Origin of the sequence: Dysgonomonas sp. Shenzhen-Wh21 (genome assembly GCF_043392705.1) — a bacterium.
Classification (GTDB): Bacteria; Bacteroidota; Bacteroidia; order Bacteroidales; family Dysgonomonadaceae; genus Dysgonomonas.
On sequence record NZ_JAIXHZ010000143.1, the window covers coordinates 1 to 43,021 of the forward strand.

Annotated in this window: 39 protein-coding genes; 19 read left to right on the top strand and 20 right to left on the bottom strand. The window is 38.4% G+C overall.

Annotated elements, in window-relative coordinates:
• Window positions 1–180 precede the first annotated feature (180 nt).
• The 5 genes from LDB17_RS09665 to fbp form a co-directional block, all read right to left on the bottom strand.
• Window positions 181–1,380, bottom strand: a complete 1,200-nt coding sequence (locus tag LDB17_RS09665; protein WP_252638525.1) for an acetate kinase — start codon at window positions 1,378–1,380, stop codon at window positions 181–183.
• A gap of 4 nt (window positions 1,381–1,384) precedes the next feature.
• On the bottom strand, window positions 1,385–2,350 hold the full coding sequence (locus LDB17_RS09670) for a 3-hydroxyacyl-CoA dehydrogenase family protein (protein ID WP_135106931.1): 966 nt from the start codon (window positions 2,348–2,350) through the stop codon (window positions 1,385–1,387).
• Window positions 2,351–2,459: 109 nt separating this feature from the next.
• Window positions 2,460–3,470, bottom strand: a complete 1,011-nt coding sequence (gene pta, locus LDB17_RS09675; protein ID WP_006842077.1) for a phosphate acetyltransferase — start codon at window positions 3,468–3,470, stop codon at window positions 2,460–2,462.
• Window positions 3,471–3,614: 144 nt separating this feature from the next.
• Window positions 3,615–4,163 carry a YcxB family protein gene (locus LDB17_RS09680; RefSeq protein ID WP_252638524.1) on the bottom strand — a complete coding sequence of 183 codons (549 nt, stop codon included), beginning with the start codon at window positions 4,161–4,163 and terminating at the stop codon, window positions 3,615–3,617.
• Between the two features lie 64 nt (window positions 4,164–4,227).
• Entirely contained in the window at window positions 4,228–5,259 is a 1,032-nt protein-coding gene (fbp, locus tag LDB17_RS09685; RefSeq protein WP_252638523.1) for a class 1 fructose-bisphosphatase, read from the bottom strand.
• A 114-nt stretch (window positions 5,260–5,373) separates the two neighbouring features.
• Between fbp and LDB17_RS09690 the strand changes: the two genes are divergently transcribed.
• The 3 genes from LDB17_RS09690 to LDB17_RS09700 all read left to right on the top strand — a co-directional run bounded on the left by LDB17_RS09690 (window position 5,374) and on the right by LDB17_RS09700 (window position 7,492).
• Window positions 5,374–5,748: a DMT family protein gene (locus tag LDB17_RS09690; protein WP_135106938.1), complete on the top strand. Its 375-nt coding sequence runs from the start codon at window positions 5,374–5,376 to the stop codon at window positions 5,746–5,748.
• A gap of 244 nt (window positions 5,749–5,992) precedes the next feature.
• Entirely contained in the window at window positions 5,993–6,454 is a 462-nt protein-coding gene (ndk, locus tag LDB17_RS09695) for a nucleoside-diphosphate kinase (RefSeq protein WP_252638522.1), read from the top strand.
• 9 nt (window positions 6,455–6,463) lie between these two features.
• Window positions 6,464–7,492: a peptidoglycan DD-metalloendopeptidase family protein gene (locus LDB17_RS09700; RefSeq protein WP_006842072.1), complete on the top strand. Its 1,029-nt coding sequence runs from the start codon at window positions 6,464–6,466 to the stop codon at window positions 7,490–7,492.
• Between the two features lie 91 nt (window positions 7,493–7,583).
• Here the strand turns inward: LDB17_RS09700 and ung are convergent, their stop codons facing one another.
• Window positions 7,584–8,246, bottom strand: a complete 663-nt coding sequence (gene ung, locus LDB17_RS09705; protein ID WP_252638521.1) for a uracil-DNA glycosylase — start codon at window positions 8,244–8,246, stop codon at window positions 7,584–7,586.
• 371 nt (window positions 8,247–8,617) lie between these two features.
• Between ung and LDB17_RS09710 the strand changes: the two genes are divergently transcribed.
• Complete coding sequence (locus LDB17_RS09710) at window positions 8,618–9,913, top strand: MATE family efflux transporter (RefSeq protein WP_252638520.1); 1,296 nt, start codon at window positions 8,618–8,620, stop codon at window positions 9,911–9,913.
• Between the two features lie 33 nt (window positions 9,914–9,946).
• A complete protein-coding gene (locus tag LDB17_RS09715) occupies window positions 9,947–10,441 on the top strand; it encodes a flavodoxin (protein ID WP_252638519.1) in 495 nt (164 codons plus the stop codon).
• 69 nt (window positions 10,442–10,510) lie between these two features.
• Here LDB17_RS09715 and LDB17_RS09720 read toward each other — a convergent pair whose 3' ends face one another.
• On the bottom strand, window positions 10,511–11,209 hold the full coding sequence (locus tag LDB17_RS09720; RefSeq protein WP_252638518.1) for a YjjG family noncanonical pyrimidine nucleotidase: 699 nt from the start codon (window positions 11,207–11,209) through the stop codon (window positions 10,511–10,513).
• A 99-nt stretch (window positions 11,210–11,308) separates the two neighbouring features.
• On the opposite strand from LDB17_RS09720, the gene LDB17_RS09725 reads away from it, so the two are divergent.
• From LDB17_RS09725 to proS, 3 genes are all read left to right on the top strand, one after another.
• Window positions 11,309–11,881, top strand: coding sequence for a Crp/Fnr family transcriptional regulator (locus LDB17_RS09725; protein WP_252638517.1), 573 nt, complete (start codon window positions 11,309–11,311; stop codon window positions 11,879–11,881).
• A gap of 76 nt (window positions 11,882–11,957) precedes the next feature.
• Window positions 11,958–12,347 (top strand): pyridoxamine 5'-phosphate oxidase family protein, encoded by a 390-nt coding sequence (locus tag LDB17_RS09730; protein WP_252638516.1) that lies wholly within the window; start codon window positions 11,958–11,960, stop codon window positions 12,345–12,347.
• A gap of 78 nt (window positions 12,348–12,425) precedes the next feature.
• The gene (proS, locus tag LDB17_RS09735) at window positions 12,426–13,907 is read left to right on the top strand and encodes a proline--tRNA ligase (protein WP_252638515.1); all 1,482 of its coding nucleotides are present in this window, start codon (window positions 12,426–12,428) and stop codon (window positions 13,905–13,907) included.
• Window positions 13,908–13,982: 75 nt separating this feature from the next.
• On the opposite strand, the gene LDB17_RS09740 is transcribed toward proS, so the two are convergent.
• Window positions 13,983–14,471 carry a DinB family protein gene (locus LDB17_RS09740; protein ID WP_252638514.1) on the bottom strand — a complete coding sequence of 163 codons (489 nt, stop codon included), beginning with the start codon at window positions 14,469–14,471 and terminating at the stop codon, window positions 13,983–13,985.
• 349 nt (window positions 14,472–14,820) lie between these two features.
• Between LDB17_RS09740 and LDB17_RS09745 the strand changes: the two genes are divergently transcribed.
• Window positions 14,821–15,270 carry a DUF3836 domain-containing protein gene (locus LDB17_RS09745; protein ID WP_135106958.1) on the top strand — a complete coding sequence of 150 codons (450 nt, stop codon included), beginning with the start codon at window positions 14,821–14,823 and terminating at the stop codon, window positions 15,268–15,270.
• 112 nt (window positions 15,271–15,382) lie between these two features.
• Window positions 15,383–16,225: a patatin family protein gene (locus tag LDB17_RS09750; protein WP_252638513.1), complete on the top strand. Its 843-nt coding sequence runs from the start codon at window positions 15,383–15,385 to the stop codon at window positions 16,223–16,225.
• Here the strand turns inward: LDB17_RS09750 and pepE are convergent, their stop codons facing one another.
• Window positions 16,226–16,936, bottom strand: a complete 711-nt coding sequence (pepE, locus tag LDB17_RS09755; protein WP_252638512.1) for a dipeptidase PepE — start codon at window positions 16,934–16,936, stop codon at window positions 16,226–16,228.
• A gap of 136 nt (window positions 16,937–17,072) precedes the next feature.
• On the bottom strand, window positions 17,073–18,104 hold the full coding sequence (locus LDB17_RS09760) for an N-acetylmuramoyl-L-alanine amidase (protein ID WP_252638511.1): 1,032 nt from the start codon (window positions 18,102–18,104) through the stop codon (window positions 17,073–17,075).
• On the opposite strand from LDB17_RS09760, the gene LDB17_RS09765 reads away from it, so the two are divergent.
• Complete coding sequence (locus tag LDB17_RS09765) at window positions 18,105–18,260, top strand: hypothetical protein (protein ID WP_252638510.1); 156 nt, start codon at window positions 18,105–18,107, stop codon at window positions 18,258–18,260. It abuts the gene before it with no gap.
• Window positions 18,261–18,316: 56 nt separating this feature from the next.
• Here LDB17_RS09765 and eno read toward each other — a convergent pair whose 3' ends face one another.
• Complete coding sequence (eno, locus tag LDB17_RS09770; RefSeq protein ID WP_006842055.1) at window positions 18,317–19,606, bottom strand: phosphopyruvate hydratase; 1,290 nt, start codon at window positions 19,604–19,606, stop codon at window positions 18,317–18,319.
• 341 nt (window positions 19,607–19,947) lie between these two features.
• Between eno and LDB17_RS09775 the strand changes: the two genes are divergently transcribed.
• The 3 genes from LDB17_RS09775 to LDB17_RS09785 all read left to right on the top strand — a co-directional run bounded on the left by LDB17_RS09775 (window position 19,948) and on the right by LDB17_RS09785 (window position 25,643).
• On the top strand, window positions 19,948–22,773 hold the full coding sequence (locus LDB17_RS09775; RefSeq protein ID WP_252638509.1) for an FAD-binding and (Fe-S)-binding domain-containing protein: 2,826 nt from the start codon (window positions 19,948–19,950) through the stop codon (window positions 22,771–22,773).
• A 95-nt stretch (window positions 22,774–22,868) separates the two neighbouring features.
• Window positions 22,869–23,342, top strand: coding sequence for a hypothetical protein (locus tag LDB17_RS09780; RefSeq protein WP_252638508.1), 474 nt, complete (start codon window positions 22,869–22,871; stop codon window positions 23,340–23,342).
• Window positions 23,343–23,432: 90 nt separating this feature from the next.
• A complete protein-coding gene (locus LDB17_RS09785; protein ID WP_252638507.1) occupies window positions 23,433–25,643 on the top strand; it encodes a TonB-dependent receptor in 2,211 nt (736 codons plus the stop codon).
• A 48-nt stretch (window positions 25,644–25,691) separates the two neighbouring features.
• Here the strand turns inward: LDB17_RS09785 and LDB17_RS09790 are convergent, their stop codons facing one another.
• From LDB17_RS09790 to LDB17_RS09815, 6 genes are all read right to left on the bottom strand, one after another.
• Window positions 25,692–26,000 carry a hypothetical protein gene (locus LDB17_RS09790; protein WP_252638506.1) on the bottom strand — a complete coding sequence of 103 codons (309 nt, stop codon included), beginning with the start codon at window positions 25,998–26,000 and terminating at the stop codon, window positions 25,692–25,694.
• Window positions 26,001–26,019: 19 nt separating this feature from the next.
• Window positions 26,020–27,135 carry an HNH endonuclease gene (locus tag LDB17_RS09795; RefSeq protein ID WP_252638505.1) on the bottom strand — a complete coding sequence of 372 codons (1,116 nt, stop codon included), beginning with the start codon at window positions 27,133–27,135 and terminating at the stop codon, window positions 26,020–26,022.
• A 19-nt stretch (window positions 27,136–27,154) separates the two neighbouring features.
• A complete protein-coding gene (locus LDB17_RS09800) occupies window positions 27,155–27,820 on the bottom strand; it encodes a DNA alkylation repair protein (protein WP_252638504.1) in 666 nt (221 codons plus the stop codon).
• Complete coding sequence (locus LDB17_RS09805) at window positions 27,821–28,120, bottom strand: Dabb family protein (protein WP_006842049.1); 300 nt, start codon at window positions 28,118–28,120, stop codon at window positions 27,821–27,823. It lies immediately after the preceding gene.
• A 116-nt stretch (window positions 28,121–28,236) separates the two neighbouring features.
• On the bottom strand, window positions 28,237–28,695 hold the full coding sequence (locus LDB17_RS09810; RefSeq protein WP_252638503.1) for a hypothetical protein: 459 nt from the start codon (window positions 28,693–28,695) through the stop codon (window positions 28,237–28,239).
• A 148-nt stretch (window positions 28,696–28,843) separates the two neighbouring features.
• Window positions 28,844–30,127: an Nramp family divalent metal transporter gene (locus LDB17_RS09815; RefSeq protein ID WP_252638502.1), complete on the bottom strand. Its 1,284-nt coding sequence runs from the start codon at window positions 30,125–30,127 to the stop codon at window positions 28,844–28,846.
• 137 nt (window positions 30,128–30,264) lie between these two features.
• On the opposite strand from LDB17_RS09815, the gene LDB17_RS09820 reads away from it, so the two are divergent.
• From LDB17_RS09820 to LDB17_RS09830, 3 genes are read left to right on the top strand one after another with little or no spacing between them, the layout of a single operon-like run.
• Window positions 30,265–31,926 carry a DUF4836 family protein gene (locus LDB17_RS09820; protein WP_252638501.1) on the top strand — a complete coding sequence of 554 codons (1,662 nt, stop codon included), beginning with the start codon at window positions 30,265–30,267 and terminating at the stop codon, window positions 31,924–31,926.
• 39 nt (window positions 31,927–31,965) lie between these two features.
• On the top strand, window positions 31,966–32,610 hold the full coding sequence (locus tag LDB17_RS09825) for an ATP-binding cassette domain-containing protein (protein ID WP_252638500.1): 645 nt from the start codon (window positions 31,966–31,968) through the stop codon (window positions 32,608–32,610).
• Complete coding sequence (locus LDB17_RS09830) at window positions 32,607–33,782, top strand: ABC transporter permease (protein ID WP_252638499.1); 1,176 nt, start codon at window positions 32,607–32,609, stop codon at window positions 33,780–33,782. The genes LDB17_RS09825 and LDB17_RS09830 overlap by 4 nt, the downstream gene beginning before the upstream one ends.
• A gap of 4 nt (window positions 33,783–33,786) precedes the next feature.
• Here the strand turns inward: LDB17_RS09830 and LDB17_RS09835 are convergent, their stop codons facing one another.
• Together LDB17_RS09835 and LDB17_RS09840 are read right to left on the bottom strand one after the other, a co-directional pair.
• Complete coding sequence (locus LDB17_RS09835) at window positions 33,787–35,175, bottom strand: MFS transporter (RefSeq protein WP_252638498.1); 1,389 nt, start codon at window positions 35,173–35,175, stop codon at window positions 33,787–33,789.
• Window positions 35,172–35,870, bottom strand: coding sequence for a type 1 glutamine amidotransferase (locus LDB17_RS09840; RefSeq protein ID WP_252638497.1), 699 nt, complete (start codon window positions 35,868–35,870; stop codon window positions 35,172–35,174). Before LDB17_RS09840 ends, LDB17_RS09835 begins: the two co-directional genes overlap by 4 nt.
• 129 nt (window positions 35,871–35,999) lie before the next feature.
• Between LDB17_RS09840 and zupT the strand changes: the two genes are divergently transcribed.
• Complete coding sequence (gene zupT, locus LDB17_RS09845; RefSeq protein WP_252638496.1) at window positions 36,000–36,797, top strand: zinc transporter ZupT; 798 nt, start codon at window positions 36,000–36,002, stop codon at window positions 36,795–36,797.
• Between the two features lie 58 nt (window positions 36,798–36,855).
• On the opposite strand, the gene LDB17_RS09850 is transcribed toward zupT, so the two are convergent.
• Entirely contained in the window at window positions 36,856–37,302 is a 447-nt protein-coding gene (locus LDB17_RS09850; protein ID WP_262485341.1) for a DUF3836 domain-containing protein, read from the bottom strand.
• A 240-nt stretch (window positions 37,303–37,542) separates the two neighbouring features.
• On the opposite strand from LDB17_RS09850, the gene LDB17_RS09855 reads away from it, so the two are divergent.
• Window positions 37,543–43,021, top strand: a 5,479-nt coding sequence (locus LDB17_RS09855; protein WP_393925014.1) for an alpha-2-macroglobulin, incomplete at its 3' end; no start/stop codon positions are given.

Below are 43,021 nucleotides of genomic sequence, written 5' to 3' on the forward strand. Positions count from 1 at the left end.
GGTAAATCCCCCTGAGGAATCTTCCAAATAATAGACTATGATTTTTCCCGTGTTTAATTTTGTTTAACTGTGAACTACAAATTGTTAATGAATTTGTTAAAGAATCTTGTGTATTATAAAGAAACGAAAAACGGCACAATATTGTGCCGTTTTTCACATATCTAAATATACTATAGAAGCTTATTTATTAACGATCTCCATTGTATCGGAGGCGATCATATATTCTTCATCAGTAGGAACAACCATAACGGTCACTTTAGAGTCGGGAGCACTAACAACAGCCTCTTCTCCTTGTATCTTGGCATTCTTCTCTACGTCAAGTTTTATTCCCATATATTCCATATCCTTACATACTTGCTCACGAACAGCAATAGCATTCTCGCCTATACCGCCCGTAAACATAAGAATATCTACACCTCCCAGAACGGCTGCATAAGCACCCACATATTTCTTTATACGGTGTACAAACATATCGAAAGCCAATATAGCTCTTTCGTTACCCTCATCCATTGCGGCACGCAACTCACGCATATCAGACGATACACCCGATACACCTAACAGCCCACTGTGCTTATTTACGAGAGTAGAAATAGCTTGTGTACCGATGTTCTCTTTCTCCATAATGAAAGATATAATACCGGCATCTACATCGCCCGAACGAGTACCCATCAACAGACCTTCAACAGGAGTCATACCCATTGATGTATCTACCGACTTGCCGCCATAGATAGCAGCCAAAGAGCCGCCATTACCTATATGAGCTGTGATAATACGTTGTTTTTCGTAGGGAACACCGAGCAAATCACATCCTTTGCGTGAAACATATCTGTGACTTGTTCCGTGAAAGCCATAACGTCTGATTCCGTATTTTTCATACAATGAATATGGCAACCCATACATATATGATTTTGCCGGCATTGTCTGATGGTAAGCAGTATCGAAAACTCCCACCTGCGGGATATTTCCCATCAATTCTTTCACGGCATAAATACCTGCAAGATTAGGTGGATTGTGCAATGGAGCAAGCTCTATGCATTCTTCCATTTTCTTTATCACCTCATCGGTAATAAATACACTACTATTAAACTCTTCACCACCGTGAACCACACGATGACCAACAGCGTCTATCTCGTCCAAAGAGCCTAACACGCCATACTTAGAACTTGTCAAAACACCCAATATATATTCTATCCCGGCCTGATGCTCTAGGATTTCACCTTCAAGAACGACCTTATCACCATTAGGTAGCGGAAACTTAAGGAAAGAACCTTTCAAACCGATTTTTTCGACTCCTCCCTGTGCAATCACAGCCTTGCTTTCCATATCGAAAAGCTTATATTTTATAGAAGAACTTCCACAGTTCAATACTAATATCTTCATGTCTTTAAATTAAATCGTTTGGTCCTATTATTTTCCCTGCATCGTCGTAAATATAAAAACCGCGTTTGGTAGATACGCCAAGTTGTTTTGATCTGAACAACTTCCATAATACCGGGCTAGCCTTATACTTTTTATCGCCATACTCGTCAAACATATCTTCCATAAGCATTACCAGCTTTTCGATACCTAGGATGTCTGCCAATTGGAAAATACCAAACCGTTGTCCGAATATGATTGTAAACTCTTTATCTATATCTTCTATAGAAGCTACATTCTCCATCCATATCTGACATGCTTCATTCAGCATTGTTATCATCATACGAAAACTTACAAGCCCGCTACTTTCGTGCACTTGTATAGCCGTATGCTTGATCATGTGAGCAAAATGATACACCTTGTGTACTGCTTCTTCGGACGTAAATGTTCCTCTTACGATCTCTAACAAACGAGCATCTGTATGTGAGACAGGAAAATGCAGACTGATACAACGTGCTTTGTATTTCAGATCAGCAGCTAGTTCACTGATGATAACTGTAGTTGCATTTGTAGCGATAATAGCATCCGGCGACAAGACTTGTTCCAAATTGCGGAAAACTTCTTTCCTCAGATCAGTACTACGTCCGCCATCCACATCGTAACGGATACATTCGATCACAAAATCGCAATCTTGAAGATCCTGATAATCAAGGGTTCCTTTGATACGTCCCATGGTAGAACGCTTTTCGCCCTGAGTCAACCCCCAGTTTTCTATCTTTGTATCCAATCCATGCTCTATATCTTTCAAGGCTAGTTGTATCCTGTCTTCCGACACTTCAACAAAAGTAACCTCGATACCCGATAGCGCTGTAAGGCTTACAATATGTCGTCCATCACGACCGCAGCCTACAACCCCGATCTTAGAGAAAAGAGACCTCTTCTTATTTTTTGAGCTTAACCCATACTCCTCAATAGGTTCTATGATTTCTGCCATAAATATTTTAATTATAAATTTAGAGTTATAAACTATGAGTAGGTCGGAAAAGCGAATCGAATGATTGTTCGTACCAACCGTCTATTTCTCAAAGCTATTTATAACTATTTTACTTTTTCTTTGCGGCAATAGCCTGATTAGCGGCAATAGCCACCATATTATATATGTCACTTACCGAGCAACCTCGCGACAAGTCATTTACCGGTGCAGCCATTCCTTGCAGGATAGGACCTACAGCCTCGGCATTACCCAAACGTTGCACAAGTTTGTAAGCTATATTTCCTACCTCTAACGAAGGGAACACCAGTACATTTGCATGTCCGGCAACAGCACTCTCGGGAGCTTTTTGCTTACCTACTGCAGGCACAAGAGCCGCATCGGCTTGTAATTCGCCATCGATCTTCATTGTAGGATCAATCTTCTGTGCCAACTGTGTAGCTTCAATCACCTTATCTACTAACGGACTTTTAGCACTTCCTTTTGTCGAAAAACTTAGAATTGCCACCTGAGGTTCTTCACCAACCAAAGCACGTGCAGTTTGACCTGTAGCAACAGCTATTTCGGCCAACTGAGACGCTGTAGGATCGGGAGTAACGGCGCAATCTGCAAAAAGCAACAGCCCGTCTTTACCATATTGTTTCTGAGTAGTAAACATTAAAAAAGCACCTGATACCACACTGATTCCGGGTGCTGTTTTTATAATTTGCAATGCAGGGCGAAGCACGTCTCCTGTTGTATTCTCGGCTCCGGCAATTTCGCCGTCGGCATCTCCGTTTTTGATCATAAGGCAACCAATATATAGCGGATTTTCAGCAAGTTTTGCTGCCTGTTCGATAGTCAAGCCTTTCGATTTTCTCAACTCAAAAAGAAGATTCGTATAAACCTCTTTCTTCTCATAATCCTTCGGATCAAGAATGGTTGCTTTATCTATATTTTTCAGATTAAGACCGGCTGCCAATTCTTTTACTTCTTTCACATTTCCTATAAGAATAATGTCGGCAACACCATCACCAAGCAACTGATCTGCTGCTTTTATAGTCCTTTCTTCTGTTCCTTCCGGCAATACGATACGCTGTTTGTTCGCTTTTGCTCTTTCTACTATCTCTTTAATTAAATCCATAATATATAATGATTGTTTTTATCCAATACGAAGTCAGGACGAACCCTTTTTATAAAATCGAGCAAATATAATAAAATTTGCAATCTCTACTTTACATTTAAGGCAAGAAACATCTCGTCTAATGTGAAATAAGCTAAAAAATATTTACTTCCATTCCCACTCCAATTCGGCTATAAGTGGAATACCTTTAGTATTCCTATATCCTTCGAAAACTTCTGCCAGTTGTTCCTTGTTAACAATCTGATCTTTGGGAATAATGATATAAACATATTGATTCATCATCAGAAAAAAATATCGCTCTATTTCAATGATGGATTTTATATCATGCACATTAAAAAAATTATGACCTCGCTTACTGTCGACTTCTATAACATCATTCCCCAGTAAAAGTTTTATTTCGTAAAGAGATTCTCCTTTCATACTCTCTATTACCTTTCGCTTACTCATACGCTTATACATCCACGCCGACCAGCGTTGATAAAACATAAAAAACAAAAGTGATGATGCGATAAAGACATAAGCCAGAATATCGTTCATCCCGTCAAACAACAGGATCGCACCAAACAAAAGAGATAACCCCGGCAACCGATAACAATCCCATTTCCGCTGCTTTTTATAACCGTTGTTGTGAGACAAATTATAAAGTTGCAACTCTAAATAGTCATTTGTAGACAATGTATAACTAAGCTCCATATTCGAGAGACAAAGTTAGTTAAAAACAAAGGCTCTCATAGCGTTAACCATGAGAGCTTTTATTTTATTTATCTTTTTTTTCTTTTTCTTCAGCTCTTTCTATAAAGTCTTTTAGTTTTTTCACCATATTCAAGCTACCACAATAAAACGGAACTCGCTGGTGTAACTCCTGCGGCTGAATCTCCAATATCCGATTATGCCCGTCTATAGCAGCTCCTCCGGCTTGCTCTGTAATAAATGCCATCGGATTACACTCGTACAACAACCGCAGTTTGCCCTTAGGCGCTTTGTGTGTAGACGGATAGAAATAGATACCGCCTGTAATAAGGTTGCGATGGCAATCCGAGACCAAGCTCCCTATATATCGGGCAGTATAAGGACGGTCTTCTTTTTCTTCCTGACAGTATTTTATATAATCTTTCACGCCTTGCGGAAAATGGACGTAGTTACCTTCGTTTACAGAATATATATTCGCATTTTTAGGACATCTCATATTTGGGTGTGACAGATAAAAGCTTCCAATCGCAGGATTCAGCGTAAAACCATTCACCCCTCTACCTGTCGTATAAACGATCATAGTCGATGTACCATATAGGATATACCCTGCTGCCACCTGATTAACTCCGGGCTGCAAAAAGTCTTCCATCGTAACGGGTGAGCCTATCGGAGAAATGCGACGGTATATAGAGAAGATAGTTCCTACCGATACATTTACTTCAATATTGGACGATCCGTCAAGCGGGTCCATCAACACTACATATTTATTGTTATGCCCCTCGTCAAGCCCTTCAATTGTAATAAAGTTATCATTTTCTTCCGAAGCAATACCACATACAATTTCCCTGTTGATAAGTGTTTGTATAAAGACATCATTGGCATACACATCCAGTTTCTTCTGATCCTCACCTTGTACATTCGTAGTGCCTACTGCTCCCAAGATATCTACCAGACCGGCTTTGTTTACTTTGTAACTAACGACCCTGGCGGCGAGAAGGATTGAGTTTAAGAGGCGAGAAAGCTCTCCTCTCGAATATTTGAAATCTTCCTGTCTCTCGATGATAAATTCATCAAGTGTTTTTCTTGCAATATTTTTCATAGTGCTAATTATTATTGTGTTGTTTTTTATGGATATTTCAAAGGTAAGAATTAAATCAAAACAAAAGTTCCAAAAAATAATTACTTTTGCTGCGAAATTTTTAATCTACAGAGAATGAACTTATCCGGTGTATATACAATAATATTATTGGTCTTTTCTAATATATTCATGACTTTTGCTTGGTATGGGCATCTAAAAATGAAAGAATATTCGTGGTTCGAATCACTTCCATTATTTGGTGTTATCCTTTTCAGCTGGGGTATTGCCTTTTTTGAATATTGCTTTCAAGTACCTGCAAACAGAATCGGATTTCAGGGCAATGGAGGACCTTTTACTCTGATGCAGCTAAAAATCATCCAAGAGGTTATCACCCTCACTGTCTTTGTATTGTTCAGCACACTGGCATTCAAGACCGAAACTTTCAAATGGAACCATTTATTGGCTTTTGTCTTTCTTATTGCTGCTGTATATCTGATATTTAAGAAATAGAGACAATACACCTCCTTTAAGGAACGGTTTACAAATTAGTTATATTTAGTTAAACGCACTACACCTCTCATAGAGCGTAAGACCTCTTTTCTTTAGAGAGATTCCAAACAAAACATGTTCTTAAACATAGCGTAAATACTGTTAAAATCTACCTTTTCGGAGGTTACGGAGTTGTTACAAATTGAAATATGTTTTATATTTGACCTCTATATCAGATAAATTCTATTTATTTTTAGGTACACACATGGAAAAAACCCTCGTTATTCTTAAGCCTTCTTGTGTTCAAAGAGCACTGATAGGAGAGGTTATCTCTCGGTTCGAAAAGAAGGGTTTACGTCTAGCAGGAATGAAAATGGTACAGTTGACTGATGCTATCCTCAGTGAGCATTATTCACACTTGAAAGACAGACCATTTTTCCAACGTGTAAAAGACTCCATGCAGGTATGTCCGGTTATACTTCAATGTTGGGAAGGGAAGAATGCAACTAAAGTTGTACGCTCCCTGATTGGTGTAACCAATGGCAGGGAAGCTGCTCCGGGAACTATTAGAGGAGATTTTTCGGTTAGTTCTCAGGAGAATATTGTGCATGCATCAGATTCGTCCGAATCTGCAAAGATTGAACTAAAACGCTTTTTTAACGACAACGAGATTTTTGATTATAAACAATCCACGTTAGCTAATTTATATGCGGGTGACGAGATTTAATTTATATTTATGACAGGAATAAGCAGTAACATTTTAACAAAAGGCTTCAAGCGAATCAGATTATTGCCTCTAGTGGCAGTATTTTTCATCCCAATGACCGGTTTCGCCCAGAAGAAAATAACAGAAGAAGCATCACCCGACAGAGTAGAGCTAAAGTACAAGCAACGACACAGCAGACAGACCCCAAATTCCAATCTATATGCAGATGGAATTAAAATAAAAAGAGACCTTTCTATACTTAAAGAAATTCAAGAAGAGCGCATCCTTGGAGAGAATGAAATCCCAGCAGAAGATCTTTACGGAGGTATATGGAATAATCGTTATGTGAACGCATACCGTTCTATAGAGAATATTCCAGATACATTCAAAGTGAGCCTGGCCAATTTCACAATGCCGACAATGGGATATGTTACCTCTAATTTCGGACCTCGCCGCCGCCGTATGCATTACGGAATAGACCTTAAAGTACAGGTAGGTGATACGATTTACGCAGCTTTCGACGGAAAAGTACGTGTAAAACAATACGAAAGACGTGGATATGGTTACTACTTAGCCTTGCGCCATCCAAATGGATTGGAAACTGTTTACGGACACTTGTCCAGATTCTTAGTAGAAGAAGACCAAGTTGTAAAATCGGGAGACCCGATCGCTTTAGGAGGAAACACAGGACGTTCGACAGGTTCTCACTTACATTTCGAAATCCGCTTTTTAGGCAATCCGATAAATCCTATATACATTGTTGATTTTGATAACAAGGTTTGCCACAAAGACACCTATACAGTAACACCAAACAGCTACAGAAAAAGCAGCAAAGGTGTAGACGTTAGAAATCTTGCTTCATCCTCTACTACAAGATCAAGCAACGATGTGAAAAATAAATACGCAACGGGTTCTGTGAAGTACCACCGAATAGCAAAAGGTGACACACTGGGTAAAATTGCAAGGATGCATGGTACAACAATCAGCAAACTTTGCAAGTTGAACAATATCACATCAAGGGCTACGCTTAGAGCCGGAAAATCATTAAGAGTTTCATAAGCAAATAAATCAAGCATATATAAAAAATGGCGGCAATGTAATTATTGCCGCCATTTTTATTTGATCTTTTTATATCAATATCTGTTATACTCTACCATTCGATTGGCGCGATACCTTTCGACTGCAAATACTTATTCGCCGTACTGAAATGACTATTGCCAAAAAATCCATTATAAGCCGAAAGGGGAGAAGGATGTACAGACCTTAACACCAAGTGCTTATTAGGGTCTATAAATGAGGCCTTCTTCTGAGCGTATGCCCCCCACAGTATAAACACCAAATTCTCTCTTTTTTCGGCTAACTGATGTATTGCCGCATCGGTAAATGCTTCCCATCCTTTTTTCTGATGCGAGCCTGCCATATGCGCCTGAACAGTTAGTGTAGCGTTGAGCAGTAATACACCCTGATTTGCCCAACGGGTGAGATTTCCCGATCGAGGTACGGGAATACCCAAGTCTCGGTTTATCTCCTTAAATATATTCACAAGCGAAGGAGGAGCCGGTACTCCATCGGGCACGGAAAAAGACAGCCCATGAGCCTGACCATCGTTATGATATGGATCTTGACCCAAAATAACAACTTTTACTTTATCAAACGGAGTATGCTCAAAAGCATTAAAGATAAGCCTCGCCGGAGGAAAGATTTGTTTGGTTTTATATTCTACTCTTACAAAGTCGGTAAGCTTTTCGAAATAATCTTTTTCAAACTCATCTTTCAACTGGTCTTTCCAACTTTGTTCTATTTTTACATCCATAGGTACTTAAAACGGTATTTATAATTATAAATATTCAAGATTGGAGATGCATAAAGATACAACATTTTGAAGATACGAGATGTATTTATTTAACATTTGTACGTTCTTTATAAGAGCACTACCTTTGTACACCTTTAAAGTTCAATATGTTTTGCTCAAAGATTTATCTTATTATAGATGGTTTTGCCGGATTACCTGAAGACCATTGAATGCTGAAAAGCTAGAAAAAGTGACATGATAAAAACACATAAAAAAGTGTCACTTTTGTCACCTTTTGCATTTCCAAAAAGAGCATAAAATACTATAAAGTAGGTAAATACAGAGCAAAATAAGCGAATAAAAAAAGTGACAAATATATCAGAAAAGTGACAATGAATAGAAGCATATTACAATTAGCGATACCCAACATTATTTCCAATATCACTGTTCCCTTACTCGGATTGGTAGATATGTATATTGTGGGACATCTCGACTCGGAAGATTATATCGGAGCCATTGCTTTGGGCACAATGCTATTCAATTTTATTTATTGGAGCTTTTCATTTCTTCGCATGGGGACAAGCGGCTTCACAGCACAAGCCTATGGCGCAAAAGACTATAGGGAACAAGCCAATACTCTGTTGAGGTCTCTCTCGGTTGCGATGAGTGCTGGCATTGTAATCGTTCTGCTACAATACTTTATTGCTCTTGCCGGATTTTTTCTACTCAATGCCGACCCTACCGTTAAGGTTTTTGCTCATCAGTATTTCTATATATACATCTGGGCTGCACCTGCCGTGTTGGGCATGTACACATTCAACGGTTGGTTTATAGGCATGCAAGATGCCAAAACACCAATGTTTATAGCCATCACGGTAAACATTGTAAACATAGCTTTAAGCTTTGTCTTTGTATACGGATTGGGAATGAAGATAGAAGGCGTAGCCCTAGCCTCCGCATGTGCACAGTATACAGGATTCTTATCATTTATACTTGTCTGGAATATGAAATACGGTTGGCTGAAAAAACACATCGACTTCTCTGTTCTCAAAAACTTACACGCATACGTTCCCTTCTTTAAAGTGAATAGCGACATCTTCATTCGCACAATGGCACTGATTGCAGTAACAACATTCTTTATGTCTGCATCGTCCAAATCGGGAAAAGATATCCTTGCTGTTAATGCCTTGTTGATGCAAATGTTTATCCTCTTTTCGTATATGATGGATGGTTTTGCCTATGCAGCCGAGGCCTTGACGGGAAAGTATATCGGAGAAAACAATCGGTTTTTACTAAAACGGCTGGTGAAGCGTCTCTTCGTATGGGGTACTATTATAGCTATCCTGTTTACGCTCATTTATGCCACCGGCATGGATTATATACTGGCATTGATCACTGATAAAAAAAATATATTAGAGTTAAGCAAAAGCTATCAGTTTTGGGTTTTGCTGATCCCTATTGCAGGATTCTCTGCTTTTCTTTGGGATGGGGTCTTTGTTGGAGCTACAGCATCGCACCAAATGAGGAATTCTATGCTGATAGCGGTAAGTGCTTTTTTCCTTATATATTTTATGTTTTCCGACGCTTCTGCGAACAATATCCTATGGTTGGCGTTTATAGTGTATCTGGGACTTAGGGGTATCATCCAAAGCTTTATGGCACCCTCTATTTTGAATGATTCCAGATAATTGATAATCAATTAATAAACATCTTAACTAGTTATGAGTAAAATTGCAATAGTTTATGGCTCGTCTACCGGAGCCACAGAAGCGGTAGCGGAAAAAATACAGGCAGCACTCGGCGATGCTAAACTTTTTAATGCCGATGGTGTTAGTGTCGACGACTTGCAATCATATGATTTTTTTATTTTAGGTGCATCTACAACAGGTATTGGTGACTTACAGGATGACTGGGAAGCTTTCTTGCCGAAATTTGAGAAAATGGACTTTACAAATAAGAAAGTAGCCATCTTTGGATTAGGCGACAGCGCATCTTTCTCTACCAGCTTTGCCGGAGGTATGTATACGATGTACAAGGCTCTGAAAGGAAAAGTAGAAATCGTAGGCTTCGTTCCAACAGACGGATATACATTCGACGAATCTGATGCTGTTGTAAACGGGCAATTCGTTGGTCTGGCTTTGGATGAAGATAATGAATACAATGAGACAGAGAAGCGTGTAGCAGACTGGCTTGAAGATTTAAAAAAGTATTTTTAATAAATATATCTTTATTTAGTGATGTATATAAAGAGTCGGTTAGTATCCCCAACCGACTCTTTACTTTTCCTAAAGGATATTCTTTATTGCTGACAACTTATCGACAATATAAGTGGGCTGAAAATCTCCGACAGGCTTACCTCCGGGGTTATACCAAATCTGATCGATACCACTATTGTATGCACCGCCGATATCTGTGAATAGATTATCCCCTATCATGATTGTAGAGTCTCTCTCCGCCCCTGCTTCTTTCAGAGCATAATCGAACAAATGCGGATGAGGCTTATTCACCCCTACAGCATCGGAAAGTATTACCTTGTCGAAATAGCCTGTTAGTCCGGCATTATCCATTTTGATATATTGCATCTCGGTAAAGCCATTGGATAGGATATGTATCTTGTATTTCGATTTCAGATAGTCGAGTAAATCGACAGCACCATCGATAAGGATCTTTTTTTGCATGATCCGCTCTATATAATCATCATTAATAGCAAGAGCCTTTTCTTCCGAGATATCCTCTACCAAAGAAAGAGGGGCAATAAAACGTTCTCTTTGCAAAGTGGCTTTCGATATTTTACCTTGCCCATACATCTCCCAGAGCTGGCTGACATTGGCATAATATATTGTATAAAAATCATCAAAAGACGGAAAGTAGTTTCCAAAGTTATAATCATCATATAGCTCTACTAAAGTCTGCCGGGTATTCTCTATAGTATCTATAAGCGTATCATCCAAGTCGAGAAGAATATCTGTATATTTTGATTTCATAATTATCTTATATTAGTAGATAGCAAAGATACAAAATATAGATAAGGACAAACTCTGTCTTTTTTATATTACTTTAGAGTCTTTATTAAATAACAAGCGATGTATAGTAAACTAATCAGCCATATCCGCAATTATATTCATTTCTACGACTCCGATATTGAAATATTATCTCAATATATAACCCTCCTTGATCTAAAGAGCAAACAATTTGTATTGGAAGAAGGACAAGTCTGCAAAGCTTACTACTTTGTTGAGACAGGCTGCATGCGCATGTTCTTCCACAACGACAAAGGAACGGAGCAAACGATTCAATTTGCGTTGGAGGGTTGGTGGATGACGGATTATATGAGCCTTTCTAACCAAAAACCGTCCGACTATTATATACAAGCGATAGAAAATTCGAGTGTGCTGGCTATTGGTTTTCACGATTTTCAAAAAATGATTTTAGAGTTGCCCTCTTTAGAACGATATTTCAGGTTAGTCACCGAAAGAGCACTTGCTGCATCACAGTTTAGAATGAAGCTGCTCTATGAACTTTCGAAAGAAGAGATATATAAACACTTTAAGACATCTTTCCCCGAGTTTGTTCAACGTGTTCCTCAATATATGCTGGCCTCGTTCCTAGGACTTACCCCGGAATACCTGAGTGAGATTAGGAAAAAGAACCCTTAAGTTATTTCTTAAACCAGCTTAAGATTTACCCATCCGATGAATTGTAATTTTATGCCTGAATAAAAAACAGAAAACAATGAATGAATCAAAGAAACTTACAGAGAAATTTCATAAAGTAATCGAAAATGAAGGCGTAGTATCAATCGTATCATGGGGAAAAGAAGAACCACATATAGCTAACACATGGAACTCATATCTGGAAGTAACAGAAGACGAACGCATTCTCATCCCAGCCTATGGCTTGCGTAAAACACAAAAAAATGTAGAAGCAAACCACAAAGTAAAACTTACATTGGGCAGTAGAAATGTTTTAGGTTATAAAGACTATCAGGGAACAGGTTTTTATATAGAAGGAACGGCGAGATATATTACTTCGGGAGAGGAATATGACTATATGAAAGGAAAATACTCATTTCTGAGCAGGGTATTGGAAGTTACGGTGACTTCTATAAAACAAACCCTGTAAGAAATACAAATCAAATATCATTTAATTAAGGGCTTTTACTAACTTTGTAGCAATTTTGGAAAAACAGAATTCAATAATATGGCAAAAGAACTTAAAGAACTGACACCTCGAAGTCAAGATTACAGTCAGTGGTATCTCGATTTGGTATTAAAAGCAGATTTAGCAGAAAATTCTGCTGTACGCGGATGTATGGTGATAAAGCCATACGGCTATGCGATTTGGGAAAAAATGCAACGTCAATTAGACGATATGTTCAAAGAAACAGGACACATGAATGCTTACTTCCCGCTTTTCATCCCCAAATCATTTTTGAGTAAAGAGGCTGACCATGTTGAAGGTTTTGCCAAAGAATGTGCTGTTGTAACTCACTACCGTCTAAAAAATGATCCTGACGGAAAAGGAGTAATAGTTGACCCTGATGCAAAATTGGAAGAAGAACTTATTGTTCGTCCAACTTCCGAAACGATTATCTGGAATACGTACCGTAATTGGATACAATCATATAGAGATCTACCTATTTTGGTAAATCAATGGGCAAATGTTGTACGTTGGGAGATGCGTACCCGTTTATTCCTGCGTACCGCAGAATTCTTGTGGCAAGAAGGGCATACTGCTCATGCCACAAAAGAAGAAGCGGTAGAGGAAGCAGAAAAAATGTTGAACGTGTATGCTCAGTTTGCTGAAGAGTATATGGCTGTGCCTGTAATTAAAGGTGTGAAATCAGCATCTGAACGATTTGCCGGTGCTGTAGATACATATACAATCGAAGCCATGATGCAGGATGGAAAAGCCCTTCAATCGGGAACATCTCACTTCCTTGGACAGAATTTCGCAAAAGCATTTGATGTAAAATTTGCGGATAAAGAGGGTAAGATGGATTACGTATGGGCTACTTCATGGGGAGTATCTACCCGCCTTATCGGAGCTCTGATAATGGCACACTCGGATGATAATGGGCTTGTACTTCCTCCAAAATTAGCTCCTTTCCAAGTTGTTATTGTTCCTATATATAAAGGTGAAGAACAACTAGCCTTGATCAACCAAAAGGTAGATGGCATTGTAAAATCATTGAAAGCTCTTGGCATCAGTGTTAAATATGACAATGCAGACAACAAAAAACCGGGATGGAAATTCTCTGAATATGAATTGAAAGGAGTTCCTGTACGTTTGGCTATGGGCGCGCGCGATATGGAAAATAACACAGTAGAAGTTGCTCGCCGCGACACGCTGACTAAAGAGACTGTATCATGCGATGGGCTGGATATGTATATCAAGAATCTATTGGATGATATTCAAGCTAACATCTACAAAAAAGCGTTCGATTTCAGAGCTAAGCAGACGATCACTGTAGAGACATACGAAGAGTTTAAAGAGAAGATAGAGGAAGGTGTATTTATTCTTGCTCACTGGGATGGCACCACCGAAACTGAAGAAAAAGTGAAAGCTGAAACCAAAGCAACAATACGCTGCATCCCTCTCGAAGGAGATAAAACTCCCGGCAAATGTATGGTTACAGGAAAACCATCTACTCAACGAGTGGTATTCGCCAGAGCATATTAATTGAGGGAAATAATAACTTATAATAGAAGAGGATTTGGGGTTTCCAAATCCTCTCTTTATTTTGAGGAGTATGCCTTAAGCATTACTGGCATGCAGCTCATGAATCTCATTTATATGCAAGTGCAAATGAGGGAGGTAATTTGTAATCATCTCTTTTAGAGAGACTTTATCCCCAAGGGCTGTAATCCATTCATTACCGAGCTTATCAGTGTCTACATGTTTGATAACATGCATTATGTGGAGGTTGGAATATTTCCATAATTGAACCAGGTCCTCCCAATTCTCTGTCTGATAATCCTGAATAGCGATCCATCTGTCATTATTTCCCAAGTTAGCATAATCGGGGAAAATCAATGGACTAGGCTGGTTTTGCAAATGGATAATACGATGTATATTATTAGACGCTGAATCTACTAAATGTCCAAGTATCTGTTTTATATTTCTGTTCTGCTTATTTACTTTCGTGCTTATCAGTTCTTCTGACAATGATAGCAGGAATTGCTCTTCGGCATTAATGACTTGCTTAATACCATCTATAACCTGATAAAAATCAATCTTTTCCATTTCTTTAATTCATTAAGGACAATAAATAATATTCTATATTATCTGTAAGCAGAAAACGATGTAAAGATAAGTTGTTTCACCTTACTGAAAAGTATTTTATTAATTATATCATAAAAAATATGGCTATAAAAGAACAAACAGCCAACCATTAACCTTAATTAACACCAACAATAAACGACTAATTTACAAACATATATACACAAAACACACTTCTATGCATAACATAGTACTAAAAACAATCCAATATTTTTGTAACTATTCGATAGTTGACAACGTCATATATATAGAAAGCGCTTAAAAAAACAAAATTTCGATCTATTAACAAGGTAACAATTTAAAAGATACCGACATGAAAGCAATATTTTTAACAACAGTTTTGGCAACGCTATTTTCATTCTCTAATATATATGCAGGAAATTCAAAAGACAAAGTATATAGTAATATTGAAACCACTAAATACGGTTGCACAAAAGAATATACAACAGTAGACGGCACTTCATTAGAAGCTTTGAAAAAAGCTGTGTTTGTCTACGATACAAAAAACAATCTGAAGGAAAAAACATATTACAAATGGAGTTCACAAGGATGGGTTGGAACTTATAAATATGTATATGAATATAATTCGGATGGAAGCAAAGTGGCCAATCTTATCTTCACCAAATGGGATAAAAATATGGCAACATGGTCTACCAAATCGCAGCATTTAATACACGTATATGATGATGCGAGCGGAAAACTATTAACAGTTAAGCAAGTTCAAGTAAACAATAATTCCAGTGGTCTTATTGCTAATAAATAAGCCACATACTTAGAATTACTACTTTTCGAGTTCTGTTCTTTGTGATAAAGAGCAGAACTTTTTTTATTGCAAAAATTGCTACCTTTAACCCCCAATAAGTATAAAAACGAAGATGATTAATACATCAGAGATAGGATTAGTACTTGAAGGAGGAGGTATGCGTGGAGTTTTCACCTGTGGAGTTCTGGATTATTTTATGAGTCGAAATATAGAATTCCCTTATGCAATTGGTGTATCTGCGGGGGCATGTAATGGGCTCTCTTTTATATCCAAACAACAAGGGAGAGCTAAGTATAGCAACATAGACCTTCTAGCTAAGTATAAATATATAGGGCTTAAACATTATATAAAGAAACGAAATATCATGGACTTCGATTTACTGTTCCATGAGTTTCCTGAAAATATCATACCCTACGATTATCAGACTTATTTTTCCTCTCCATCACGGTTCGAGATGGTAACGTCTAATTGCCTGACAGGAAAAGCAGAATATTTGGAAGAAAAATCGAATAAAGAAAGGGTTATAGATATTGTGAAAGCATCCAGCAGCTTACCTATTATGTGCCCTATAGCGTATGTAGACGACACTCCTATGCTTGATGGAGGCATCTGCGACTCAATACCTGTAAACAGGGCAATAGATCAGGGTTATAAAAAAAACATAGTAATTCTTACACGCAACAAGGGATACAGAAAAGAAAGCAAAGACATAAAAATACCATCTTTCATTTACCGGAAATATCCGGCTATGCGTGAGGCTTTAAGTAACAGAAATAGTCTTTATAATTCTCAATTGGATTTGATAGAAAAGCTTGAGGAGGAAGGATCAGTATTTGTTATCAGACCTCAAAAACCGATCATTGTAGACCGTATAGAAAAAGATATAAACAAACTCACAGCACTCTACGAAGAGGGCTATGAGTGTGGTATGTCTATTGATAAGATGAGTCTTTAATCACTTCTTCAGTAGAAAACTGAAATCATCATCTGTTTTCAGTTCTCTTGGCTCTTCGCCATATTTGAATATACGTGCAGTCTTTTTACCGATAAGCCTCAAGTCATCGCCTTCGAGATTCAGCATAGAGCCTTCTCGCAGCCCTACAACATATATATCCTGATTTTCTGTTATAAATTCTCTGATACGATCTTCACGTGTTTCGCCTCCATGATTCTCGGGATGTGTATCCAGATAATGCGGGTTTATTTGAAAAGGAACCAGATTTGCCACATCAAATCCTTTTGGGTCGATGATCGGCATATCGTTTGTTGTTCGCAATGTAGGACAAGCCACATTTGAACCGGCACTCCATCCTATATATGGAACTCCTTGTTTTACTCTTTTACTAATAAGCTCTATAATCTTATTATCACGCATCATGCGAACAAGCTTCCATGTATTACCGCCTCCTACTACAATAGCCTCTGCTTCTTCAACTGCTTTTACAGGATCGTCGTAGTGATGAATACTAACAACACTATGTCCTATTTCTTTGAAACGATCATTGACTTTCTTCTCATACTCATCGTAAGAAAAAGTAACCGCAGCATAAGGAATAAATAGTGCTTCTATAGGTTTTTCTCCTAAAAACTCTTTAATGTTATACTTCGGATAGTCTAAATACGCCTCTCCCGGATTCGTTGAATTGCTGATAAGTAATAATCTCATAATGGACTTTTTTGTATTTATACAAATATATTAGTTTTTATGATAACTGACAATGGCGGCTTTCTTCATCTGTTGTATTGTTGTGTTATCAATATTCAAAAGGATAAGGGCTAAATAGCATTAGAATATCTATTCTTTACTTTCCCTTTTTCCAGTTCTCATAGTCTTTGATGAAACCCCTACACATCCAATTGGCTAAAGCCTGCCTGTTATCTGATTGTAAAAAGCGACGCTGGTCGAAACTATTCTGAATATTGCCAAGCTCGGCATAAATACCTACAGGCAGAGTTTTATCAAGAACGTATAAGGTTCGTGTACTTACTGTTCCAGTGAAGCCTCTATCCGGCTGATGCTTGTCATAATGATCACTGAAAGTCTCACGCATTGTGTTCGCTAGTTTTTTACCCACAGTACTATTCTTTGAGTAATAGAAAAATACATCTAGTTGTTGTTTCTGACTTCTGCTATCCAAATGGATAAAAACAGATCTTTTATATTTTGCTTTCGAACGCTTACTCAAGCTGTTAATTTTATCTGTCCGTTGCTTCAATCGGGCAATCTGGTTCAAAGGAATAGTAGCACCCATACAAGTTTCACGCTTACTGTTCGACAAATAACGATCATCTCTTATGCCATCCTCTGCATCTTGAATAATCATATATACTGTAGCACCTTCTTCCATCAAGTTGCGTGCAAGCCTGAGTGTTATATCATAAGCATACTCATCTTCGCAAAGCTCGTACCCGTCTACCTCTGCCATTGCTCCCGGATCAGGACCTCCATGCCCGCTAGATAAGAAGAAACAAGCACCTTTTAGCTTATCTGATTTAATCGTATATTCCGCATATTTTTCTCCAAAAAGCTTATTCTCCGTTTTTTTACCCGTTTGACCAGAATCAAAAACTTCGTTCTCTGTTTTTCTCGTATTATCCTTATCCGTGTCAGGTAATAGATACGAAACATCCTTCAACAAGGAATCTCCTTTGCCAAACTTTCCTTTATTCAACTCTAGAAACGTATTAAGATTTTCTGCTCCTGTACGTTTATTTCTTCTCAGAAAAGCGAGTATACCTTCACCATTACGAGGTGTATCTTTTTCACTTTGAGAATAAACGGAGACACTTGATATTATAAGTATTGAAAAGATTATAAGTCGAATATATTTCATATGTCACTAAACTTAGCCGGAACGGCAGTAAGAAATTTTGGAGTTGGTAAAGATACTAAGATTTCGCCAAAGATTGGGTCGAATAAGGATTTTGTTGTAGGCGATAATCTCTATCAAGGGGAGAAAACTAAAATATATAGATACAAAAGAAACTAAACAAACAAAGGCTGTTCCGATAGGGACAGCCTTTGTTATATAAAGAAGTTTGCTCCTTATTTTTTACGTTGTACACGTTGCCATCCATAAACAGCTTTGTCTCCAAGTTCTTCTTCGATACGAAGTAATTGGTTGTATTTAGCCATACGGTCTGAACGGCTCAATGAACCTGTTTTGATTTGGCCTGAGTTAGTTGCAACTGCGATATCAGCAATTGTAGCATCTTCAGTTTCTCCCGAACGGTGAGAAGTTACGCTAGTGTAACCTGCACGGTGAGCCATTTCGATAGCATCCAAAGTTTCAGTAAGTGAACCGATTTGGTTTACTTTGATAAGGATTGAGTTAGCACAACCTGTTTCTATACCTTTTTTCAAGAACTCAACGTTAGTTACAAACAAGTCGTCACCTACCAACTGAACTTTATCTCCAAGTTTGTCTGTAAGCAATTTCCATCCGTCCCAGTCATTTTCGCCCATACCATCTTCGATAGAATCGATAGGGTATTTAGCTACTAGGCTTGCAAGGAATTCAACTTGTTCTGCTGATGTACGCTTAGCTCCGTTAGGACCTTCAAATTTAGAATAGTCATAAACACCACCTTTGAAGAATTCAGAAGCAGCACAGTCTAAAGCGATTGTAACATCTTTTCCCGGCTCATATCCTGCTGCTTTAATAGCTTTAAGGATTGATTCAAGAGCATCTTCTGTTCCATTCAATGTTGGAGCAAAACCACCTTCGTCACCTACAGCTGTACTAAGACCTCTGTCGTGGAATTCTTTCTTCAAAGCGTGGAATACTTCAGCACCACAGCGCAAACCTTCTTTGAAAGAAGGAGCACCTACCGGACGGATCATAAACTCTTGGAATGCGATAGGAGCATCAGAGTGAGATCCACCGTTGATGATATTCATCATTGGTACAGGAAGAGTATAAGTGTTAGTACCACCAATATAGCGATACAAAGGAAGTTCAAGGTAGTTAGCAGCAGCTTTAGCTACAGCAAGAGAAACACCAAGAATAGCATTAGCTCCTAAATTAGACTTAGTCTTTGTTCCGTCAAGGGCAATCATTTTCAAATCGATACCTCTTTGATCAAGAGCAGATTCACCTAAAAGAGCTGGAGCGATAACTTTGTTTACATTGTCAACAGCTTTCACTACACCTTTACCAAGGTAGCGTTTTTTGTCACCGTCGCGAAGTTCCAAAGCTTCGTTTTCACCAGTTGAAGCACCAGATGGTACTGCAGCACGACCAACCACGCCACATTCCAAAGTTACATCAACTTCAATTGTAGGATTACCTCTTGAATCCAAGATTTCACGTGCGAAAATTTTCTCGATTCTCATTGTTTTTATTTGTTTAAAAATGAATAATGTATTTCGTTTTTTGTTTGTTAAAATTTGAGTAGCAAAATTAGTCTTTTTTCTTGTATTTAATAAATTATAGCAGAGGAAAAATATATCAATTTATGCTTTTTAGCAACTCATATCTCCAAAACTAAAAAGAATAATAAATATACAAAATAAACCTCAGACCTCTAAATAATTCGTTGACCTTTTAGGTTTTTATCACATTTACTCACCATTGAAATAAGTCTAAAACGTACCTCTATTTCAAATATGTTTTATAAATTGCATAGGTTTTCCGAAACCGTTTATCTATACTGATCACTAAAAAGCTAAATACTATGTTACCTGATAATTATCAGCAACTGAAAAAAGAATTATCTAAAACAATTCCGTCGAAACGAATTATTACCAATCCTCTACAACTATTAGCATACGGTACTGATGCAAGTTTTTATCGCCTGATACCTAAAATAGTAGTACAAGTGCATACAGAAGAAGAAGCTGTAGAAGTAATACGTCAGACAGGAAAACTTAATATTCCGGTAACATATCGGGCAGCAGGCACAAGCCTTTCGGGGCAAGCGATAACCGACTCGGTACTGATGGTAGCAACACACGAATGGCGGAAATATACGATTCTTGATGATGACGCTTTAAAGATAAAGCTGCAACCCGGAATAACAGGTGCCAGAGCAAATATTCACCTACAGCCATTTGGTCGTAAGATAGGTCCCGATCCGGCATCTATCAATGCCGCAATGATCGGGGGTATAGCCGCGAATAATGCGAGCGGAATGTGCTGTGGTACAGATCAGAACTCATATAAAACAATTGCAGATATCCGCATCGTCCTCTATGACGGTACTATTCTGGATACTTCGGATGAAAAAAGTAAATTGGATTTCACAGAAAAACACCCTGAAATTATCCGTGAAATAGAAAAACTTAGAGATAAAATAAAAGCAGACAATACGCTTACAGAGCGTATTAAACAAAAGTATAAAATAAAGAACACGACAGGATATAGCATAAATGCATTAGTAGATTATGAAGATCCTTTCGATATCATTAAGCACCTGATGATTGGTTCGGAGGGGACACTCGCTTTCACCTCCGACATAACCTACCATACGGTTGTTGATGAAAAACATAAAGCTTGTACTCTAATGATCTTCGAAACCATAGAGAAAGCCTGTGAAGTAGTTCCTATGCTCAAAAAGACACCTGTGTCTGCAGTAGAATTACTCGATAGAGATTCTATACGATCTATCGAAGACGATCCGGAAGCTCCTTCATATTTTCGGACATTACCCGAAACAGCCTGTTTGTTGCTGGTAGAAATACAAGCCAACGAACAACCCGAAATGAATGAAAAAGAGGCTATCATCCGCAAGGCAATTGAAACATATCCCACAGTACAACCATATAAGTTTACTTCTGATCCTAAAGAATATAATTTTAACTGGAAAGCTCGCAAAGGACTTCTGTCCTCCATTGGAGGCCTACGAAAAACAGGAACAACATGTCTTATAGAAGATGTTGCGTTTCCAATAGATAGACTGGGAGATGCATGTGTGGCTTTAAAAGATTTATTCAAGCGTTTAGGATATGCTGATGCCGTGTTATACGGACATGCCCTCGACGGCAACTTCCATATCGTGTTCTCTCAGGACTTCAACAGTACAAGCGAGGTACAGAAGTATGCAGACATGATGGACGAACTGGCCGACATTGTTGTCAACAAGTTTGACGGTTCATTAAAAGCTGAGCATGGAACAGGGCGCAACATGGCTCCTTTTGTAGAAAAAGAATGGGGAGAAGCAGCTTATAAAATCATGCTCAAGATTAAAGATATTTTTGATCCTCATAAACTTATAAATCCGGGCGTGATCATCAACGAGAACCCCAAGATACATCTTGAGAATCTGAAACCTCTTCCTGCAGCAAATGAGATAATAGATAAATGTATGGAATGTGGCTTTTGCGAACCAAACTGTGTTGCAGAGGGGTTAACCCTATCGCCACGCCAGCGGATCGTCATTGCCCGTGAGATATCAAGACTAAAAGCATTCGGAGAAGATCCTTCACGGTTGAAACAAATACTGAATGACGCCAAGTATTATTCAGACGAAACGTGTGCTACAGATGGACTGTGTGGCTTGGTTTGCCCTGTAAAAATAGATACTGGCAAATTTATCAAGCATGTCCGACATGAAGAAGCATCGGACACAGCAAAAAAAGTAGCATCTTACATTGGCAACCGCATGGCCGGAACTACCTCGGTAGCTAGAGTCGGACTTAATTTTGTTCACTTCGTCCATTCTATATTAGGCGATACACTGATGAGTGGAATCGCCTCTACGATGCGAACCTTATCTCTAAAAACGATTCCAAAATGGAATAAGGATATGCCTAAGGGAGCGAGCAAGATAAAGGATATGGTAATAAATGAAGGACAGGTGGATAAAGTTGTTTACTTTCCTTCGTGTATAAACCGTTCAATGGGCAAATCAAATGGCTATGAAAAGGGTGATGTAGAGTTGACAAAAAAGACACAGGAACTTTTACAACGTGCAGGATTTTCGATTATTTACCCCGAGGGTATCAATAGCCTTTGCTGTGGGATGGCGTTTAGCAGTAAGGGTCTAAAAGAAGAGGGTGCCCGCAAATCGAAAGAGCTGGAAAATGCATTATTGAAAGCTTCAGAAAATGGGAAATATCCTATTCTGTTTGATATGAGTCCATGCTTCTATACATTTCATGAGGCATACGAGAATAAAGATTTAAAGATATATGACCCGATAGAGTTTATGCTCGACTTTGTGATGCCTAAACTCGAAATCAAACACCCTCGGAATATAGTGACTGTTTTCCCTGTATGCTCTGTAAAAAAAATTGGTATGGAACAAAAGCTTTTGCAATTGGCCAAGTTATGCGCCAAAGAGGTTGCCTTTGTGGATACAAATTGTTGCGGTTTTGCCGGCGATAGAGGATTCACATATCCAGAGTTGAATGCTCACGGGCAAAGACACCTCAACGAACAAATCCCTGCCGGATGTAAAGACGGCTACTCTACGAGCCGCACTTGCGAAATCGGGATGAGCGAATACAGCGATATAAACTTCAAGTCTATATTTTATCTGATTGATGAAGTAACGAAATAGAGAGAATAGAGAAAAGACTAAATAGAATCACTCTAAATTAAAAAAAACTTAAAACCTATATCTGTCTATAATTTTCTCATATCTTTGCATTTGATATGAAAAGATTTGCGCAAAATATAATCCTTATAATTGCTGCCGCAACGGTGTTTCTTACCGGTGCGGGGGTTACAATTATAAACTATTGCTGCAATTCATGTAGCGAGCAAACCCTTTTCATGACCGAGCAACATACATGTTGTTCTCTAGAACATCAGAAAGCGGAGCAGAAAGGTGATTGCTGTTCGATGCACAAAGATGTATCACACGATGAATCGTGCGGAGACACTTCTTTCACTCAAGATATATCTTGCACCGCCTCTCGTTTATCTATAGATATTGATGCCTCTTCATTCAGACCGATACCGATAGTATCCGTACCATTCGTTTGGATATCGGATGCTTCTCCAACTATTCCTTTGAGTATCCTTACAGATAATTCTTTATATACTCAGGATAATTCTATATTCGAATCTCCACCGGATATTCCACCTCGTGAATACCTGTCCCTCATTCGCGTACTTATTATTTGATTTTTGTAATACATATCTGCTTATTGTGTACCAATCGGGTATACAACAAAGTTTCTATTGTATTTTACAAATCAAATAATAAGAATCCAAATGAAAACATTTAAAATATTTATTTTACTTCTCCTTATTCCCATTTTCGCCTTTAGCAAAGACATATTGAAAGGGTATGTATTTGACAACCAAAAACAGCCCTTAATAGGTGCATCGGTACGATGGGAGAATGCAAAAGCGGGAGTAATGACTGACGAACATGGCTATTTTGAAATATCGGGTACACCACACAAAGATCACATGCTCGCCATATCGTATGTCGGATTTGAAGATAAAGTTATCCACATACATGATTTTGCAGAGACACAAAACGTTGTATTGCAAGAAAATGCCGAATTAGGTGAGGTGGTCGTAGAAAGAACAGTACCGGGAACAATCAAATCTCGGACAAGCCTCTTGAATACCGAAAAAATAACAACCAAAGAACTGCACCGTGCGGCATGTTGCAACCTTTCCGAAAGCTTCGAAACAAACCCTTCGGTAGATGTATCATTTAGCGATGCGGTAACGGGAGCTAAACAAATACAACTGCTCGGGCTAGCCGGAACTTACGTGCAAACATTAACAGAAAACTATCCTAACTTTAGAGGTGCAGCCTCAGTATACGGACTGGATTACATACCCGGACCATGGATGGAAAGCATACAGATATCTAAAGGCGCAGCTTCGGTAAAGAACGGTTATGAGTCGATTACAGGACAAATGAATGTGGAATACAAAAAGCCAAATAGCGCAGATCCTCTCAGCTTGAATTTATTTTCGAGTGATGCCGGAAGATACGAAGGCAATGCCGATGCAGCATTTATCTTGAATGATAAATTAAGCATGGGAGTATTCTTGCATTATTCGAATGAATCTGCATCACATGACGACAACGATGACAGCTTCTTAGATATGCCGAAGAAACACCAGTTTAATATGATGAACAGGTGGAATTATATGTCGGGCAGATATGCTTCACAATTCGGCGTTCGTTTCTTACAAGATTACCGTACCAGTGGGCAAACAATGCATACTTTAAATTCTGCCTCCATTAATACTGACCCATACGAAATATCTGTAAAGACAAACAGAGGAGAATTTTACACAAAAAATTCATACATTGTAGATGAAGAGCGTAATGGCAATATTGCTCTGATATTCACAGGCTCACACCACGATCAGAAATCAAAGTATGCAGCCGACAAATACAATGTGTATGAAAATAATCTGTATGCATCATTGATGTATGAAACAGGGTTTGGCAAGATGCACCAACTAAGTGCAGGTTTAAGCATGAACTGGGACAAATACAATCAATCGATTTATCTGACTCAGCCAATCACAAATCAGCCCAATGAAGAAACTGTAACAGGAGGATATCTGCAATATACCTTTAACAAGGATGACAAGTTCATTGCCCTAGCCGGATTGCGGACAGACTACAGCACCCTGCACAAAAAAGCATTCGTTACGCCACGCCTACACTTAAAGTATATGCCTGTAGAGTGGCTAAACCTTAGAGCATCTGCGGGGAAAGGCTATCGTACAGTATTTGTTATGCCTGAAAACAGCTACTTCTTGGCAAGCAGCCGCAAGATAGAAATAGCAGATAATCTGCAACAAGAATCGGCATGGAACTATGGTACAAGCATCTCTTTTCATATACCAATCAGAGGAGAAGAGCTAACCATATCGGGAGAGTGGTACAGAACAGACTTTGACAATCAGGTGGTAACCGATGTAGATAGCGACCCTCATGCTGTAAAGTTCTATAATCTGTCGGGCAAATCGTATGCCGATAGTTATCAGATAGAAGTGTCATACCCCTTATTCAAAGGGTTTAATATATTGGGGGCGTATCGTTGGACAAATGCAAAAACAACTTACGGAGATAAACTAATGAAGAAACCTTTGATAAGTGATTACAAAGCACTTCTAACAGGCTCTTACGAAACCCGCTTAAAAAAATGGGTATTCGACCTTACCGCCCAATTTAACGGAGGTGGACGTATGCCAACCCCTGATACGGTGAATCCTTTGTGGAAAACTACATTCGATTCGTTTACAATACTGAATGCACAGATCACTAAGAATTTCCGTAATTGGAGTATCTATGTGGGTGCAGAAAACATTACGGATTTCAAACAAAAGAATCCAATCGTCTCGGCAGAAAATCCATTTGGTGATGACTTTGATGCCACAATGGTGTGGGGACCAACTCAGGGTCGTAAATTCTACGTGGGACTAAGATATGCTATTGGCAAGTAGTTAAGGTATTTATAATCTAAGAATATTAAGCGGGGTGAAGTATCTTAATTAATGGGATATTTCACCTCGCTTTTTATATTTATCTCTTACAAAGAGAATTAGCTTTATCAATAAGATGAGAGAGGAAAGGAAGATAGGTAAAAAAATCAAGACATTGACTAACAATGCCGTTGCTTGCATATCTATATCCAGAAAGTAAAGTACAACTCCTATCAGCAGCCAACAAAGAATAGAAAGGACAGACATCACCAATAAAGCCAAAGGCTCTCTTCTACCCTTAAAATGCTTTATCAATACATAAGCCGGTATAAGAATAACGAAGAATAATATGAGGGAGAAATCTGGCATTAGCAACATAACTAAGTAGTATAAGACATCATTGTCTTGACTTTATTAATTTTGTTACTTGATCAATAGTCAAAAAAGGATATTGGCTATGAATTACTCGATGACAATTAGAACAAACTAAACACACATCATCTAAACTTGTAACATCTCCTTCTTCCATATCCATAAGAGCTTTCAAATGATGTACTTCAATATAGTCGATACCATATGTACTCATAAAATTGAATCCACAAATTTCACAATAAATTTGTCCATTATGTTTATTCCGAAATCGACGTTTTGCTTCTTCAACTAACTTTCTATTTCTTTCTCTCTTTTTATGTCTCCGTTCTATAAGACAGCCTTCTTGATATCTATTTTCATGCTTATTAGCTAACTTTTCAAAGCTAGTATCTGTAAAATCAAAAAACCAATATTGTCTTTTATTATGATGCAGTTCTATATTTAACAATTCACAATATTCTATATATGCTTTTTCTAGTATCGGATCAAAACAAAGTTCTTTTTTAGCTATTTCGTTAATTATTGGTATAGTTTCTTTACCTTCTTTACTATCATTATTGAGGAACTTGTATATATTGTTGTCTTTATAACCAACAAATCTACTAGGAGCAAAATGCCACTCATTTTGAACTTTATAGGCAACAAAGTTATATCCTCTTTGAACAAGAGATATAGCAAACTTCCTTTCTTCTTCAGAATAATCACCTCCAAGATATGCCTCTATTGTCAAAAGATTATCAATCAAATCTTCCAGAGTTTCAATAATTGGAGAATTTGCAAATAAGTATTTCTCTATTTCTATAAACTCTAAAACATTCATAGAAACATCACTTTCAACGTAACCAGAACTAGTTAAATAGCGAACTTTTAAAACACTTTTTTTATCAATAGAAAAATATAGATCATACTGTCCCGAAAGATATACACCCTCCTTTCGAGGAAGAATACCAACGAATTGCTCCGTTGTGTTTATCTTTAGTATCCTAATATTAGCAGAACTCTTATCAATAAGCATTAAGTACAAAGTAGTGTTGAATGACTCTGGAGAAATTGTAAACCACCACTCTCTGTCTTTTAGCAAATTGGAATAGCGAATTCCTTTATACTTTTGTTTTAAATCACCTATTAATTTTTCTAACATTACAACAAAATTCTATTTTTCAACCCTCAAAGAAATAATCAAACTCGAAAGCCATACTATTAAACGCCTCTTGCTTTATCAGATCTTTATCTTCCTTGTATACAGATAATTTTTGAAGAATGCGATCTGCAATATCTTTAGACTGGCGTCCGGTATGCTTTAGTGTTAATAATGCAGCATTTCGCAGAAAAATATCCTCGGATATCACATCATCCCAAATAGTTGATATTAATTCTACAGCTACAGGTTCAGTCTTCTTAGTAATAAACAAACGAGCTAATAGCCAATAACCAGTGGCTCTGACATCTGCAACTGGTGATTTTGCCCATTCCAATGCTATCTCTCTGGCAAATGTCACATTCTGAAGCAAGTTTGCACAAACCTGTTCTCTTATCTCCTGATTGGGAATAGATAAAACCCATTCATCAGCCTTTTCTTTTGTAAAAGAATCTGTTGGATAAAGTAGAGTTGCCAATATTTTCAACTCACGGGTATTGTCTGCCCAAAGGATTTCAGCCAATTCTAAATCGGGTTGATAACGCTTCGCTAAATCTTTTATTTGCTGAACAGACAAGCCAAAGTTTAGCTTGTAATCCAAACCACGCTGGCGCATGTTTGTTGAAACGATGCCGTTCATAGCCATACGGCATCTCTTACGAATGTCTTTTATTATATCTTCTTGCATTTATACCTCAAAGTCTACGGCTTTTCTATCTATTACAGCCTCTCTGATAAAAGGAAGAACAGCCTGATGTAACGGATGATTCTGATATATTTCTAAATCCTCTTTCTTACTCAATTCTGAATAAAGAGCAACATCAAAGTTGCCACCTCCTAAGAAGTCGATACCTACTTCTATCTTGAGTAATCCATCAATTTTGCCCGACAAAGCTTCCAGTTTCTCTTTTATCAGCTTTGCATTTGTAGCTTTATCATTTCCGTGAGCTTCATCCTTCAGCTTCCACATTACGATGTGTTTAATCATATTCAGTTATATTTTAGTTTTATCAAAAGGTGACAAAAGTGACACTTTATTTACATATTTATATTGTCACCTTTTTCCTTTAAATCATTCTATTAATAGATAAAAACTAGCAGAAATTATTCTGCGTACTCATTTGGTGACACTTTTATCTCTGCAAAAAGCGTACCATCTAATTTGTAATAAGCGAATATCACCGTCATTTTATCTTTACGAAACATATCGAGATCTTCGCCTTTATTCTCACGCATTCCCATAGTGATAGCAGGCTTTGCACTCCGAACAAATTCGTCAACAGATACGGTAGGCTCTTGAGTAAAAGTGTAGTAATACTTATATTCTGTAGCAGAAATAGCCTCGGCTCGATCGATACGTATATTACCGGGTAATACCATTGGCATCGAAGCATTTGCTTTTTCGGCCAGCTTAATATATTTCTTCTTTGGAGCTTCTCCTTTTACTTCTGTTTTTACAGTTTTTTCATCTGTTGTATTATCCGTCTTCGATTTTGAGTTACACGCAGTAAACGCAGCGAATGCAATCGAACAGATAAGAGCAAAAACAATATACTTTTTCATAACTATCCGGTTTTTATTAATAATCAAGTGATAAAGATACGTATTCAAAAAAGAATCTGATCTCTCTTATTGTTATATTTTAACTCGCAACGTGTTTATAAGAGAGAAAAACAGACCTAAAAACTGTTCTTTATTCGAGCAATATCGTTTATATCTTAACATCTACAAAGAAACTAACCAACAACAATATATTAAGAAGTGTAACAACGATGGCTATGCCATACAAAAGTATTTTCGTAAAAAGAGTATTGGCGTACTTGCCCATTACCTCTTTAGATGAAGTAAGCCTTACCTGCAAAAACACAGTTATTGGAAGCTGCACACTCAAAATAGCTTGTGAGATAATCAAACCTTTGAAAGGGTCGCCTATCATAAATATGATTAGCAATGCTATTCCAAGCGAAATAATAACACCTGTACGTGAATGGATATCTTTTATATCATAAGGCTCGTTATACATGCCTGCAAATATAGAGCCTGCCGCAATGCCCGAAGTCATAGAAGACGAAACTCCCGCCAACAGCAACGCCAGTGCAAATATCACAACCGCATTATTCCCTAGCAATGGTTCGAGCAGAGAGTGAGCTTGTTGAAGATCATTGACTACAATATTTTCTCTAAAGAAAGTTGAAGCAGCTAATAAGATCATCGCACTATTTATTGCCCACCCGATGAACATAGAGAAAAATGTATCGAAAAACTCGTATTTCAATTGCTTTTCAATCACAGCCTCATCTTGTAAATTCCATTGACGGCTTTGTATCACTTCCGAATGCAGAAAAAGATTGTGCGGCATCACCACTGCTCCCAGCACACTCATTATAATCAGCATGCTCCCTTCCGGGATAGAAGGCACTACCCATGCTTGTGCAGCCTCTCCCCACTCTATATCAACAAGAAAAAGCTCGTAGATAAAAGATAGTCCGATAAGGGAGACAAAAGCAATAATATAGCGCTCTATCTTTTTATACGAATTGGAAAACATCATCGCGAAAACGAAAACTGCAACCAATACGGCTCCCACTTTGATAGGAATATCAAAAAGCATATTCAATGCAATAGCTCCACCCAATATTTCGGCCAAAGATGTAGAGACAGAAGCTCCCATTGCCGACCACAATATAGTTCGCGAACCCATTCGTGGTAAATATTTATTAGCGGCTTCGGAAAGACAGAGCCCTGTCACAATACCCAAGTGAGCTACATTGTGTTGAAGGATAATCAACATAACGGTAGACAGCGTTACCACCCATAACAGGGCATATCCAAACTCCGATCCGGCTGCAAAATTCGAAGCCCAGTTACCCGGGTCAATAAATCCCACAGTTACCAACAGTCCGGGACCTATATATTTTAATAGCTCCAAAGCACCATACTTTGGTTTGGGGTGAATGCGTGTATATGCTTTCTTTAAATTTTCAAAAAGATTCATTACGTTCTATATTTGGATACAAAATTATCTTTTTCGCAAAACAATCTTCATAAAATGTGAAAAGAATTAATCATTCCAAAGCTCAACACCTTTCTTTTTCTTATATTCGCAGAATTAATATTTTTAAACACGAAATTATGAAACAAACGGGTATTACTCTCATAGTTGCATTATTTGTAGCTTTTTTTTACTCATGTAAAGATTCGGCAGACTTGACCAACTCGATACCGGCGAGTGCCGCTACTGTTATACATATCGATACAAAATCTCTATTGACAAAAGCCGACTATAAGCCACTGGAGAATAAAGTTATAAAAGAAGCCCTTGACAAGGCTAAGTCCGGCGGTAACGCTACAAAAGCAATTGAACAGCTTGAGAGTTTCCTTAAAAACCCAAATTCGACAGGCATCGATTTTCTTAGCGACTGTTACATGTATATGGACAGTACGACAATGGGTATTGTTCTGAAAATGGACGATCAGAAGAAATTGAAGGAATTACTTATCAAGACCTTCGAACTACCGGAACAAATGTTGGAAGAGAAAGACGGAGTGACTACAGTAAGTGCACAACAAAACTTTGTTATAGGCTGGACTAAGGACAAGCTTTTATTGCTTACATATATGGGAACTGTATATTATCGCGACCATAGTGCCTTGCCTGATCTGAAAACATTGGTTACAAAACAACTAACGCAAACAGCTAAAGAGAGCATCAACTCTAAAAAATCATTCGCAGAATTTATTTCGAACAAAAAGGATATTTCGATCTTCTCTTCATACAGTAATATAAAAGGAATGTGGTCTTCTTTGTTACCTCCTGCATTGGCAATGCAAGGACATGACGGGAATGCTGTAAATAAAATGCTAACAGGATTATATGACCAATTAAAAGATATAAATACAGCTGCTTTTATTTCGTTCGAAAAAGGGGAAATAGCATTTAGCAATAAAATGTACTATGATACCCCGGAAGCAGAGAAGAAATTTAACGAACTGGCATCGCAGATGACAGGTAAACTAAAAGGTGATCAGCTTAAATACTTTACAGATAAACCGATCTTTTCCATCTCGGCTAACATGAAAGGAGAAGGTATTTATAATTATCTGAACGAATTAGGCTTGATTTCTCTGATAGAAGAAAATGCCGGTTCTAACTTATCGGAGTTAGGCATCGACCTGAAATCTTTTATATCGAATATGGATGGAGACATTACTTTTGCCGTAAATAATGTAAAAATTGTAACAAAAAAATCTGATTACTACGATTTTGAATATACAGACTCATCTCCTGAACTTTCATTTTTTGCAGACCTCAAAGACGCAAACTCTATATGGAATATTGCAAAAGGAAAAATAAAAGAACTTAATGGCGAAGCTGCCGTTTTCACTGAACTGAATCCAAATACATATTCGCTAAAAGTGGATGAGAATACGAATGCTTACTTTGGAATCAACAACAATATGTTCTTCTTTACAAATAGCGAAAGTGTATTCAAAAACATATCAGCAACAGGACTAAAGAGTGATCTGTCGGATCAGGCTAAAGATAAGACTACATTTATATGTGGAACCTTCAGTCCTCTAAAACCATTATTATTGTCAGAAATGGGAGGTAACGATAAGGCTAAGGAGCTTGCCACAAAAGGCTTTGACTTGCTTGGTGATTATAGTTATATAACAACTCAGGATATGAGTGGCAGTGGTAAAATCGTTATTACAGATACAAGTGATAATAGCCTTGCTGTAATTTGTAAATTTGTAGACAGTGTAGTTACACATATCGCTCAAGAATATTAAATAAAAAGCTGATAGCTACAGGCTAACGGCTAAGCATGGATGAATACGATACAATTAAGAAACGCCCTTCCTGATGTCTTCTCGGAGATAAAAGATATAAAATCAGATATCTGGAAACAAGACGTCACTTTTGAGAAGGGAAAAACATACCTGATAAAAGCAGAATCAGGCTTAGGGAAAAGTTCGCTCTGTAGCTATATCTATGGCTACAGAGCCGATTTTTCGGGAAACATCCTTTTTGACGAAAGAGAAGTCAAAAATATAAAGAGAAAAAAATGGGATAACATCAGATCAAAACATCTGAGTCTTCTGTTTCAAGAGCTACGTCTCTTTCCCGAATTGACAGCATTGGAAAACATCCGGCTAAAAAACAATCTCACTCACCACAAAATCGAATCGGAAATCGATTCGATGTTCGACAGGTTGGGCATCACTGAAAAGAAAAACCAACCAATAGGAAAAATGTCTTGGGGACAGCAGCAACGTGTCGCAATTATCCGCTCGCTTTGCCAGCCTTTCGACTTTCTTATCCTCGACGAACCCATCAGCCATCTTGATGACAACAATGCCAAAATCATTACTGAGCTTATCCACGAAGAGGTAGCAGTACAGCATGCAGGATTGATAGTCACCTCGATAGGCAAAGATTTACCAATGGATTATTCTCTAATATTATCGCTATGAATCTGGTTTGGAAGCTCTTGAAACAAAATATAAGCAAAGGACAGTTTGCCGGATTCTTCATTGCCAATCTTATCGGATTAACGATTGTTCTGCTTGGCCTCCAGTTTTACCTGGATATCAATCCCTTGTTTTCGGAAAAGGATACTATCATGAAGAGGGATTTTCTGGTACTAACAAAACAAGTAGGCATCTACAATACACTGAACCCTCAAGCATCAGGTTTTTCGGCCGAAGAAATTAAAAATATAGAAAATACCAGTTTTGCAACGCAGGTAGGAGCATTTACCGCTTCGAGATATAAGGTTTTTGGAGGAATAAATACCAATCAGGGAGGTTTCAACACCGAGATGTTTTTCGAATCGGTTCCTGATGATTTCATAGATGTGAAGACCGACAGGTGGAAATTTAGTCCCGATGATGAATTCGTTCCTATTATCCTTCCTAAAAACTACCTTGACCTCTACAACTTTGGTTTTGCCGAAGCTCGCTCCATGCCGAAACTTTCGCAGAGTGTAATCGGAATGGTGAATTTCAACATCACGATATCAGGTAAATGGCAGCATAAAGAGTTTAAGGGGCAAATAGCAGGTTTCTCGAATCGGATAAACACAATCCTTGTTCCCGAATCTTTTATGAAATGGGCAAATGAAAATTACGGCGAACAAGCCGTCTCTAATCCCAGTCGCCTGATGGTAGAAGTAAACAATCCTGCCGACCCCAATATCGCCACCTTCCTCAAAAAGAACAACTATGAAGTAGAGGGTGAAAACTCGGCAGTGAGTAAAATGTCGTACTTCCTCAAGATAATGGTAGGTATTGTTATTGCAATAGGATTAATAATCTGTACTCTAGCCTTTTTTGTCCTTACTCTCAGCATTTATCTGCTATTGGAAAAGAATATGGAGAAACTACGGAATCTTCGTCTGATAGGTTATGCAAAAAGTGCGGTAATCCGTCCTTACGAGTTGATGGCTATCGGGATGAATTTTGCGATACTCATACTTGCTATTGCGTCGGTCTTGGTGATACGCATCAAGTATAGCGACATTGTACGCAATGTATGGAGTGAGTTCGAAGGTTCGGATATTATGATCACTCTGATTGCCGGAGTATGTATATTCTTACTTTTATCTTCGCTGAATATTCTGATAATAAGAAGAAAAGTGAAATAGAAATTTATTCTTTCTGTTTCTTCTTTTCCCTCACAGAGGAAGCATATACTCCAAAGAGACAAAGCACAAAGAAGGTGATGAATGTTATACGCATACTCCCTATAAACTGAGGGTGCGGTGCTAAAGACAAATCGATATTGCCTATCATTATCGACATCGCCATTATAGCGATCCCCATACTAAGCGACTGCCCTGTAAGCCTCATCGTACCCATCGTTGCAGATGCCAATCCATAATGTTTTCTTTCTACCGAACTCATGATAATATTTGTATTTGGAGAAGAAAATATACCAAATCCTAAACCCAAAAGAACCATCATGATACCAATAAAGTAATAGCTTGTAGTCTCAGTGATAAAGCACAATCCACCCAACCCGACTGCAATAATAGACATGCCTAATGTAGCCAAAAATGTTGGAGACATTTTATCGGACAAGCTTCCTGATTTCAAAGCGGCGATAGCCTGTATAACAGATTGTATGATAAGTATTAGTCCCGCATCACGAGGAGATAATCCCCGCACATATTGAAGATACAAGCTCAACATAAAGGAAATGGCAAATGTCGCCGAATAATTTATCAGAGCAGACAACGAAGACATCCGAAACATTTTGTTACCGATAAAAACACGAATGTTAAACACCGGAAACTCTTGTTTCTTTTCATACAAAGCAAATAAGAATAATACGATTACACCTATTACAATAAAAATGAAACCCTGAATATGAGGTAATTCCGCAAAGCCATAAATCAGAGCAAACAGCCCAATAGCAAACAAGATAGAACCTATCGCATCAAATTTACTTTTGGCCTCTTCTTTCCAGTCTTCTTTAATGATATAATATCCACCTACGGCGACGATAAAGCAAATAGCCGCAGAAACAAAAAAGATACTATGCCAATTGAAGTATTGAGTAAGCAAACCACCCACAAAAGGTCCGGCAGCCAATGAAGAGTACACAGTTGCAGCAACTACTCCCATAGCTTTCCCCCGTTTTTCGGCTGGCACAGAAGAAGTGAGAATAGCAGTGCTGGTACCAAACATCATAGCGCTACCGATTCCCGCAAGGAAGCGATAAGTGATAAGCATGACTCCTGTTGTTGCTAATCCACTCAATACCGAAAATATAGTCAGGATAACTACTCCCCATATAAAAACTTTCTTGCGTCCTATCATGTCTGCCATACGGGCACAAGGTATTTGCAAAATGGCTGTAGACAGCATATAAGAAGTTGGCACCCATCCCGACATAACTGCGTTGAGCGATAAGTCTTTATTAATATACGGCAACGCAAGGTTTAGAGCCGAGCTTATAAAAGGCACAAGCGAAGAAGCCAGACACAGGATAAATAACAAAGCTCCTGTGTTTGCTTTTTTCTCAGGATGCGTCATAGTCTGATCAGTTTATTCAAGATTGTTTCTATCATCTTATTGCATGATGGAATATATTGAGTGTTTTTTCTTATATAATCTTCCGATTGAATATATTTTCCTTCGACAAGTTTTTCATCGCTATTGTTCAGTATATCGGCGCAACTTTTTTCAGTGGCTTCAAAATGGAACTGTAAACCGATAACCTTTTCTTTATACGAAAAAGCCTGATTAACACATGCCTCACTCGAAGCAAGCAATTTGGTTCCTGCGGGCAAATCAAATGTATCGCCGTGCCATTGGAAAACAATAGGAGAAACGGTTTCACTTCCGAATAAAACCTGAGACTCTTTGTCTGCAAACGATATGGGCAACCAGCCTATTTCTTTTTCTTTATTTGGATATACTGCGGCTCCCAATGCATTGGCTATTATCTGCGAACCCAAGCAGATACCCAGTACTGCTTTGTCCGAATCAATTGCTTTTCGAACAAAGAGCTTTTCATCTTTCAACCAAGGATAACTGTCTTCTTCATAAGTCCCCATAGGACCTCCCATAATTACGAGCATATCAAAGTCATCCTGATCAGGAAACTTATAGTCCTCAAAAATTTTGGTTACGGTTAGACTATAACCGTTATCCTTTACCCATTTTTCGATATATCCCAAGCCTTCGTATGGAACATGTTGAATATAATGAACCCTGTATGTAGACATAATTATATTTTTGTGTGATTTAAACTTTAAATGTACCAAAAATGTTCATATCAAGAACAATCTATAAAAAATATAGTTTTCAAAATAAAAACTATATCATACCTTTACATTCATAACACGCTACTAAGGATGTCAGATTATAATATACTACTAGCTTTTATACTTACTGCTATAGCCGGACTATCTACCGGAATAGGCAGCCTGATTGCGTTATTGGCAAAACATACAAATACGAATTTCCTTTGTGCTTCTCTCGGCTTTTCGGCAGGAATCATGCTATACGTTTCCTTTATGGAAATGATACCCGAAGGGAAAATAGAACTTGTTGCTGCTTATGGAGAAAAACTAGGTACACTATATCTTATTCTGGCATTTTTTATAGGAATTGCATTTATCAATCTCATAGACTTTCTTATCCCCGAGTCTCTAAACCCTCATGAAATACAAGGAGTAGAAGACATGGGTATAAAAAAACGAGCATTGAAACGCACCGGCATCGTAGTTGCCATGTCTATAGCAATTCATAATTTCCCCGAAGGGATAGCCACATTTACATCGGCTCTCGGGTCTTTAGACGTTGCAATACCGATTACGATAGCGATAGCAATACACAATATCCCCGAAGGAATTGCTGTAGCTGTACCCATATATCATGCAACAGGCAGCCGACAAAAGGCTTTCTGGCTGTCATTTGCATCGGGTCTGGCTGAGCCGTTCGGTGCTCTGATTGCCTATTTTTTCCTTTTACAGTTTTGGACTCCTGCTATAAATGGGCTTATACTGGCTGCGGTGTCGGGCATCATGGTGTTCATCTCGTTGGACGAACTTTTGCCTAGTGCCGAGAAATACGGAAAACATCATATTTCCATCATGGGACTCGTAGCCGGGATGTTGGTGATGGCATTCAGCTTATATCTGTTTATATAAAAAATCCTGCCTCTTTTCGGGAAGCAGGATCACAATACCGTGTTGATAAATATAAGTTCTATTTTATTGCTGTCAGATTATCTTTTGCATTCACCTGTACTACGGCCAACAGTTCACCCTGTGCATCATATATGTGTTGCAAGTGTTGAGACTGTAACGACCATGTAGATATACCCTGATCCCATGTTGTGTAAGCAATATCTACCACTTGTCCTTTATTGTTATATTCATAACTGTACTTTTGAACTCCTACCCAACCTTCTTTATCTACCCATTTGTAAAGTACTCTTTCTTGTAAAGAACCATCAGTACTATATTTGTATACTGTTTTGTCCAACGCCTTCGAGGTTTCTTTATCTACCGTTACGTACTCTTTCGTTTTGTCGTCATTATTGCTATAAACTCTGGTTTTAGGACTCCCTGCATATGCATTTGCTACAGATAATAATACGACTAAAAGTGATGTTAATATTGTTGTTCTCATGACTGTATTTACTTTAAATATTTCTTAATCTTTTTACCAATTATTTGAAAAGCGCTTCTATACATAAGACGATAATCCCAAGAATATAGTTACAACTTTTTCCTGTTTTTTTGAAATAAATACATAAAGCACTAGAAAACAGAATCTTTACAAAGCAAACAATTTATATGTGTTTTATAAAAAGTAAATACAATCAATCTCTTTATCGAAAATATTCTCATATATTTGTACTTATACTAACTTGCATCAATAACACAATTTATGAAAAAATACTTATTCACCCTTAGTCTGATCGTCATTTCATGTCTTTTTAGTCTAAATTCATGTAAAAAAAGTGGCAGTAAAGAGATCAACTCCGAGTTTGCAAAATATATTGCAGCCTTTACCTATGGGAAAATATCTTCCTCTTCGGAGATACAAATCGAACTGACACAAGATATTCCGACAGCCGAACTCAATAAAGAAATTGAGCAGGAGCTATTTGAATTTTCACCATCGATAAAAGGTAAAGCTTACTGGACCAGTACACGTACTATCAAATTTGTACCTGATCCGGGTGAGTTGAAACAAGGGACAGAATATGATGCTTGGTTCAAACTCGACAAGGTTCTGAAAGTAGATAGCGACTTCAAAGAGTTCTACTTTTTTTTCCGTGTGCCCGAACAAAACTTCAACGTAAACCTACGTTCTTATACTCAAATGAAAGATAATGACCTTGTGTGGAACACTGTACAAGGCGAAATTCTTTTAGCGGATGAGGCCAACACAGACGATGTAAAAAGTATGTTCTCTTTATCGGGCGGAGATAAATCTAAGGATGCTAAAATAAAGATTACTCCAAGCGAAATAAAAGGTAGATACAATCTAACGATAGACAGCCTCTACAGAGGTACAAAAGAAATAGAATATACATTGAGCATAAAGGGGAGTGCCATAAATGCAAAAAGAGATGATGAGCAAAAAATCATTATCCCTGCAATCTCCGATTTTAAGGTATTAGACGTATCAATGGAATATTCTCCGCAAGAATGCGTTCGCATTACATTCAGTGATCCTCTTTCTCTCAATCAGAATATACAGGGGCTGATAAAACCGGGTATTATAGAAAGTTTCTCTTTCGATATCCAGAAAAATATAATGAAACTCTATCTTGATAAAACGACAAGAGGGACAAGTACCGATCTGAAAATATTCAAAGAGCTGAGAAACTCACAAAACAAGACTCTTGATAAAGATTATACATTCAGTGTAAATTTTGAAAAGAATAAACCCGAAATAGAAGTACCAAATGCAGGTAATATACTACCCAATTCGGATAATCTGATCATTCCATTCAAGGCTGTCAACCTTTGGGCAGTGGATGTAAAAGTTATTAAAATATACGAAAACAATATACTGGGTTATCTACAATCGAATGATTTTGGAGGAAGCAACGAGCTAAAACGTTTCGGTCGTCTGGTTCTAAAAAAACGTATCCGACTGGATGAAGACCCAACGATGAAACTGGATGAATGGAATGCATTCTCTCTGGATATGGCAAAACTAATTAAGCAAGATCCGGGAGCTGTGTATAAAGTGGAATTCACCATGAAAAAAGAATACTCTCTTTATCCTTGCGACGGTATGATTCCTCAGATACCGAAAGATGCGGCATTGCAACGTTTCGACAATGAAATGGACGAAGAAGACGAAAAGCAATGGGATAATCCGGAATATTACTACTACTCCGATGAATGGGATTGGGAAGAATATAACTGGCAAGAAAGAAATAATCCTTGCGATCCGACATATTACATGAACAAAACATCAGAGGTCGTTGTACTAGCATCGAATATTGGAATGACTGCAAAAATGGGTTCCGAAAAGAAAATGACGGTAGCCCTTACAGATATACTAACTACAAACCCTATTTCGGGTGCAACCGTTGATATTTACAACTATCAGATGCAGCGCATTGGCACAGGCAAAACGGATGGAGACGGCTTTACAGAAATAGAATACAAGGGAGGTGTTCCGTTTGCTGTTATCGCATCACATGGCAAAGAAAAAGGATATCTGAAGGTCACTTCAAACCTTTCTTTATCGCTAAGCAACTTTGATGTTAGCGGACAAGAGATACAAAAAGGACTGAAAGGGTATATCTATGGAGAACGAGGTGTATGGCGCCCGGGCGATTCTATATTTGTCACCTTCATTCTCGAAGATAAAAATCAGACATTACCAAAAGACCATCCTGTTTCACTCGAACTATATACCCCACGCGGACAAATGGCTCAACGTTATGTATCCACCACGGGTAAAGATGGATTCTATGCTTTCCGTATGGCTACCGATCCGAATGCTATTACGGGCAATTGGAGGGCGCGTGTAAAGGTGGGAGGAGTAACATTCTCGAAGACATTGAAAATAGAAACCGTTAAGCCGAACCGTTTAAAAGTACGACTTGATGCAGGTGAAATGATAAACGCAGGAAGCGGCACATTTTCTGCACCGTTGTCTTCGCAATGGCTACATGGTGCTCCGGCGGCAAACCTAGCGGCAAAAGTGGAAATGACATTAAGTAAAGCATACAATCCATTCAAAGGATACGAAACGTACACGTTCAACAACCCAACGTCGAACTTTGCGTCGGATACCTATACAGTTTTTGATGGAAAACTTGATGCCGAAGGAAATGCAACAGTGAGAACAAGCCTGCCTCAGGCATCCAGTGCACCGGGAATGTTGCGGGCTAATATCGTTTCCCGAGTATTTGAGTCGGGAGGAGATGCCAGTATATATACTCAAACTGCTGCTTACTCTCCATATTCGGCATACGTGGGTGTTAAAGCCCCAACAAGCAGCGATTACGGCTGGTTGGAAACAGACAAGGACAATATGTTTGATATCGTTACTCTCAGCCCCGAAGGAAAACCGATTAACCGTTCGAATGTAAATGTGAAAATTTATAAGTTGAAATGGTCTTGGTGGTGGAATACCAATGATAATTTGGCTTCTTATGTGAATAATACGTCTACCGAAGTACTCTTAAATGAAAACATTTCAACTTCGGCAGGAAAAGCAAAAGCCAAGTTCCGTGTCAATTATCCCGACTGGGGACGTTATCTCATCATGGTAAAAGATGAACAGAGCGGACATATCACAGGTAGAGTATTTTATGTGGATTGGCCATCGTGGAGAGGACGCTCGGAGAAAGATGACCCAAGCGGATTAACAATGCTTTCATTCTCTACAGACAAGCAGGCTTACAAAGTTGGAGAAACTGTTACTGTAATTTTACCAAAAAGCTCAAAAGGCCGCACCTTGATTACCATAGAGGATGGCTCACGTATCATTTCGCGCGAATGGGTAAAAACAAGTGCGACAGAAGATACCAAACACACCTTCAAGGTGACAGAAGAAATGACACCTAACTTCTACATTGCCGCCAGCCAGTTACAACCGCATGCGCAAACAGACAATGATCTGCCTATACGCATGTATGGTATCTTGAATATCAATGTAGAAAATAAAGAAACGGAACTGAATCCTGTCATCACGATGCCGGATGAACTTCGTCCGGAAAAGGAATTCAGTGTTTCCATATCCGAAAAGAACAAAAAAGAGATGACTTATACCCTCGCCATTGTAGATGAAGGGCTGTTAGACCTCACATCATTTAAAACACCAAATGCCTGGGCTGATTTCTATGCACGTCAGGCACTGGGAGTACGCACATGGGATATGTTCGACATGGTAGTAGGCACACAAACGGGCAAGCTCGGCCCTCTATTGAGCATCGGTGGCGACGAAGCTTTGAAACCAGCCAACAATGTTATGAGCCGGTTTAAACCTGTAGTAAAATATATGGGGCCATTTACAATAAGCGGAGGTAAAACTGATACGCACAAAATTAAACTTCCATCTTATTTCGGGTCTGTACGTGTAATGGTTGTTGCCGGAAATAAAAAAGGTGCTTACGGAAGTGGAGAGAAAACTGTTCCTGTAAGAAATCCGCTGATGATATTATCGACATTACCACGTGTGGCGGGTCCTGACGAAGAGTTCTTGCTTCCTGTAAATGTATTTGCAATGGACAAGAAAGTAAAAACTGTAAATCTGACAGTAGAATCCAAAGGTATATTCCAGTTTACAGAAGGAACTTCTAAATCTGTATCATTTACGAATGTAGGCGATAAGATGGTTTACTTCAAGGTAAAAGTCGGTAAGAAAACAGGCTATGAAAAAGTAGTAATAAAAGCCACAGGAGGAGGAGAATCTGCTACAGAAACAATTGATATTGAGATTCGCAATCCGAACCCGAATGTTCTGTTAAGTTCTCACGCTCTTGTTTCGCCAAACGATACGGCACATCTAGCCATATCATTCGAAGATATCAAAGCTGAAGACTGGGCAAAACTCGAAGTATCACGTATGCCGGGAGTAAATCTGAATAACACACTCACGTATCTGCGTTACTATCCACACGGATGTACCGAGCAGGTAACATCAAAAGGATTCCCGCTACTATTCTTAGAGAAATTCAGACCTCTTACCGAGAAAGAGAAAGAAGTTATAGTAACAGACAACGTAAAAGGGGCTATTCAGACAATCGTTTCACGTCAACTTGGCGACGGTGGTATTGTTTACTGGCCGGGCAATCGTTATCCGGATGAATGGGTAAGCAGCTATGCCGGACACTTCTTACTGGAAGCTCAGAAAGCCGGATGGGAAGTTCCAACATCAGTAATCAACAAGTGGAAGCAGTTCCAGAAAAAAGCAGCTCAAACGTGGAATAAAGGTAACCTTTACAGTTCTTATTACACATACTCTATGAGCGACTTACAGCAAGCATACCGCTTATATACTTTGGCTCTTGCCGGAGATCCTGAGTTGGGAGCGATGAACCGATTGAAAGAAATGCAAGGTCTTTCGGTACAGGCTCGTTGGAGGTTGGCTGCTGCCTACGCCTTAGCAGGGAAGAAAGATGCGGCACTGCAACTGACAAACAATGCCAGCGATCAGGTAGAACATTATGCATTTAGTAACAACACGTTTGGTAGTTCTCAACGCGATATGGCTATGATAATGGAGACATACCTGTTGTTAGGTCAGACACAAAAAGCGCTAAAACTCTCATTTAAAGTATCAGAATACCTGAGTGGAAGTTATATAACAACTCAAACAGCGGCTTATGGATTGATAGCCATGTCTCGACTGGCTGAAAAAATGGGCAAAGGTGTTATTTCGTACGAATGGTCATTGAATGGAGTTCCTCAAAAAGCAAGTAACTCGGGCGATGTTTTCCAAGAAGTGAATATAAAACCTCACGATAAGGTAAACATATCTATCAAAAATAAGGGACAGGGTGATATATTTGTCCGCCTGTTAGGCAAAACACAACCTCTGACAGACAAGAACCCTGCCGAAGCGAATGGAGTAAAACTATATGTAAAATATATAGACGAAAACGGTAAAGAGCTAGATGTTTCTTCTCTAAGACAAGGAACAGAATTCTATGCAAATGTGATTGTTCAAAACATTTCGGGACAGTATCTTACCGATATGACACTCGATCAGATATTTGCCTCGGGATGGGAAATATTCAACAATCGCTTGTTCAACGAAGCTGATACAAGAACAGCCGGTGCATATAATTATCAGGACATCAGAGACGACAGAGTGTACACTTACTTCAATCTGGGTACGGGATATTCGATGTCATTCAAAATAAGATTGCAAGCTGCGTATTGTGGCAAAT

Bases quoted from the DNA above. Each gene is read 5' to 3' on its own strand.
- LDB17_RS09665 (WP_252638525.1), bottom strand. From the start codon at position 1,380: ATGAAGATATTAGTATTGAACTGTGGAAGTTCTTCTATAAAATATAAG.
- LDB17_RS09670 (WP_135106931.1), bottom strand. From the start codon at position 2,350: ATGGCAGAAATCATAGAACCTATTGAGGAGTATGGGTTAAGCTCAAAA.
- pta (WP_006842077.1), bottom strand. From the start codon at position 3,470: ATGGATTTAATTAAAGAGATAGTAGAAAGAGCAAAAGCGAACAAACAG.
- LDB17_RS09680 (WP_252638524.1), bottom strand. From the start codon at position 4,163: ATGGAGCTTAGTTATACATTGTCTACAAATGACTATTTAGAGTTGCAA.
- fbp (WP_252638523.1), bottom strand. From the start codon at position 5,259: ATGAAAAATATTGCAAGAAAAACACTTGATGAATTTATCATCGAGAGA.
- LDB17_RS09690 (WP_135106938.1), top strand. From the start codon at position 5,374: ATGAACTTATCCGGTGTATATACAATAATATTATTGGTCTTTTCTAAT.
- ndk (WP_252638522.1), top strand. From the start codon at position 5,993: ATGGAAAAAACCCTCGTTATTCTTAAGCCTTCTTGTGTTCAAAGAGCA.
- LDB17_RS09700 (WP_006842072.1), top strand. From the start codon at position 6,464: ATGACAGGAATAAGCAGTAACATTTTAACAAAAGGCTTCAAGCGAATC.
- ung (WP_252638521.1), bottom strand. From the start codon at position 8,246: ATGGATGTAAAAATAGAACAAAGTTGGAAAGACCAGTTGAAAGATGAG.
- LDB17_RS09710 (WP_252638520.1), top strand. From the start codon at position 8,618: ATGAATAGAAGCATATTACAATTAGCGATACCCAACATTATTTCCAAT.
- LDB17_RS09715 (WP_252638519.1), top strand. From the start codon at position 9,947: ATGAGTAAAATTGCAATAGTTTATGGCTCGTCTACCGGAGCCACAGAA.
- LDB17_RS09720 (WP_252638518.1), bottom strand. From the start codon at position 11,209: ATGAAATCAAAATATACAGATATTCTTCTCGACTTGGATGATACGCTT.
- LDB17_RS09725 (WP_252638517.1), top strand. From the start codon at position 11,309: ATGTATAGTAAACTAATCAGCCATATCCGCAATTATATTCATTTCTAC.
- LDB17_RS09730 (WP_252638516.1), top strand. From the start codon at position 11,958: ATGAATGAATCAAAGAAACTTACAGAGAAATTTCATAAAGTAATCGAA.
- proS (WP_252638515.1), top strand. From the start codon at position 12,426: ATGGCAAAAGAACTTAAAGAACTGACACCTCGAAGTCAAGATTACAGT.
- LDB17_RS09740 (WP_252638514.1), bottom strand. From the start codon at position 14,471: ATGGAAAAGATTGATTTTTATCAGGTTATAGATGGTATTAAGCAAGTC.
- LDB17_RS09745 (WP_135106958.1), top strand. From the start codon at position 14,821: ATGAAAGCAATATTTTTAACAACAGTTTTGGCAACGCTATTTTCATTC.
- LDB17_RS09750 (WP_252638513.1), top strand. From the start codon at position 15,383: ATGATTAATACATCAGAGATAGGATTAGTACTTGAAGGAGGAGGTATG.
- pepE (WP_252638512.1), bottom strand. From the start codon at position 16,936: ATGAGATTATTACTTATCAGCAATTCAACGAATCCGGGAGAGGCGTAT.
- LDB17_RS09760 (WP_252638511.1), bottom strand. From the start codon at position 18,104: ATGAAATATATTCGACTTATAATCTTTTCAATACTTATAATATCAAGT.
- LDB17_RS09765 (WP_252638510.1), top strand. From the start codon at position 18,105: ATGTCACTAAACTTAGCCGGAACGGCAGTAAGAAATTTTGGAGTTGGT.
- eno (WP_006842055.1), bottom strand. From the start codon at position 19,606: ATGAGAATCGAGAAAATTTTCGCACGTGAAATCTTGGATTCAAGAGGT.
- LDB17_RS09775 (WP_252638509.1), top strand. From the start codon at position 19,948: ATGTTACCTGATAATTATCAGCAACTGAAAAAAGAATTATCTAAAACA.
- LDB17_RS09780 (WP_252638508.1), top strand. From the start codon at position 22,869: ATGAAAAGATTTGCGCAAAATATAATCCTTATAATTGCTGCCGCAACG.
- LDB17_RS09785 (WP_252638507.1), top strand. From the start codon at position 23,433: ATGAAAACATTTAAAATATTTATTTTACTTCTCCTTATTCCCATTTTC.
- LDB17_RS09790 (WP_252638506.1), bottom strand. From the start codon at position 26,000: ATGTTGCTAATGCCAGATTTCTCCCTCATATTATTCTTCGTTATTCTT.
- LDB17_RS09795 (WP_252638505.1), bottom strand. From the start codon at position 27,135: ATGTTAGAAAAATTAATAGGTGATTTAAAACAAAAGTATAAAGGAATT.
- LDB17_RS09800 (WP_252638504.1), bottom strand. From the start codon at position 27,820: ATGCAAGAAGATATAATAAAAGACATTCGTAAGAGATGCCGTATGGCT.
- LDB17_RS09805 (WP_006842049.1), bottom strand. From the start codon at position 28,120: ATGATTAAACACATCGTAATGTGGAAGCTGAAGGATGAAGCTCACGGA.
- LDB17_RS09810 (WP_252638503.1), bottom strand. From the start codon at position 28,695: ATGAAAAAGTATATTGTTTTTGCTCTTATCTGTTCGATTGCATTCGCT.
- LDB17_RS09815 (WP_252638502.1), bottom strand. From the start codon at position 30,127: ATGAATCTTTTTGAAAATTTAAAGAAAGCATATACACGCATTCACCCC.
- LDB17_RS09820 (WP_252638501.1), top strand. From the start codon at position 30,265: ATGAAACAAACGGGTATTACTCTCATAGTTGCATTATTTGTAGCTTTT.
- LDB17_RS09825 (WP_252638500.1), top strand. From the start codon at position 31,966: ATGAATACGATACAATTAAGAAACGCCCTTCCTGATGTCTTCTCGGAG.
- LDB17_RS09830 (WP_252638499.1), top strand. From the start codon at position 32,607: ATGAATCTGGTTTGGAAGCTCTTGAAACAAAATATAAGCAAAGGACAG.
- LDB17_RS09835 (WP_252638498.1), bottom strand. From the start codon at position 35,175: ATGACGCATCCTGAGAAAAAAGCAAACACAGGAGCTTTGTTATTTATC.
- LDB17_RS09840 (WP_252638497.1), bottom strand. From the start codon at position 35,870: ATGTCTACATACAGGGTTCATTATATTCAACATGTTCCATACGAAGGC.
- zupT (WP_252638496.1), top strand. From the start codon at position 36,000: ATGTCAGATTATAATATACTACTAGCTTTTATACTTACTGCTATAGCC.